The 55,756-nt window shown below is 37.5% G+C and carries 51 protein-coding genes (1 of these 51 running past the window's edge); 5 read left to right on the top strand and 46 right to left on the bottom strand.

All coding sequences use genetic code 11. From position 1 onward, the window contains the following. Positions 1–195: 195 nt before the first annotated feature. The 5 genes from CWR45_RS16780 to CWR45_RS16760 form a co-directional block, all read right to left on the bottom strand. Positions 196–1,164 carry an NAD(P)-dependent alcohol dehydrogenase gene (locus tag CWR45_RS16780; protein WP_115750993.1) on the bottom strand — a complete coding sequence of 323 codons (969 nt, stop codon included), beginning with the start codon at positions 1,162–1,164 and terminating at the stop codon, positions 196–198. Positions 1,165–1,573: 409 nt separating this feature from the next. Beyond that, positions 1,574–2,230, bottom strand: coding sequence for an HAD family hydrolase (locus CWR45_RS16775; protein WP_115750992.1), 657 nt, complete (start codon positions 2,228–2,230; stop codon positions 1,574–1,576). An 85-nt stretch (positions 2,231–2,315) separates the two neighbouring features. After that, positions 2,316–3,035: a DUF6320 domain-containing protein gene (locus tag CWR45_RS16770; RefSeq protein WP_115750991.1), complete on the bottom strand. Its 720-nt coding sequence runs from the start codon at positions 3,033–3,035 to the stop codon at positions 2,316–2,318. 1 nt (position 3,036) lies between these two features. Next, positions 3,037–4,305 carry an alcohol acetyltransferase gene (locus CWR45_RS16765; protein WP_245975446.1) on the bottom strand — a complete coding sequence of 423 codons (1,269 nt, stop codon included), beginning with the start codon at positions 4,303–4,305 and terminating at the stop codon, positions 3,037–3,039. Between the two features lie 443 nt (positions 4,306–4,748). Then, positions 4,749–5,960 carry a YecA family protein gene (locus tag CWR45_RS16760; protein ID WP_115750990.1) on the bottom strand — a complete coding sequence of 404 codons (1,212 nt, stop codon included), beginning with the start codon at positions 5,958–5,960 and terminating at the stop codon, positions 4,749–4,751. Positions 5,961–6,173: 213 nt separating this feature from the next. On the opposite strand from CWR45_RS16760, the gene CWR45_RS16755 reads away from it, so the two are divergent. Next, on the top strand, positions 6,174–7,388 hold the full coding sequence (locus CWR45_RS16755) for a CynX/NimT family MFS transporter (RefSeq protein WP_115750989.1): 1,215 nt from the start codon (positions 6,174–6,176) through the stop codon (positions 7,386–7,388). 160 nt (positions 7,389–7,548) lie between these two features. On the opposite strand, the gene CWR45_RS16750 is transcribed toward CWR45_RS16755, so the two are convergent. The 5 genes from CWR45_RS16750 to CWR45_RS16730 form a co-directional block, all read right to left on the bottom strand. Then, positions 7,549–8,556 carry a Gfo/Idh/MocA family protein gene (locus CWR45_RS16750; RefSeq protein WP_115750988.1) on the bottom strand — a complete coding sequence of 336 codons (1,008 nt, stop codon included), beginning with the start codon at positions 8,554–8,556 and terminating at the stop codon, positions 7,549–7,551. Between the two features lie 20 nt (positions 8,557–8,576). Beyond that, entirely contained in the window at positions 8,577–9,659 is a 1,083-nt protein-coding gene (locus CWR45_RS16745) for a Gfo/Idh/MocA family protein (protein ID WP_115750987.1), read from the bottom strand. Positions 9,660–9,693: 34 nt separating this feature from the next. Continuing rightward, entirely contained in the window at positions 9,694–10,518 is an 825-nt protein-coding gene (locus tag CWR45_RS16740; protein WP_115750986.1) for a carbohydrate ABC transporter permease, read from the bottom strand. 12 nt (positions 10,519–10,530) lie between these two features. Beyond that, positions 10,531–11,397, bottom strand: a complete 867-nt coding sequence (locus CWR45_RS16735; RefSeq protein WP_245975460.1) for a carbohydrate ABC transporter permease — start codon at positions 11,395–11,397, stop codon at positions 10,531–10,533. A 103-nt stretch (positions 11,398–11,500) separates the two neighbouring features. Continuing rightward, positions 11,501–12,865 carry an extracellular solute-binding protein gene (locus CWR45_RS16730; RefSeq protein WP_211315986.1) on the bottom strand — a complete coding sequence of 455 codons (1,365 nt, stop codon included), beginning with the start codon at positions 12,863–12,865 and terminating at the stop codon, positions 11,501–11,503. A gap of 318 nt (positions 12,866–13,183) precedes the next feature. Between CWR45_RS16730 and CWR45_RS16725 the strand changes: the two genes are divergently transcribed. Then, positions 13,184–15,403, top strand: a complete 2,220-nt coding sequence (locus tag CWR45_RS16725; protein ID WP_115750984.1) for a helix-turn-helix transcriptional regulator — start codon at positions 13,184–13,186, stop codon at positions 15,401–15,403. Between the two features lie 336 nt (positions 15,404–15,739). Here CWR45_RS16725 and CWR45_RS16720 read toward each other — a convergent pair whose 3' ends face one another. From CWR45_RS16720 to CWR45_RS16690, 9 genes are all read right to left on the bottom strand, one after another. Further along, positions 15,740–16,084, bottom strand: a complete 345-nt coding sequence (locus CWR45_RS16720; protein WP_115750983.1) for a YdcF family protein — start codon at positions 16,082–16,084, stop codon at positions 15,740–15,742. A gap of 151 nt (positions 16,085–16,235) precedes the next feature. Further along, positions 16,236–16,391 (bottom strand): hypothetical protein, encoded by a 156-nt coding sequence (locus tag CWR45_RS19940; protein WP_170138896.1) that lies wholly within the window; start codon positions 16,389–16,391, stop codon positions 16,236–16,238. A 48-nt stretch (positions 16,392–16,439) separates the two neighbouring features. Continuing rightward, positions 16,440–16,598, bottom strand: a complete 159-nt coding sequence (locus tag CWR45_RS19935; RefSeq protein WP_170138895.1) for a hypothetical protein — start codon at positions 16,596–16,598, stop codon at positions 16,440–16,442. A 269-nt stretch (positions 16,599–16,867) separates the two neighbouring features. After that, positions 16,868–18,166: an RNA polymerase factor sigma-54 gene (gene rpoN / locus CWR45_RS16715; protein ID WP_245975459.1), complete on the bottom strand. Its 1,299-nt coding sequence runs from the start codon at positions 18,164–18,166 to the stop codon at positions 16,868–16,870. A gap of 327 nt (positions 18,167–18,493) precedes the next feature. Beyond that, entirely contained in the window at positions 18,494–18,709 is a 216-nt protein-coding gene (locus CWR45_RS16710; protein WP_115750981.1) for a hypothetical protein, read from the bottom strand. A 162-nt stretch (positions 18,710–18,871) separates the two neighbouring features. Further along, on the bottom strand, positions 18,872–19,825 hold the full coding sequence (locus CWR45_RS16705; RefSeq protein ID WP_281271873.1) for an aromatic acid exporter family protein: 954 nt from the start codon (positions 19,823–19,825) through the stop codon (positions 18,872–18,874). A 196-nt stretch (positions 19,826–20,021) separates the two neighbouring features. After that, complete coding sequence (locus tag CWR45_RS16700; protein WP_245975445.1) at positions 20,022–20,426, bottom strand: hypothetical protein; 405 nt, start codon at positions 20,424–20,426, stop codon at positions 20,022–20,024. Between the two features lie 277 nt (positions 20,427–20,703). Continuing rightward, positions 20,704–21,663, bottom strand: a complete 960-nt coding sequence (locus tag CWR45_RS16695; RefSeq protein ID WP_170138893.1) for a 3-hydroxyacyl-CoA dehydrogenase family protein — start codon at positions 21,661–21,663, stop codon at positions 20,704–20,706. 34 nt (positions 21,664–21,697) lie between these two features. Beyond that, the gene (locus CWR45_RS16690) at positions 21,698–23,041 is read right to left on the bottom strand and encodes an MFS transporter (protein WP_115750978.1); all 1,344 of its coding nucleotides are present in this window, start codon (positions 23,039–23,041) and stop codon (positions 21,698–21,700) included. A gap of 607 nt (positions 23,042–23,648) precedes the next feature. Between CWR45_RS16690 and moaC the strand changes: the two genes are divergently transcribed. After that, the gene (gene moaC, locus CWR45_RS16685) at positions 23,649–24,137 is read left to right on the top strand and encodes a cyclic pyranopterin monophosphate synthase MoaC (RefSeq protein ID WP_115750977.1); all 489 of its coding nucleotides are present in this window, start codon (positions 23,649–23,651) and stop codon (positions 24,135–24,137) included. 169 nt (positions 24,138–24,306) lie between these two features. On the opposite strand, the gene modB is transcribed toward moaC, so the two are convergent. The 14 genes from modB to CWR45_RS16615 form a co-directional block, all read right to left on the bottom strand. Continuing rightward, positions 24,307–24,960: a molybdate ABC transporter permease subunit gene (modB, locus tag CWR45_RS16680; RefSeq protein WP_115750976.1), complete on the bottom strand. Its 654-nt coding sequence runs from the start codon at positions 24,958–24,960 to the stop codon at positions 24,307–24,309. Then, complete coding sequence (gene modA / locus CWR45_RS16675; RefSeq protein WP_115750975.1) at positions 24,960–25,757, bottom strand: molybdate ABC transporter substrate-binding protein; 798 nt, start codon at positions 25,755–25,757, stop codon at positions 24,960–24,962. Before modA ends, modB begins: the two co-directional genes overlap by 1 nt. A gap of 13 nt (positions 25,758–25,770) precedes the next feature. Next, positions 25,771–26,286, bottom strand: coding sequence for a MogA/MoaB family molybdenum cofactor biosynthesis protein (locus CWR45_RS16670; RefSeq protein WP_211315985.1), 516 nt, complete (start codon positions 26,284–26,286; stop codon positions 25,771–25,773). A gap of 56 nt (positions 26,287–26,342) precedes the next feature. Then, entirely contained in the window at positions 26,343–26,918 is a 576-nt protein-coding gene (mobA, locus tag CWR45_RS16665) for a molybdenum cofactor guanylyltransferase (RefSeq protein WP_170138892.1), read from the bottom strand. A gap of 430 nt (positions 26,919–27,348) precedes the next feature. Beyond that, positions 27,349–27,849, bottom strand: a complete 501-nt coding sequence (gene mobB, locus CWR45_RS16660) for a molybdopterin-guanine dinucleotide biosynthesis protein B (protein ID WP_170138891.1) — start codon at positions 27,847–27,849, stop codon at positions 27,349–27,351. A gap of 121 nt (positions 27,850–27,970) precedes the next feature. Beyond that, positions 27,971–28,204 (bottom strand): molybdopterin converting factor subunit 1, encoded by a 234-nt coding sequence (gene moaD, locus CWR45_RS16655; protein ID WP_115750971.1) that lies wholly within the window; start codon positions 28,202–28,204, stop codon positions 27,971–27,973. After that, a complete protein-coding gene (locus tag CWR45_RS16650) occupies positions 28,204–28,674 on the bottom strand; it encodes a molybdenum cofactor biosynthesis protein MoaE (protein WP_115750970.1) in 471 nt (156 codons plus the stop codon). Before CWR45_RS16650 ends, moaD begins: the two co-directional genes overlap by 1 nt. Beyond that, positions 28,664–29,977: a molybdopterin molybdotransferase MoeA gene (locus tag CWR45_RS16645; RefSeq protein WP_115750969.1), complete on the bottom strand. Its 1,314-nt coding sequence runs from the start codon at positions 29,975–29,977 to the stop codon at positions 28,664–28,666. Before CWR45_RS16645 ends, CWR45_RS16650 begins: the two co-directional genes overlap by 11 nt. 12 nt (positions 29,978–29,989) lie before the next feature. Beyond that, positions 29,990–31,000: a MoeB/ThiF family adenylyltransferase gene (locus CWR45_RS16640; protein ID WP_115750968.1), complete on the bottom strand. Its 1,011-nt coding sequence runs from the start codon at positions 30,998–31,000 to the stop codon at positions 29,990–29,992. Between the two features lie 36 nt (positions 31,001–31,036). Next, complete coding sequence (gene moaA / locus CWR45_RS16635) at positions 31,037–32,056, bottom strand: GTP 3',8-cyclase MoaA (protein WP_211315984.1); 1,020 nt, start codon at positions 32,054–32,056, stop codon at positions 31,037–31,039. A 412-nt stretch (positions 32,057–32,468) separates the two neighbouring features. Continuing rightward, positions 32,469–33,161, bottom strand: coding sequence for a DUF4386 domain-containing protein (locus CWR45_RS16630; RefSeq protein WP_115750967.1), 693 nt, complete (start codon positions 33,159–33,161; stop codon positions 32,469–32,471). A 244-nt stretch (positions 33,162–33,405) separates the two neighbouring features. Then, on the bottom strand, positions 33,406–33,567 hold the full coding sequence (locus CWR45_RS20530) for a respiratory nitrate reductase subunit gamma (protein WP_115750966.1): 162 nt from the start codon (positions 33,565–33,567) through the stop codon (positions 33,406–33,408). A gap of 278 nt (positions 33,568–33,845) precedes the next feature. Beyond that, complete coding sequence (locus CWR45_RS16620; protein WP_115750965.1) at positions 33,846–34,565, bottom strand: HAD family hydrolase; 720 nt, start codon at positions 34,563–34,565, stop codon at positions 33,846–33,848. A 305-nt stretch (positions 34,566–34,870) separates the two neighbouring features. Then, complete coding sequence (locus tag CWR45_RS16615) at positions 34,871–36,238, bottom strand: FAD-dependent oxidoreductase (protein WP_115750964.1); 1,368 nt, start codon at positions 36,236–36,238, stop codon at positions 34,871–34,873. A 168-nt stretch (positions 36,239–36,406) separates the two neighbouring features. On the opposite strand from CWR45_RS16615, the gene CWR45_RS16610 reads away from it, so the two are divergent. After that, positions 36,407–36,709 (top strand): hypothetical protein, encoded by a 303-nt coding sequence (locus CWR45_RS16610; protein ID WP_115750963.1) that lies wholly within the window; start codon positions 36,407–36,409, stop codon positions 36,707–36,709. Here CWR45_RS16610 and CWR45_RS16605 read toward each other — a convergent pair. From CWR45_RS16605 to gabT, 6 genes are all read right to left on the bottom strand, one after another. Then, entirely contained in the window at positions 36,678–39,413 is a 2,736-nt protein-coding gene (locus CWR45_RS16605) for a GTPase domain-containing protein (RefSeq protein ID WP_115750962.1), read from the bottom strand. The two genes, CWR45_RS16610 and CWR45_RS16605, sit on opposite strands and share 32 nt — an antisense overlap. A 566-nt stretch (positions 39,414–39,979) precedes the next feature. Continuing rightward, the gene (locus tag CWR45_RS16600; RefSeq protein ID WP_115750961.1) at positions 39,980–40,270 is read right to left on the bottom strand and encodes a hypothetical protein; all 291 of its coding nucleotides are present in this window, start codon (positions 40,268–40,270) and stop codon (positions 39,980–39,982) included. Positions 40,271–40,801: 531 nt separating this feature from the next. Further along, a complete protein-coding gene (locus CWR45_RS16595; protein WP_115750960.1) occupies positions 40,802–42,844 on the bottom strand; it encodes a methyl-accepting chemotaxis protein in 2,043 nt (680 codons plus the stop codon). Positions 42,845–43,420: 576 nt separating this feature from the next. Next, positions 43,421–44,140 carry an abortive infection system antitoxin AbiGi family protein gene (locus CWR45_RS16590; RefSeq protein WP_115750959.1) on the bottom strand — a complete coding sequence of 240 codons (720 nt, stop codon included), beginning with the start codon at positions 44,138–44,140 and terminating at the stop codon, positions 43,421–43,423. 211 nt (positions 44,141–44,351) lie between these two features. Further along, complete coding sequence (locus CWR45_RS16585) at positions 44,352–45,746, bottom strand: NAD-dependent succinate-semialdehyde dehydrogenase (protein WP_115750958.1); 1,395 nt, start codon at positions 45,744–45,746, stop codon at positions 44,352–44,354. A gap of 29 nt (positions 45,747–45,775) precedes the next feature. Continuing rightward, positions 45,776–47,080 (bottom strand): 4-aminobutyrate--2-oxoglutarate transaminase, encoded by a 1,305-nt coding sequence (gene gabT, locus CWR45_RS16580; protein ID WP_115750957.1) that lies wholly within the window; start codon positions 47,078–47,080, stop codon positions 45,776–45,778. Between the two features lie 109 nt (positions 47,081–47,189). On the opposite strand from gabT, the gene gabR reads away from it, so the two are divergent. Then, entirely contained in the window at positions 47,190–48,602 is a 1,413-nt protein-coding gene (gene gabR, locus CWR45_RS16575) for a MocR-like transcriptional regulator GabR (RefSeq protein WP_115750956.1), read from the top strand. A gap of 740 nt (positions 48,603–49,342) precedes the next feature. Here gabR and CWR45_RS16570 read toward each other — a convergent pair. The 7 genes from CWR45_RS16570 to CWR45_RS16540 form a co-directional block, all read right to left on the bottom strand. Further along, positions 49,343–50,650 carry a molybdopterin molybdotransferase MoeA gene (locus CWR45_RS16570; protein ID WP_115750955.1) on the bottom strand — a complete coding sequence of 436 codons (1,308 nt, stop codon included), beginning with the start codon at positions 50,648–50,650 and terminating at the stop codon, positions 49,343–49,345. Between the two features lie 101 nt (positions 50,651–50,751). Next, positions 50,752–51,762, bottom strand: a complete 1,011-nt coding sequence (gene moaA / locus CWR45_RS16565; protein ID WP_115750954.1) for a GTP 3',8-cyclase MoaA — start codon at positions 51,760–51,762, stop codon at positions 50,752–50,754. A gap of 355 nt (positions 51,763–52,117) precedes the next feature. Continuing rightward, positions 52,118–52,747: a nucleotidyltransferase family protein gene (locus tag CWR45_RS16560; protein ID WP_115750953.1), complete on the bottom strand. Its 630-nt coding sequence runs from the start codon at positions 52,745–52,747 to the stop codon at positions 52,118–52,120. Continuing rightward, entirely contained in the window at positions 52,744–53,568 is an 825-nt protein-coding gene (locus tag CWR45_RS16555; protein WP_115750952.1) for an XdhC family protein, read from the bottom strand. The genes CWR45_RS16560 and CWR45_RS16555 overlap by 4 nt, the downstream gene beginning before the upstream one ends. A gap of 34 nt (positions 53,569–53,602) precedes the next feature. Beyond that, positions 53,603–53,923 carry an XdhC family protein gene (locus tag CWR45_RS16550; protein ID WP_211315983.1) on the bottom strand — a complete coding sequence of 107 codons (321 nt, stop codon included), beginning with the start codon at positions 53,921–53,923 and terminating at the stop codon, positions 53,603–53,605. A 16-nt stretch (positions 53,924–53,939) separates the two neighbouring features. Beyond that, positions 53,940–55,163 (bottom strand): vWA domain-containing protein, encoded by a 1,224-nt coding sequence (locus tag CWR45_RS16545; protein ID WP_115750950.1) that lies wholly within the window; start codon positions 55,161–55,163, stop codon positions 53,940–53,942. A gap of 27 nt (positions 55,164–55,190) precedes the next feature. Then, positions 55,191–55,756, bottom strand: partial view of an AAA family ATPase gene (locus tag CWR45_RS16540; RefSeq protein ID WP_115750949.1) — the 3' portion only. Its footprint extends 316 nt past the window's final position; 566 of the gene's 882 nt are visible here — the last part of the coding sequence; its start codon lies beyond the right edge, outside the window — the gene reads right to left on this strand; its stop codon occupies positions 55,191–55,193.

Genomic DNA, 55,756 nt, shown 5'->3' with positions numbered 1-55,756 from the left:
TAATCGACACTAAATTAGACATAAACTTCTAATTCAGTGTCGATTAGATAATATTAACAAACTATCAATCAAATAAAATATAGAGAATAGTGAGAACGCACCAGGTTGGCACTTGGGAGCTCGGAAAATACATAATAGCTCCATCCTTCTATCTTTTGAACTCGGCAAAATCCGAGGGGTGACAGCACATTGCACCTAAACAAGCAATACTACTTTTCCTTGAATATGTTCTTCTTCAAAATAGCGATATGCCTCTGGTGCTTCGCTTAGCTGAAAGGTTTTATCGATAATAGCTTTGACTTTTCCCTCTTCAATTAGCTCTCGTAAAAACTCAAGATCTTTTTGATTCGCTCTTTGCAAAAAGAGGCTCGCTTTCTTATTTCCACCAATAAAAAGAAGTGGTCCCAGCAGTAACGTTTGAAATAATTGGGAATTCCCGCCACCGACGTTTACATAGATTCCGCCATTGTTTAATTTTCGCTTATAAGTTGAAATAGACCTTGACCCATTTACACCTAATATTAGGTCATAATTCTGTTCCTGTTCAGCAAAATCTTCTTTTGTATAATCAATCGTATGGTCAGCACCTACTGTTTGGACGAGGTCTACATTCCTTGTACTGACAACCGCAGTTACTTCAGCTCCAAGCGCTTTAGCAATTTGAACAGCAAACAGTCCAACTCCACCTGTGGCACCATGAACTAAAACCTTCTGTCCTGGCTTGAGCTTACCTTTATTCCTGATGGCCTGTAATGCCGTAACTGCCGCCATCGGTACTGCAGCTGCCTCCTCAAATGATAGATTATGAGGTTTTCGGACAATTGCTTCTTCCGGAACAGCTGCATATTCGGCAAATGCACCCCATCCAGAGCCAGATAAATCACCAAATACCTCATCACCAGGTTGAAATTGGGTAATATTTTTTCCTACAGCTTCCACGGTTCCCGACATATCCCCACCTGGTATTGTAAATTTAGGTTTTCGCACACCAAAAACTAGTCGTGCAAGTAATGGGTACCCTTTTAATAGAAGCATATTTCCATAATTCATCGATGCTGCGTGAATTTTCACTAATACTTGGTTATCCAGTGGCTTTGGTTTTTCTATCTCATTAAATTGCAGTGTATCTGGCCCTCCGTATTCACTTGAAATAATCGCTTTCAATTGAATCCCCCCATATTTGCTTCCTTGGATTTTTCAATATCAGCTCCATTGTAATTTGGGAATGCAAGAACGTCATTGACTTAAGTTAAGATTAACAAATTATTTTTATATATTTATTCATACGCTTTTTAATTCTGCTTAATGACTCTGGGGTAACAATAAGATAGGTCCCCTTTTTGTATTCCTCAATTAGAATGGCCTCAGAAATTCTCTGTTGCTACTCTTCAGTAAGCGTAGTGAATTCAGTCATATACTTTAACAGTTTCGCTCTCATGTTATCCTCCCTCCTACCAGTATGAATCGCGAAAGCTATATCATTATTTTACTTGTTTAATCTTATATACTCAGCTTATATATAAAAAAGATATGATTTCCATAAATAATTGGAAATCATATCTTTTCAAAACATTCAGCTTTCACACTGAGAAACTGCTTTGCTTTCAATCTCTTTCATTGTATCAGCAAGCACTTCAAATTGATCAATACTATATTCATAATCAATCACTTCACCAAAGCCATATGCAGCAAAAATAAATGGAATTCCTGCTTCTCTTGCAGCCTGCTGATCACCATCCGTATCGCCAACGTAGACAGGGCTTGCCAACTGATTTCTCTCCATGATGAGCTTAATATTTTCACCCTTGGAAAGTCCGGTTCTACCTGGATTCTCATAATCTATAAAATACTTTTCTAAACCATGATAGTGATAAAAAGCTTCTATATACCCATCTTGACAATTACTCACGATGAAAAGCTTAAATTTTTTGGAAAGCATTTTTAATGTATGCTCCACATTTTCATAGAGGATGCCGCCCTGCTTTGCAAGATAACGATTTTCTATATTACAGCAAGCATGGATTATCTCTGCTCGTGTTTCCTTCTCCAATTCAGGTAAAAGCTTCTCCCCTAATTTATCAAAAGGAAGTCCCATTACCTGGCGCAAATCATCCTTCGTTATCTCTCTGTTTATTTGCTTATTTTGGGTCAAGACATTATTCCATGCATCCACTACAGTATCTACTGAATCCCATAATGTTCCATCCAAGTCAAAAATAATGCTGTCCATTTTATACACTCCTTCTTTAGATTGGATATAATCTAAACTGATTCATTTTTCGACACAGTTCAAGGGGCCAGGCACCTTAACCTGCTTACAAATGAAATTTTCTCGCGATTTTCTGCTTGATTCGTTCAGGCATGCCGTATTTAACATAAATCATAACTAATAATACTGGTATGATTTGTAATACCGTGACAATGAGCCAATTAAATGGATTTGTTTCATTTCGATAGTTATGGATAAAAAAGTTGATCCACATCGAAAGAATAACAATAGCCATAAAGAAGAATCCAATCATATTAAAACCTCTTACTGACAGTGCCCTAATGACACTCCAGTAACTGATACTTATCACAGTAGTTCCAGCAACAATTGGAAACGCTAATGGAAAAAACCACTGAAGGCTGCCATTGAGAATGTCTAGCCCAAGTAATAATATGAAAGCATCCAAGCCGATACCGATAATAACTTTGTAAAAGCTTTGTAGATAGCCGAATGAAAAATATAGAAATACCCACCCAGCAAGAATACTTAAGTTACTATATCTTGACCATGTAAACATTTCATTTACCTCATAGTCAATATAGAACAATAAGCAGACAGCCAAGAATACTAATAAGGTTATGAAAATAAAAATACGGTTAAGCACCCTTCTCAGGTAAGCAGGATAGGGATTAGCCGTTTTTGGAAATTTGCGGACTCTTACAACCGCATCTCTTTTTTCATTCACTTTTGGAATGTGGAAGCTGCATAATGGACAAGGCCGGTTGTCTTCCTCCACTTTTATTCCGCACTTTGGACAATAGGCCATCTTAAGTCTCCTCATCGTTTGTTTCTATCGTCACTTCAATTCCCAGCTCACGAATATTGCGAAAAAATTCCCGCTCAAGCATCCGATTTTTAGATAGGTTGCCAAAGGATATATAGACATGCTGATTATAGCTAATTAACATTGCCTTCACTTTATTTCCGATACTTGGAGGCGGGTAAGACTCTACTCTTTCGATAAACGGTTCCATCTCACTTGGCACTCGCACAATACCCAAGTTGGATAAGCCACTTGTATATTGGCCCTCTCCAAAAAAGGAATAAATAGATGGGGCAACAATATCCTTAATCGGAGATGGCATCAATCGTAAGACTAAAGATTTCTCGCTAATGACACTTCGTTTAATATACTGCTTTAATTTTTTCGGTGTAAGTAAACGACTAAATTCAATTTTCACCTCTTGAATAATTTCCTCGAATTCGTATTCGCCAAGCCTAGCATCAATCGATGGCGTAATACTTACAAAAAAATTCCTCATTGTACTAGTTTCAAAAAAAGATCGCATATTTACTGGGACGTTTATTACAATAGGCTTTTTCCGCCTTGAAGTTCTTTCCTGAATGTTTAACAGACTCTGGATATATACAGCAGTAAGCAAAATTGTAATTGAAACATCATACTCCTTTGCCTTTTTCTTCAACGCATTCACACCGATAATCCCGGTTACGATATGATAATACCCCTTTTTATCCAATTGAATCGGAAGTTTAAAGACTTTAGCCGATCGAGATCTCGGCGCAGGTATATTTTTATCATAATACTTTCGAAAGGAATTTTCTGTTTCCAGTCGAAGCTGCGTATTACTTATTGTCTCTCGTTTTAGTGGTACCGATTCCTTTAAATGAAGATATTGCTTAATGAGTTCATATAAAAACTTCAGCCCACCAGTGCCATCCGTCATACTATGCGATAATTCCAAGGAAATTCGGTTGTTAAAATAATATACTCGGTACGGGAAAGAACCACGCTTTTTAATTGATAAACTCATACATGGATAATAGATTTCTTTTTCTATCTTTGGAATTTGGCTCGTTCCTTCAAAATAATACCAAAAGAAACCTTGCTTTAATTGAACCTTAAAAAATGGAAATCGTTCCAACGCAGATTCCAGTGCTCTTTGTAGTAAAACTGGGTCAACCGGAGAGGTAAGTGTTGCGGACAATCTAAATAAAGTGGTCGCTCTGGAGGAGATAATGGATGAATATAGTTTTCCAGCATTATCCAGTCGATACCACAATTTGTCATCCTTCAATATTGCCACCTCCTACTCTTATTATTGAAAAATAATTGTACCATATAGAAAAGGCAAATAATAGACGCCACGGCTGAGCTTACCTCGCCCCAATTCCGGGTCGGTATCTCTTGGTTTGTCACATTCCGAGGTAGCGCATTGTTGAGGTATTAAGGATGGATTATTTGTATATAATACTTTCGGAGGTTAGATAGATCGTGTAGGTGTTAGGTTTTTTAATATAATTATCCTTCATCGTGCTGAAGCAATCAAAAGAAGAAGTGCACTGGACACTTCTTCTTTTAGAATGTTAGTTGAGAACCACACTTTCATCTGATCAGGTGATTGTCGTTTTTATTTTATTTTTCTAAGAGTAGATACATATCACTTCATTTCAATTGCGCTCTAATTTCTACTCTTCTGCAATTTTTGACAAACTTTGGAAGTGACGGGCACCGAATTCTCTACCTCCCACAACATTTCTTATATTTTTTTCCGCTTCCACATGGGCATGGGGCATTTCTGCCTATTTTTACTTTTTTCTTTGTTTCCCCATAATTATGTTCGGATGTTGCATTTGCTAATGGCTGGTTACTATTTGGGCTTAACTCCATTGATGTATGGCCTTTAAGAATCCATTTTTTAGTGTTATTCATCAAATTAATAATCATATTTGTTAACGCCTGGACATTTTCCATTGTTTTTAGCTCTAGCACGCTGCCTAAATATTGCAAGATCTCATTTGAACTATAATTCATTCTGATTGCATAGACGCACTCTTCCACATACATCTCTGCTAGTTCCCGGTCAACATCATATTTGTCCAAGATAAAGTTAAGCAATTGCAAATAACTCTCATTCCGCTCAACAAATTCCGGTTCCCCAGCTGTGAGAAGGTCGTTTTTTGTAAATGGATAATATGGCACATTCTCTCTGGACTGATGTTCTTCTACAATTTGTTTAGGATCGACCACCCTAATGTTTGAGTAACCATTTTCATCGATTTGGAAGTCTCTGCGATATGCCATTGCATCATGAATAACTGCAATATATTCTGGATAAGTTAATGTTTCACCAGTATGTTTCTCAACCATTTCTTCTAGTTGGTCGATACTTAACGTCCCATAATAATACAATAGACCTCTTGTCAGCTTAACCCAATTGGTATTTCGTTTTATTGTCGACCGTATGCCTACATCTGTACCTAGTGATAGGATCACTTTTGTAAGATCCTCAGGTAATACTAATACTTTCTTCTCATTAAACGTTCCTGTAAAGACTATCCCACTAGCACGAAGATAATTGATTTGATGAGCTACCATATCTGGAGACTCGATATATCCACCATTCCGAGCAATTTTTAATAATAAATTGAAACGCTCGTAATCTAGTTGATAAAAAAACGTTTCAACTAAACTAGGGATTTTCTCTTCTAGCAATCCACTTAGCTCCGCTTTTTTCAAGCCACTAGCATTTTTAATATCTAAGTTTTTCCTTATCTCATCTAAATCAACTTTTGTATATGTACTTAGCCCTTCATGCAACGTAAGTGGGACACTAATTTTACTCCAATATTTCTTATTTTGTTTCTCGTCAATATTGGACTGGGTATATTTTATACCATCTAGCATAATTAGCTTGTCTTGTTTTAATTCTTTATCTATTTTGTCATTCATAATATATATCACTACCTTCCAATCAACTATTATATCAAACTTACGTGAGTTTCTTAAGTATGGATTTAGTGGTCGATATGAAGCTTCTTACATCTATAGTTCCAAGTACTCCCAATCGCGTTATGATAATATGAGAAATATGAGATAAAATCATTATAATAAAGCAATTTACTCAAAAATAACCTACGAGCAGCAAATTAAGGAGTGAATTCAATGAATTTGAATTTGGAGAACACATCACAGCAAGAAAATAAGTTGTATCTATTTTTATTAATCACAGGAATTATCGTTATAGCATTTAATTTACGACCTGCAATTACATCTGTCGGTCCGCTCCTTGGCCTCATTCGCGACGATGTCGGTTTATCGAATTGGAGTGCGGGACTTGTTACAAGTTTACCACTTATTGCGTTTGCGATTATGTCACCGATTGCACCGAAACTTGGAAATCGTCTTTCATTTGAGCGTACTATGCTGTATGGATTAATCATCTTGTTAATCGGGATAAGTATTCGATCCATATCTAATATTTTCTTGCTTTTTGCTGGAACAATACTAGTCGGAGTTGGGATTGCGGTATTAAATGTTTTGCTTCCAGGTCTTATTAAGGACAAATTCCCATTAAAAGTAGGACTGATGACAAGTGTTTATTCCACATCGATGGGAATCTTTGCAGCTTCAGCTTCTGGACTCAGTGTCCCACTAGCGAGTGGGTTGAATCTCGGATGGCAGCTTGCACTGTTAACATGGATTATACCTGTGATAATCGGCATCATCATCTGGATATTCCTATCAAATAAAAATGAAATACATAACCAAACGAATGTAAAATATATTGGCACTAGTGGAAAAGGAATGTGGCAATCTCCTCTCGCCTGGCAAATCGCATGCTTCATGGGACTGCAATCTTTCATTTTCTATGTGACAATTTCCTGGCTTCCGGAAATTCTATATTCTAGGGGAGTAAGTTTGGAAACTGCAGGCTGGATGCTTGCATTTACGCAATTCATTGGTCTTCCAATAAACTTTCTCATACCAATTCTAGCAGGGAAAATGGTATCCCAGCGCGGTATTGCCATAGCAATGCCTCTTTTCACTTTTCTTGGTTACAGTGGATTACTACTCAGCGATTCCTATGCACTAATGATTATTGGCATTATCCTCATTGGTTTTGGACTAGCAGGAACTTTCTCCCTCGCACTAGCATTTTTGGCAATTCGAGCAAAAAACCCAGTGCACGCTGCAGAGTTATCTGGAATGGCACAATCCTTAGGTTATCTATTTGCCGCAGTAGGCCCTATTTTTATCGGGTATTTATTTGATTTCACAGCAAGTTGGACGGCACCATTAATTGCCATTATCATTATTTCCATATTTATTATGCTGTTTGGTTTAGGTGCAGGAAGAAATAAGTACGTGTTGGATTAGGTTGGGGTGATGAGTAATTTAAAATCATTTTTTATAATTAAAGTTTATTTCATAAAAATAACTGCCATGGGGAGTTGAATTATGTACTGATTCATCCCCATGGACATATAACTAATTCTTGAATTCTAAACTAGATCTCGTGATCGCTCTTATTAAACCCTTATTTTGTAAATTCTCGTATCTCTACACGCTTTCTCTCGGAATTAGATAGAGCTGCAGCCTGATTGACTAATGTTAAATTCAACACATCTTCTGTCGTAATAACAGGTAGGGTGTTTGAATTAATGGCGCTAACCCATTGCTCCATTGGTGTAGGAGTTACCTCCCAGTTCTCCTCCAATTTCACCCACTGATTATTATTGACATGAATACTATTGAGACTTGCATCGCCATCTTTCAGCATGATGGTGCCTTCTGTTCCATACAGTTCCAATTGAAAAGGGCTGCCATGTGATAGGAATCCTGTTTCAATAATTCCTATTGCTCCTGAATTATACTCAACTATCACTGCCGCACTATCATCTACGTCCATACTAGTCTGTGGCTGAAGTCGAGCATATACTGCTTGTACTGGACCGGCTAGTCGATTAGTCAAATAAATTGGATGTGCACCGAGATCTATAAGTGAACCACCGCCGGTTTTTTCTTTATCATAGAATCTCTCAGGAAGCCAGCCTTGTTCAGCATCACCAGCTACAACCCCGCCATTATGTGCCAATCGACAGCGTATCATTGTTAGTTCCCCTAGCCATCCTTTTTCAATTGCCTGATTGGCATATAAATAATCACTCTCTGTCAACCTTGGTAATGAGACCATCATTTTCACATCGTTTTTCTCGACTGTATTAAGGATTTCTTTGCTGTCCTCAATCGTAAATGCCAACACTTTTTCTGTAAAAATATGCTTTTTATGCTTTGCAGCTCCTACAATCACCTCTTTATGCATACTTGTTGGTGTAGTAACAATAACCGCATCGATATCTGTGTTTGACAAAACTGCATCCAAATCTTTTTCAAAAGGAACACCTAATTCATCAGCCCATAGCTCTCCGCGCTCTGGGTCCTCATCCCAAACCTGAACAATGTTAAGCTGCTCATTCGCCTCTGCTTCTCTTGCATAATCATCGGCATGGACATGCCATCTACTTAATAATGCTACATTTATCATATGTCTCTTACTCCTCTCCATTAATTAAAATATACCGCTTTACCTGTCTTCGCAGATTCATAGATTGCTTCCAAAATTTGCGTTACAACTAATGCCTCTGATGGTTTAACTGTCGGTTCAGTATCATTTAAAATGCTCTCAATCCAGAGACGAGCTTCTAATTCTGCATCACTTTCCTCCGTTCCATCATAAAAAGCAACACCATCCGCACCTAACTCAACGTTAGTTGTATAAAGCTTCCCGAAATTTTCCCCATTTATTCGTAAGCCATTCTTCATATCAGCTCCGCCCTCTGTTCCACTAAGCGAGCACTTTGCTTCATCTACATCAAGCGAATTAATCGCCCAGCTTGATTCAAGTATTATAGTTGCTCCGTTTTCCATTGTAATAAATCCAAATGCTGAATCCTCTACCGTAAATTTCTCTGGATCCCATGGTCCCCATGCATTTGCGGCATCCTTTTTCTTGCCAAGCTTATGAAATATAGATCCCATCACGGCTTTTGGTTTGTAATTGTCCATCATCCAAAGCGTTAAATCCAGTGCATGTGTCCCTATATCTATTAATGGCCCACCACCTTGTTTCTCCTCATCTAAGAATACTCCCCAAGTTGGAACGGCACGTCTCCGGATCGCATGTGCTTTAGCAAAGTATATTTCTCCTAAATCGCCACGTCTGCTGACCTTATGTAGATACTGGCTATCTGTACGAAAGCGATTATTGTACCCAATTGTTAGTTTTTTACCAGTTCTTTCAGCAGCTTCCACCATTCGTTCTGCTTCTTCTGAGGTTTTGGACATCGGTTTTTCACACATTACATGTTTCCCTGATTCCAGTGCTGCAATTGATATCTCCGCATGTGAATTATTCGGTGTACAGACATGAATAACATCAATAGCAGTATCCTCTAATAATTGCCTGTAATTGCTGTAAACTTTAGCATCCGCAATACCGTATTCTTTGGCTGCCTTCTCTGCCTTTTCTATTTCAATATCACAAAAGGCTACCAGCTCGACTTGTGTAACCTTTTTTAAGCTTGGAAGATGTTTGCCGTTTGCAATTCCTCCACATCCAATAATTGCAACTTTTAATTTTTCAGTCATTAGTATCATCCTCTATCTTTTAGTTTTTAAACAATTAACCCTTTGTAGCTCCGCCAAGACTAAACCCTTTAGACATATACCGTTGTGATAAATAATATAGAATTACAACTGGAGCAGAATATAGAACAGAGAAAGCTGCAAGCTCACCATAATTGACTAACCCATAATTCCCAAAAAACTGGAATATCGTAACCGATGCCGGCATTTTCTCAGGAGATTGAATTAAAATATATGGTACGAAAAAGTTCCCCCAGCTTCCTGTGTACGTAAAGATTAATACGGTAAATGTTCCTGGGAGCATTAAAGGGGCTACAATTTTTCTTATGCCTACCCACACGGAAGCACCATCAACCCAAGCAGATTCCTCTAACTCCAGTGGTACTGAATCCATGAAGTTTTTCATCATCCATATTGCATAAGGCAGTGATGTACCTGCCGTGAAAAGCATGACTGCCCATAACTTGTCCACGAAATTGAATATCAAAAACATTTGAAACACAGGAACAATAACTGCAGTCATCGGTAATGATGTGAGAAATAAAATTGTATATAGGAATGACTTTTTGTAGGATGGTTTGTACCTTGATAATGGATAAGCTGCTAGAATACTAACAAGCACTACAATAATAGATTGTCCGCCCGACAAGAATATCCCTATTAGAAATGATCTAATAATTGATGGATCACTTAAGATTCCTAAATAGTTATTAAAGGTAAACTTTTCAGGTATCTTTAGCGCTTGAATTGCTGAACTATCAATTGACGCTACCAGCATCCATAGCAGAGGTAAAATAAAAATAACCCCCAAACATACAAGTATGACATGATGTATTATTTTTTCTGTTCGCCCAATTCTCATGCTATTCTCCCCTTATATTTTTACCTTAAGAAATCTCATATACAGTAGACTAAATAGAGCCCCAATTATTAAGATTACTAATGAAATCGCTGTTCCATAGCCCAATTGGTAACTTACAAATGCTTGCTTGTACATATATACAGGTAAAGTCATGGTCGCGTTTCCTGGGCCGCCACCAGTCATTGCATAGATTAAAGTAAATACTCCTAAAGTTTGTAATGTCACTAGCATCAAATTGGTCGTGATTGTCCCTTTAACGATAGGTATTGTTATATTTCTAACAATTCTCCATCTGCTTGCACCATCCATGACTGCTGCCTCTTCTACTTCCAATGGTATATCATCGAGAGCGGCCTGAAATGCCATCATAGAGAACGCTGTTCCACGCCATATATTTGCAACTACAACACTAACCATCGGGTACTCAAAGAGGAAAGCAATTGGCTCAATACCTGATAGGGCTGTAATAATGCTGTTCATCGTTCCATTATCCCCTAAAAAGGCAACCCAGCTAAATCCAACAACTATTTCAGGAGTAACCCATGCTGCAATTACAGCAATACCAATTGCTCTGCGAAAGGTAGCATTTTTCCCCTTCATTAGGAATGCAATTAAAAATCCTAAAAAACATTGACCGATAATAGCAGAAAATAAAACAAAAATGAGCGTTTTTCCAATACTGTTATACAATTCCGCATCGTTAAACATTTGAATAAAATTTTCAAAACCTACGAATTTAAGGTTTTGTGCCTGTGATCCAGTTAGTGCCAGGTTGGTAAATGAAAATACGATTGTTAATAGCATTGGAGTAAGAAAGAATATTAATAGTAATATCAGTGCGGGTGATAAAAAAATTGACGACTTGATATTATCCGACATTTTCTTCTTACCTGAAATATTAGGTGTACCTTCCATTTCATTTCCCCCAGTTTGTAATTGATACCTGAAAATGAGGAATAAAATTTTATTCCTCATTCAACATTTAATAAACGTTTTCTTCCCCTACAATGTCTGATACTTTAGCTTTATAATTAGCAGCAGCATCTTCAGGTGACATTGTTCCGCTGGCTACCGCTTCTACTGCATTTTGAATCTCGATTGAAACGTTTGGATATAAGTCATTCTTTGGTCTGAAATGTGCATTTTCCAAGGCCTTCGTTGCAGGCTCTATTAACGGACGTTCTAAATAATCGCTGCTTTCTGCTGAATCTGTTCTAACTGTTAATGTGCCCCCAGTTAGCGCGCGCTTCGTCTGGTACTCCTCTGAGCTCATTGCCTGTATCACTTTCCATGCGACATCGTGATTTTTCGACTTCTCAGGGATAGACCAGCCCCATCCACCGGCCATCGTTACAGATCCTGGTTCTTCCCCATCCTTTGTTGGAAAAGGTGCGAAGCCAAGTGTTGCTTCAACATCTTCTAGTGGAGCCGCTCCACCTTCCATATAGTTCGCAATGTTCCAGTTTCCATCCAACACCATCCCAACACCACCATTTGGCAATAAATCCTGGGTCATAACAGAACTATAATTTGCATTAAGCGCAATTGAAAGAGATGGCCCTAAGTCACGCTTATTCATAATTTCATCAACAAAGACCAATGCGTCGGTAATTCCCTGTCCATTGACATTCCATTTTTCACTGTCACCATCATATAAAGTTTCCCCTGTTCCATAAAGCAGCATTTCGAATGTTTGCATGGAAACTGCCTCACCATTTGCCTTTGCGACATTCATTGCAAATGGTACAACGTCACCATTCGCTTCCTTTATAGTTTCAGCTGCGGCATATACATCTTTCCAGCTTACTGGCTGCCAATCAACTGGCAAGCCAGCCGCTTCAAAAACTTCTTTGTTATACCAAATACCCCGAGAATCCGTTGTTGTCGGTACACCATAAATAGTTCCATCATTACCTGTGGTTCCTGATTTTATATTTTCAATAAAATTATCCCATTCATCCCATGAATCTACGTACTCATCCAACGGTTTCAAATAACCCGCATTCGCATCGGCACTTAACATAAATGTGTCTTCAGATACGATATCCGGAGCTGTTTCAGCAGACTGCATCGTCAATGCTACCTTAGAGAAATAATCGCCTTCACTAGCGGTTATTGGCGATAGTACAATGTCGATATCTTCATTTTCTGATTCAAAGTCGGCCTCAAATCCCTCTAGATATCTCTTTAAATTATCTTTATCACCTAACCCTCTCCATGTAATTTTTATTTCAGTTTTGTCTCCTTCTGACTCTGCCTCACCACTCGCATTATCTGAATCCGAACATGCACTTAGCAGTAATATTCCAGATAATAAAATTGGTACAAACATTTTCCTTTTAAGCATCCATACCATTCCTTCCAATTTTTTTTAAATAGTAGATGTCAAAACTTTTCCTACTAGACTGGCTAAACACACCACCCTTCAAATTGCACTAACTAGCTCATTCAAAGTTGTATTTTCAGTATTGTCAACAATTGGTGAGTGCCTCCACGACAGTAATTGTAGCGCTTACATTTAATACCTGCAATATCAATTTTTTGTCATTATACTCAACTTTTGTTATATATCTACTATTCTGTATACTATTCTTCATTTTGTATATGATTTATGCTATATTAAATGTAAACGTTATCATCTTATTGAGGAGTGGACGTGCGAAGGATGAAAAAAAGAATTCTCAGAAGAACCTTTTATACTTTTTTCTCCATAATCTTATTGTACACACTAATGATAATCGCCACAGTTACACTTTTTAATTTTAATCATTTTTCCCAGCAAAACGATTATAAAAACCAAGTATTTTTGGATGCCGCCAGTCGTACAACTGACTCCAAAATTAACAGTGTAGCTCGTTATGCTTCAGCAGTTTCAAAGCAACCGAGTGTTCAAGATTATATTAGTAATTCAAATAGTTCCCTATTCTATTTTCCAGATATTTATGATGATCTCGTTAACAGTCTTTATTTAACTGATGATTTAAACATAGATGTAGGAATTACTAAGGTTTCAGATAACTATGTAGTTTCACAAGAAGGTTATTTTCCTCTAGCTGATTATCTGAATCAAATAGGTATTAGCAAAGATTTAATCACAGCACCTCATTTATTTGAGAGGGATCAAATTAATAACTTTTATTTACTCGAAGAAAAATTCTATCAAAATCAAAATAACACAATATTTATAAGCCAAACCTATTATCATCAATTGGATGAATACTTATATATTTTTATAAGCATCCCGAATGAAAAATTATTTCCAAAAGAACTGGCAAATATCTCTGGTACGTTTTATTTAGATGATAATAAACGCTCAACAGAGGAAATTACAACAGTAAAACAGAGTGAGAGCTTTGAGAAACTAACTAAAAATCATACGAAGGACAGTAAAATTCTATATAATATTCCTTCGTCTGTTGTAAACCTGCAATATTCTTATTTAGTAGTAGAAACCAAATTTCTTCAATTTGAACCAGATTCCTTATCTGTATTGCTATTATTTGCACTTTGCTTATTCTTACTTGGAGGAATTATCCTTTATTTCGCAACGATAAAAAGCTATAATCCAATTCAAGATATACTTAATGCGTTCAATAAAAATATGCCTATGCCTTTCAAAAATCATGTAAAAGATAATAGTGTAAGCGAATTGGATTATATAATTAGAAACATAGATGGCATTCAGGATAAAAATAAAGAGCTCGAGCACAAAATCAATGAATCATTATCTGTACTACAGGTTGAATTTATCTCCTCTGTTTTATTTGGCACGATAAATAAAGAAGAGATCCCGCATAAATTAACGGAACTTAGTATGGAGAAATATAATCGAGGCGGTATAATAGCGATTATATCAATCGCAAGTCCAGAATTGGAGTCAGAAAATGTCTCAAATACTAATTTACTAGTCTTGCGTAATAAGGTTATCACATTAATCAATAGTGTCAGTAATGATCTCCCCTTTATTCAAATTCCAATGGATTATAAAGACCTTTGCTTTATTTTCCCATCTAAAGAAGCGAAGAAAGTGGAAGATCAATTAAATAAGCTAACATCATATATTCAAAACGAATTGTCAATTAAGCTAACCCATTCTATTTCTGAGCCTGTAGAGAGCATCTATAATTTTAATACGGCATTTATTGAAGCCATTGAGTTAACGTTAAAAAAATACACATATGTTAACTCAATAGATTTATTCCCTGCTATCGAACCGTTACTAAACGATGAAAGCTATTCCTATTCGTTAGATGATGAAAGATTTTTAGTAAATGCCATCATCGATAATGATTTTGAATTAGCGGGAAAATTGATTCAAAACGTTTTGGAAACAAATCTGTTTCTTTTGGAATTGGATACAATAAATACGATAAAATTTAAATATGTACTTTTAAATACAGTCAAACGAATCCTAAATCATTACAATAAATCCATAAATGAATTTTCCCTTCAAAATAAAGGATTATTCGATTTGCTGAATAGCAATAATAAAGATGACATCTATTTTTCATTAAATAAGATTTTCGATATTCTATTTCAAACTTTTATTATCACATTTAAAGAAACATCAGATCCAACTACATTACGTATTTTGGAATATATTAATCAAAACTTTGACCAAGATCTTTCGTTGACGGATATCTCTATAAAGTTTAATTTAACGGAAGGTTATATTAGTAGAGTATTAAAGAAGAATGCTAACATTAATTTTAAAAAACACCTCAATAATTTAAAGATTAATAAAGCAAAAGAACTGCTTAAAAATGGAAATTACAAAGTAAATGAAGTTAGCGCATTGGTTGGTTATAAGAATGTAAATACTTTTATACGAACTTTTAAGCAGCAAGAAGGAATACCACCAGGAGAATTCTCTAAATTCCGTTGATATTTTGCTTCAACTTTTAAAAAACTAAGTGGAAATTGAAGAATGATAGGTATATGAATTGTAATGAAGCTCAGATTTGGTGGTAGACTCTCAAAAAAGGTTTAAGTTCCAATATCTTTATTTGCAATTTTATTAATGGTGGAGAAGTGAAACTATAATTAAGGATGCCCAACAAGGTTAAGAATGTTATGGTATCCTTAATTATTTCACTTCTTCCAAATTAGAATTTTGAGTCCCCCTCTTAGACCCTAGCTAATATCTTCATCATCAGTTCGAGCCAATATATACCTACACTGGTGATTCGACAGAAACCGGAAAGTGACAGGCACTAGCACTCTACCAATCGATGTACCCATACATTCTAAATGTATATCCTATATATTTTGTTAGTTCACTTAGGGTATAATGAATTTCATTCTTATTCATCACTAATGAATCGCCCATTACGATTCGGGCTGCAACGTATGTACGTTCAATCTCCGTATCCTTAAAAACTCTTTCAGAGGCTAATTTCGTTCTTCGTATATGATAGTCCGAGGACACAATGATTGCCGATTCTAATTGATGCATTTCCATCAAATCCTTAGTGTAAATCCCCGTATTATAGGGGCTTGTAGCTTGCTCTTCCAGAATCAATTGTTCTTCTGGTACACCTAACCCTATCGCCCTTTCGGCAGTCATTCCCGGTACATTTCCCCGAGGAAAGCATTAAATAATCTGCATATCCTTCATGAAACAATTAAACGGCTTTTTTTAGAAAACTTGGTTGTCACTACGCTCTTGGGTGACAGCCTTAGTTGCACTTATGTAGTAAGAAAGTTTTTATACTTTCTTAACTACCAAGTCGACCGACACCGCCATTCAATACAATGATAACGTCAGCCTTCTTCGGTTCTCCACTGATTACGAGGAATTCTCTTCCCATTAATAAAACGAGATAACAAATGATAACAACGACTATACCAGTTTTCACTACTTTCCGAAGCATGTTTTTAACCGATACCTTACAATTTGAAAAACTAAATAAAGAAATCTTTTACTTTCCTATGAGCTCTAATTTTCCTTCTAATGTTATATAGCTTTTTATTTCATCCACTAAAAATTGAATAACCTCTTCAGCAGTTTGCATTTTATTGCTTTCCGTTTTTTCAATCACACTAGTTAGTAGTCTTGTAAATCGTTCTTGTTCACTCATCCAATTCCCGCCTTTTATTAAGTAGTAATCCGTTACTAAATTATATTGTACTATATCATAGTCTTTGACGAGATAGTGTCGAAATTTGGCCTGTTTTCAAAAAAAATCATATTATAATTATATTAAACAATAATGACGATTAATCAATTCTTCATTCAAGAGAAGTAAATGAAAACAAAATAAAAGCATCCTCCTGCTCTCCAAATGGAGTGGGAAGGACACTTTTATTGTCATCTATCAATCTAGTTAAAGTATTTCAGGTGAACATCCTAAATCCTAATTTCCTTCCGCTTACTTGAAGAGGGGATATTAAGTTCCTCCCTATACTTTGCTACCGTTCGCCGTGAGATTGTAATTCCCTTTTTTGTTTTAAAGTAATCTGCAATTTTTTGATCTGAATGTGGTTTGTATTTATTTTCCTCTTTTATATACTCTTCCAGCAATAATTTTACTTTTGTTTGTGAGGTACTATTTCCATCCTCAGTTTCTAATTTTGAAGTAAAAAAAATGCGAAAATCAAACGTACCTTCTGGAGTTTGGAGCGTTTTGTTAGATGTAGCCCTGCTTATAGTGGATTCGTGCATATTAATCTCGTCAGCAATTTCCTTTAATGTTAAAGGTTTTAGTGCTTTAAAACCTTCGTTGAAAAAAGCAGATTGTTTCTGTAAGACAGCCTCTGTGATTTTCAAAATAGTACTTCTTCTTTGCTCAATGCTATTTACTAGCATTTGGTAGCTTCTAAATTTATCTTGGACATAATTTAAATCACTTTTATCATATAGCCTATCTGTATATTGACTGTTAAAATTGATTTTAGGTAAATAACCATCATTTAAATAAACGTCAAGCTTTCCATCATTCTTTTCAAGAATAATATCTGGATATAGATATTCCGTCTCCCTTGACTCCAAAATACATGGTCTGGGATTTAATGTTCGAATAAGGTCGAAGGCAGCCTTGACTTCAGTTAAACTTATATCCAAAGACTTCGCAATTGCCTGCCATTTTTTATTTGCTAAGTCCTCTAAATAATTGATTACGATTTGTTCTACTACTTCTTCTTCTGGATAGTAGTAATTTAATTGAAGCAAGAGGCATTCTGATAAATTCCTCGCACCTACTCCAATGGGCTCTAACTGTTGTAATAATGTTATCCCATTTTTTACTGCTTTTTCATCAATCTGAAGAAGTGTAGAAATTTCTGCTACTGTAAGAGGTAAGTAACCATTTGCATCTAAATTATGAACCAAAAATAAAAGAATGTTGCGCTCCTGTTCTGCTATGTCTAGCCAACGCACTTGCTCGGTTAGCCTTTTTCGTTCATCTTCTTCATTATTTGCTACAAAGTCAATTGGATTTTTCTTAGAATAATCGGTACTCCCTAGTTTCGAATTTCTTTCAAAAGTGAAATGCTGCTCTTCCTTTTCGACCAATTCAATTAACGGATTTTCTGACTCTTGATTTCTGATAAAATGATATAAATCAATGGTTGAATATTGTAATAATGAGATTGCTTGTCTTAACTCCACAGTCATCATTAGATTGAGTTTTTGTTTTTGTTGAAGCACAAGTTCCAATACGATTCCTCCCATAGATGGAATACCTTTGATACTTTTTATACACCGTGTAAAAGAATTTAATTGTAAGCGTTGTCATCACCCTTTATTATAATATAAGTTCTCAGAAAATTCGAGTGGTATTTGAAAGTTTAACAGTCGGGGAAACTTGTGAGATACAGATAGAAACATATGATATTGTTTTTTGGAATTCAATAATAATAATGATGGAATAAACAATTCTGCATTATATAAAAATGCACCTCTAATTGTAAGATTGTATTAAACAATTAGGGTGCATTTCACCATCTTTTACCAATTGAGGACTGATATGGAGTATTACCTGATCTTATTTAATATTTCCTTAGGCACAAGTTCCCTTAAGCTATTATTGTCCGTATTTTCCAGTACTGTTACCAAAGCGTAAAATTGTGAAAACTTATATTCGAACTCATCTGCATCTGTTGGATATTCTTCTACATAAAGTTGTGTAAGTTCGAGTGCAACATCAAGTCTGCTTCTTTGCATAATTGGTAATACATTATTGTTCGACATTTCCTCACCCCTTTGTAATAATATTCTTTATTAATTGGTACAAACCCTTCTTATTTATTTTAGATAATTGATTTTATTAACTGGAAATACCTAAAAGGTAATAAACGGAACACCAGTCTTCCGACATATTTATACAAAGACCCAGGGGTGCCAGGCATCAACTTAACTCGTTCTTGCAAAGAGTTTCTTCTTAATGTTTAAGTAGTTTTCTATTTCAAAAATTAAGTAAAATAGATTCGCCCTTATTTCGAATTCTTCCCTTGTCTTTGGCAGCTCTGTTTCGCGGATGGATGCCATACACTCCTCTAACTTATGCAGCATGCTGTCCGTTGTATCTCCTGAATGAACGTTTTGGCTTAAATAAGCAAGGAATTCTGCAAACATTTCTTTCTGTTTTACATGCAGGTCCGAAGAAGAGACAATAGCAACAATTTTTATCATGTGTTTTAGGAGTATCAGCTGATCCTCACGCATTTCCAGATAGTAATAATCTTTATTTAGCTTTCTTAAAAGATGATTTTCTACATCTTGAATAGCTATGCTTTTTGCTTGATTAATGATTTCTTCTGCTTCAATAATTTCCTTCCCATTCCATTTTCGCTCACTATCCCTTAAATATGCAGAGAATTCATAAAGAATCACAGCAAACTTTTGTTCAATTTTTTTCTTATAAGTATCTATATCCCTCTTGAGATTTGGCATAAAGCTGTTAACAAGCAAGGCAATTCCCATGCCAATGAAAATAATATAGAGCTCGTTCAGAAAGATATCCAAGTTGGCATCCTTCACTGTATAAATATGTAAAACGACTACCATACTTGTGACAAAACCAGCTTGTATACGGGCTTTCACAAGGATAGGAACAAAAAATAAAATAAAGAAGGAAAAGACAATTGGATTATAACCAAATACTTCAAAAAACACTGCACCAATAATCAAGGATAATAGAGATGCAAAGAACTTTTTTTGTATTGTATTTAAAGTCTTTTTCTTTGTCTTCTCGATACACATAATGACGATGATGGCTGCAAATGTTGCAAATTCCAAATCGAGTAAACTCGCAATCCAAATTGCCAGCCCCGCTCCTACAGCAGTTTTCATCGTCCTATAGCCCATGCCAACCATACGAAGCACCATCCTGTTGTTTAATATGTAAATGGTTGCATATTTCTTTAGAAACTGCAAGGCTTTATGATAAATAGAGGTATACAGGATATTACAGAATGTATGGAGTAGAAATCCCTACAAAAAACTGTAAGAGAAATGGATTATAGATTTAGAATCATTTAATTGAGCAGAAGGGTTATACCTACTAATCTGAGTATGTACCTCCTGGTAAAGTAAATAAATAAAACCCGTTGTCTCCTCTTAACTGCCAACCCTCGAAATAATTACTGTCGTGAAACAACTCAAGATAAATGCTTCCTTCAAATTCCACAACTAAATCAGAGATTCCTTCAAAATGTATGATATTTATTATTCTTCTACCTAATAAAATCTTTTCCACATTTTTATGCGAATATCCATCAGGTTTTTGGATACAGTCTGAATAACCTATTAATACTTCATTAGAGGCTTGTAATCTCCATGGACATTCAATGATTAAACCAGCCGTTTCAAAAGCCACTCCCAAAGGTAAGTTCTTTTCTGTATTTACCTCAGTTACCTTCTGACCAATAAAATATGTAAAATCTATATTACTTATTTTTTTATACACGCTCAACCCTACCCTCAGGATAATTCACTTATTTATAGTCTAAAGCTTTCCACCTTGTATTAATACTTCTTTTAAAACTTACTTGCCCCTTTAAGTACAATCTTTCACAAATTTATCTTATCATATATTAGTAATTATAAAAAAATTAGTGATAGTTCCTGTCATTTAAGAATTAAAAGCCGTCTGAAAATTTCAGACGACTTTTTTATTGGTCAATTTTAATGAACCCCTAACTCAACCTTTTGATTAATGGTATAGCCAACTTCATCGTCACTTATCATTTTGAAGATGAAACAGTGTCCTTACTCACTTTACTATTTTGTAACTTTAGAAGATCTAGGAAATGATCATCTCTTGTATGGATAGCTTTTTCACCATTATCATCATATTTGTAAAAACCTTGATTTGTTCGAATGCCTAGTTGATCATTTTCCACCATTTCCGATAAGAAAGATGGAACTTCTCTAGTATTTGAAAGATCTTGCATTATATTTCCTACCATTGCTTGAGTTGTTTGCAAACCGGCTAAATCCTGACTTTCCATTGGACCGCAGAAGGCCCATTTAAAGCCCATGCTTCCTTTCATAGCGATATCGATATCCTCTGCGGTAGCTACTCCTGTTTCAATTAAATGAAACGCTTCGCGGAGCATCGCTACTTGAACACGGTTGACGATAAAGCCTGTAATCTCTTTTTTTAGAACTACTGGAGATTTTCCAATTTCCTTCATTAAATCATAGGTTATGTTTACAATGCTTTCATCGGTCTTCTCGAATTTAACAATTTCCACAATTGGAACAAGCTGTGGTGGGTTAAAAAAGTGTGTAATGATAAATCTCTCAGGATGCTTCGCCCTTTGCGTTAGCTCTTTCAACTGAAACGTAGAAGTATTAGATGAAATAATCGTTTTCTCTGAGACAGCGCCTTCAATAATGTCATAAGTATCTAGTTTTTGTTCAAGTACTTCTGGAATTGATTCAAGTATGAAGTCAGCATCCTGAATAGCTTCATGCAAATCTGTCGTATATGTGATACGGGATAATACCTGTTCCATTTCAATTTCAGTTAGCATTGCTTTATCAACCATAATTTTCAAGCTGTTTGTAATTAGTTCTCGGGCTTCCTCCAGAGATGTCTCACGCCTCGCTCGAATGCGTACATTCTTTCCAGCTTGAGCAAATAATTGAGCTGCACCATGTCCCATAATTCCTGCTCCAAGTATTGTAATATTTTCCATTATAATACCCCTTTTCATATGATGTAATTTAAAATCATGTAGCAACCTTTTCCAATTTCGGCTCGTCCGTAATTACTTTTCGACCTTGTTGATTGGCTAAGAATACAGCAAATGCCGCAATGACTCCTGGAATGGCAAAGATAAAAAAGTTTAGCTGTAACGTTAAGTTTGAAGCAAGTAAAATACCGCCAATCGTTGGTCCAAGTATTCCACCAATCCGTCCAACTGCTAATGCCCATCCTAATGCCGTTGAGCGCATCGTGATCGGATAGAATTGAGAAGTATAGGAGTGTGTAAGGTTTTGTGTTCCTACTGTTGCCGCTCCTGCAATCGCTAGCATTACATACAACAATATCATATTTGTTGCAAATCCAAGGCTCGTAATCGAAACAGTGGCAAGCAAAAAGAACAGAATAAGCGCTCTACCAACACCCCAACGGTCTGCTAACCATCCCATTAGAATTGCACCGATTGTTGCTCCAACATTCAATGCTAGAAGGAAACTTAAACTTGAACCAAGAGGGAAACCGGCTTCGGTCATGAATTTAGGCAGCCATGTATTCAATCCATAAATCATCAGCAGTGACATAAAGTACGTTAACCAGATCATTACAGTTAATAGGCCTCTTTTTTCAGTAAATAGATTTTTAACTGGAGATGAAGTTTCTTTAGGTTTATTCAAAACAAATGTTTCATTTTCAGAAGGTGTATACGTTGGATTGGCTTTTACAAGAATCTTTTGTATCCCTTTTTGATCATTTTTATTAACCAGAGATCCAACTGAGTCTGGTAATACTTTCGCTAAGAATGGCAAGAATAATAAAGGAATGGCACCAAAGAAGAATACTGACTCCCAACCAAAATTAGAGATTAGAAGCATACTTAGAAAAGCAGCAATAACCCCACCGATGGAATATCCGGCCATAATCGTAGCGATCATTCGGCTGCGCATTCCTTCTGGAGAATATTCGCTAATTAGCCCAATAACATTTGGCATCATTCCACCTAGTCCTAAACCAGTAATGAATCGGAACAGCCCAAAAATTTCGGGACTCGGAGCTAATCCAGCAAGAAGCATAAATAGACTGAAAATCGCAACACAAATCAAGATAATCTTTTTTCTGCCTAATTTATCTGCCAACGTTCCAAAAATTAACGCCCCAAACATCATTCCAAATAAGGCATAACTTCCATACCTTCCTGCCTGAACAGCAGAAATTCCCCATTCATCCATTAGAGTTGGAACTACTGCGCCATAGATAGTTAAATCAAAACCATCAAACAGCATTAATAGTGCACCCCAAAAAAGTAACATCCAATGGAATTTATTCAATTTTGTTTTTTCAATCAATTTTTCAGCATTTGTTGTCACATGCATTGCCTTCTCCCCCTTTAATTCCATCTTCTTAAGCAGTGGTAAAATAATTGAATAATTAGAGACAAAAATAAATTCCGTGATATTACTGCATTGCTCAAAAGGATCTTGCGCTTTTACTCTTAGACTGCAATTTCTTATTAAAACGAAATCTCTCTTTTGTTAGCGCTTCCAACAATGCGTAAAAACATTAAATGTTATGGCTTGTGTTCATTATATCTCTTAAATTCCTTCTAGGAGAAGGTTACTGTTCCTCTATAAGCAACACTCGAAATATTTTTTGACTATTTTATCTTTTGTGGATTTCCCCTGCTACTTGCGTCAAATCAAGCATTATTACTTGCGATTAATAATAAAAGATTATTCAATTTCTCTTCACAAAAGATGCTTATGCTGATTCCTGGGAATTATTGCTTGATGAAGAAGAGATGAGATGAAATGGAGAGAAGTGAAATTTTACAGTGGATTCACCATCCTTTAAGAAAGTCTCTATTTTAAAGTGAGCCAATAAAGTTCGACATATTGACAGAATCCGGGAAGTGACAGGCACTACGAATACCTCTATAATTAATGTTATCAAGCCCTATTCTAATAAAGAAAGGTGATCAATTTGACAGAATTCACGCATTTTAATGAACAGGCAAGAGCTAAGATGGTTGATATTACAGAGAAAACGGAAACTGCTCGTAAAGCAATCGCCCATTCCAGTGTGCAAATGAGTAAACATGTCTATGAAAATATTACACAACATCAGAATAAAAAGGGAGATGTGCTTGCTGTTGCACAAGTCGCAGGGATTATGGGCGCAAAGCAGACACCAGCGGTCATCCCAATGTGTCATCCCATCCTGCTAGGTGGCGTAAATCTATCCTTTGAATGGAAAATCAGTGAAAACGAGCAGTATGAATTATTAATCGCTGCAGAAGTGCAAACCGTAGGGTCTACTGGGGTAGAAATGGAAGCGCTAACTGCAGCCTCAATTGCAGCATTAACTGTATATGATATGTGTAAGGCCGTCGACAAAGCAATGATCATCGGACCAACCTACTTACAGGAAAAGAGCGGTGGCAAGAACGGAGATTATATTAGGAAAGATTAATATGATGGAAGCCCAGCGATTTTGTGTGTGGTTCGCTCGATTTGTGCGCAGGGACGCTCGATTCAACCCGGAGTCGCTCGATTTGGCCTGGGCTCCGCTCGGTTAGGTGCTCTTTACGCTCGATTTCTTCACAGACTTGCTCGGGTGCGGCTCCCTATCAAATCAACTATCATCCTCTTGTCCTATTAATAAATAATAGAAGGATGAAAGAAAAGCTGATACTAATTAATACATAATACCAGGCGACATCCGTTCTCCCCGATTCGATTGCTAAATAAATTGCGGTGGGAATTGTTTGGGTATGGCCTGGGATGTTGCCAGCAAACATAAGGGTTGCACCGAATTCGCCGATGCTTCGGGTAAACCCGAGGATGACTCCTGCCAAAATCGAACGATACGATAACGGGACAATCATCAGGAGAAGCAATTTCCACCTGGATGCGCCATCTACTTTTGCTGCACCGATGATATTTGAATCAACCGAGAGAAAGCCTGTTTTGATTGATTGATACATAAGTGGAAAGGCGACGATAGCTGCAGCGATAATTGCTGCAGGAACAGTAAATAAAATACTGCTCCCGGCCATTGCTTCGATTGCTCTTCCTACTGGACTGTTATTCCCGAAAATAATGATTAGCATAAAGCCAATTACCGTTGGCGGTAAAACAAGGGGCAAAAAGAAGATCGTTTCAATAATTGCCCTTCCTTTTGCCCTTCCGCCTGCAATCCAATAGGCAGCGAGGATTGCTAAGATAAACGTGATACAGGTTGCAATTGTTGCGACATATAGTGAGAGCTGTACTGGATGCCATGACCATTCCATCACTGATTCACCGGCGCTTTCGTATCAAATCCATATTTCGCGAATACTTTCATACTGTCTTCTTTTTGCACATATTGATAGAAACGCTCCACTGCTTCTGCTTTTACATCATCTTCCTGTTTCTGGTCATTTTTGAGGGATGCGACAAAGTATTCGATTTTCTCATGGAGACTATGGTCAACCTCCCAGGCGATTTCTACATTCTCTTCTCCGTACAAATCACTGCTGTAAACCAACCCCAGATCAACGCCACCTTCTTTGACAGCGTTCAGCACCTGCCTTACATCCTTTGTAAAGACGATGCGGCCTTGAAGCTGTTCCCATACTCCAAGTTTCTCCAATGCTTGCTCAGCATACGTTCCAGCAGGTACTGCCTCAGGTGTGCCAATCGCTATTTTCCCATCTGAATTGATAAAATCCTCCAATGATTTCATTGTTCCATCCTCTTGCTGAAGGAAGACTAATTTATTGCGAAAAATAGCGGAGCCATCATTAACAAACCCGCCTTCCTCTAAAAGCTGATAATCCTTTTTAGAGGCAGAAAAGAAGAGATCGATTGGTGCACCTTGTTCAATTTGCTTGCGAAGTGTACCAGAACCGCCGAAATTATAAGTGATCTTAATATCTGGATTTTCTTCTTCAAATACCTCTGTTATTTCGTTTAAACTGGCCATCATACTGGCAGCAGCCGAAATTGTAAGCTCTGTTTCTTCTGTCACATTGCTAGACCCTGATGCTTGTCCGCAGCCAGCGACAAATAAGATAAGAATTACCATAGAGAGTAGTAGTCGGTTCATTGATTTTGCTCCTTCACTTTTGAAGATCTTTCGTAATTTCCTTTACAGCATGTACTAGCTCAGGCAGAATCAGTTTCTCCATAGCTAGTTTTACCGCACCTGTTGAACCTGGTGTTGCAAAGAGGATGCGATTATTCACAACGCCAGCGATTGCTCTTGATAACATACTTGCTGTTCCAATATCGAATTGATAGCTCAAATAGCGAAATAATTCTCCATAGCCTGGCAATTCCTTATCCAGCAATGGTTGAATCGCTTCGATTGTCACATCACGCCCGGAGATTCCAGTGCCACCATTTACAAGCACTGCATCAATATCTTCACGCTGGATTGCATGCTCAATTGTCTTTGTAATCGTATCCCTGTCATCAGGAGTAATAATATAGTAATTTATTTCATGTCCTGATTCCGCAAGTAAAGCTTTCATTAATTTCCCACTTTTATCTGTTTCTTCATTCCGTGTATCACTCACTGTTACGACTGCACATGATACATTCATAGCATTATATTTATGATGTTCGTTTGCCATCGTTATTCCTCCATTAACCCACTATTCCATCCGCATTAACTAATCAGAATAAGGTCTCACTCTATGTATTTCTCGTAATCTACTTTTGAATTAACATTTATAAAGGGCTGTTCGTCCGCTATGGAAATATAATGTACATTTAGATCTGCTAACACCATCTCTATCGAACGTAACCCACGATCTAACTTACGTTTGATTAAAATTTTTACATCGTGATGATAGAGGGCAATGAGTGGTTGTTTTTTGCCGGCAACAACCGGAATAATTGCTTCTATGTTTGGCTTAATATTCGAGAGCAGCAACTTGATAACCGCCTGATCGATAAACGGAACATCAATTGGACTGACAATATACCAGTCAGCCGGATATTTTTCCATTGCCGAATATATACCAGCAAGTGGACCCTGTCCCTCGTATTCCTTGATATCATTTATTATCTCTCCAGTAAATCCCTCTTGTGAAAATACAGGTGCAAGCTCCTGGTTCGTGACAAGGACAAGCTTCGAAGTGTAGGCCTCAAGCGCCTTAGCTGAATACGTATAAAAGAAGTTCCCATCCTTTTTGGCAAAAGCTTTTGGCGAACCAAATCTCCTTGATTGGCCCCCTGCTAGAATGACACCGATATACTCCACTTCCATGCCCCCTTCCTTTGTTAGAAAACTAAGGTTTGACCAAGTCTTTCGTTGATAGACTAAAGGGGAAGTTCGGTTAAAAACGCGACGTCCTGGGACTGCGATTACTCGCCCCAGCCGAAAACCTTTGCCGCAATACCGAAGTGGCCAACATCTTGTAGGCCCCACTTATGCAGTAAGATATTGCTATACTTTCTTAACTACTAAAAAATTCACAATTTCCTATTTTACTTGACTGTGTTCATCTAATTGTAATGATGAAGTGCGTTTTAGGTGATGAAGAAATTGCATACAAGCTTATTGTTAAACTCTAAATCTCATAATGCCTTAATTTCAGCTAGTCTTAAAAAATTTTTAAATGAAATCGGAACGAATTGAAAAATCGAATAGGATACCTACCTTTTCCATAAAGGATCAGTTGCCCACGATATTAATCAATTCCTTTAGCTATGTATGTTTGGTACATCCAATCACAAAATCGTCGTAAATGTGTTCGTTTAAATATCGGATAGAAAGAAGACTCTAAAGGTAAGGAAGTTATCACTGCAACAATGTTCGTTGCCTCTTCTAAAAGTATAAGGTCCTCTTCCTTGTTTATTAATACCACCTTCTTATATTTACTCTGTTTAAATCCTTCTATAACCAATACATCTATATTCAGTATTTCGTAAATGGCAAGCATTTGCTCCAAGTTCCAGCTATGATGGTTCGTTAATTGAAACATCCCTTCTCCCTCAACTCCTGATACAATTGCTCCAGCCTTGTGATGTTTAAAACTGTCAGTATTTTCTATCCCTAATGGTTTGCCGCCGTGTCCATGATGCTTAAGGGACGCAACTTGAATTCCCTGTTGTGATAATACTTCAATTAGCTTACTAGCTGTCGTCGTTTTCCCACTATTCTTGTAACCAATAATTTGGATAACTTCCATTTGCATAACTCCTATTCGTTCCCCTTTAGAAGTAGTGGAGGGTTGGAGGGTTCTTTTAATTCCTTTGAACGAATTGGACTATTGGTCCCCACTCCTCGATAAGTTTTTGAATATCAACTTTTTATCCACCACTAACTGGCGGAATGAAAGCGACTATATCCCCTGCTGTAACTTTACTGTTATCCCTTGCAAATTCTTCATTTACTGCTGTCATGACATGATCGAGTTCTAGTAATGGGTAGGTTTGCTTTAATGCTGTTTTTAATTCCATCACCGTCAATTGCTCGATTGGTAATTCGATTCGATCTTTCCCAACAGTTTCCTGCAGATGAGCAAATAATAAAATCGTTATCATCATTCAACATCCTTTACATTTGGTCTGCCTGATTCATAAGGCACATTTTCTAATTGATCGCCAATCCATGTTTCCCCGTCACTCCAATGTTCCTTTTTCCAAATTGGGACAATTTGTTTTATTCGTTCGATTGCATATTCATTGGCCTCGTACGCCGCCTTGCGATGTGGAGAGGATACGGCGATGGCAACAGCAATCTCCGATATATCCAACCGACCAATTCTGTGCGTTATGCCGATTTTTGTATCTGGCCATTTCTCACCAATTTCTTCGCCTATTTTGGCAAGCATCTTAACGGCCATCGGAATATATGCTTGATACTCTAAATATATCGTTTGCTTACCCCTCGTCCACTCTCTGACCGTGCCAATAAATGTTGTGATTGCGCCTGCTTCTCTTCGTTCGACCTTTTTAATGATAGCGTTAATTTCAATCGGCTCTTCAACAATTTCAAATAGATTATTCGACATGTCTGCTACTCCTTCGTGAATTAATCTCCGTATTGACAAAGGCATCTAGTGTTGTCCCCTCTTGATCCTCTAATAGAAGAATCGCAACTTCCATCCCTTGCTTATACCCTCTCGTACCACCAGGCAAGACGATAAGAACATTCGCTTCCGCTAAGGAGGATACGACGTTGGATTTATCTAAGCCAACAGGTGTTGCAATTAGCTTGCCATCTTGGAAGGATAGGCGCCCCCTTACAAAACGATCAAATGGATTCGCTTTGGCAAAATCCTTGCCTAGAATCGCCTTTTCCTTTTTCAAGAAAGGATGAAATGCATTTATGTACTGGCGAATGATTGGCCTCGTATACAGTTCGAAGCCAACGTAACATGCAGATGGATTACCTGACAGACCGAATAATAGCTTGCCAGCCTTTTCCGCAACGGTAGTGACACTTCCTGGACGCATTGCGATTTTATTAAACAGCACATTCGCTGCTAATTTCTCATAAATCGCAGGCAGAAAATCATAATCGCCAACAGAAACTCCTCCCGTTGTAATTAATATGTCAACTTTTTCTAATGCATCCTGCACTTGATCAAAGCATGTATCGAGATCATCACAAAATTGCCCAAAATAAATTGGCACGGCACCTGCTCTCACCACTTGTGAATAAATCATGTATGCATTACTATTTCTAATTTTTCCTGGCTGTAAAGGTTCATCAACTTCAAGCAGCTCACTTCCTGTAGCAATAATGCCAACTTTCGGCTTCACACTAACAGGAACATACTTATAACCGAATGTCGCAAGAACTGCAACAACACCAGGATTAATATAAGTGCCTTTTTTCGTTATTATCGTTCCCTTTTTCGTATCTTCACCAGCAAAGGAAATATTATCATTTTCCTTCACCTTACGTTTTAGTACAATGTGTGGCTTGTTATCGATCATTACTTCCTTCACTACTTCAAGCATCACAACTGCATCACAGCCATCAGGAATTTGCGCACCTGTCATAATTCGGACCGCTTGGTTTTCCAAGACCGTCTCTGAAAAAACACTGCCCGCCCCAATTTCTCCAACTACTTGCAAAACTATCGGATTTGTTCTTGACCCTTCTGCTGTGTCTATTGAGCGAATGGCAAACCCATCATATGGAGACCTGTCAAATGGTGGAACATGATGATCTGCAATTAGATCCTCACCAAGAAAACGTCCATAGCTCTGTTCGATTGGAACATGCTCTACAGGTCCTGCTTTGGCGAACGCCATTACGCGTGAAATTGCTTCATTTACTTTTATCGGTCTTCTTCTTACCACCATGATGCTTCACCTTCATCCTACTAGTTGATAATAGATTTTTTTTGCCTTTTCAATCGAATCGGTTCCATGAATCAGCGTTCTGCCGTCCTGGAAGAAAACGACTCGATAAGACTGGTAATCCATCGAAAGTAAAAATCCATTGCCTTTCACTTCACCGACTTTTTTTAGATGGTTCGCAAGTTCTGCTAAATGGATTTCCCGACTCGCACGGATTTGGACCGTATTCCTCCCACAAAGTATTTCCGTTTTTGTTGTCGCTCCGTAATCTAAATATGGGTAAGTCGCATGCATTCCACATGAAGGGCAAGCACTGTCCTTCGCTTTGTCCACGTTTACCGTCTGATAATGGTTTTTCCAAAGATCAAATGTGACGAGCGTTGCTCTTAAAGAATCGCGATCTTCAATTAAAAGCTTCATCGCTTCAGTCGTCTGGTGAGCGACTACCATTTGTACTGCAGGAGAGATAATCCCAACCGAATCACATGTTGCCCCATTCGGTGGTGCTGCATCCAATAAACAATGTAAGCAAGGCGTTTGCTTTGGCAATATCGTATAACTCATCCCAGTGCTGCCAACACAGGAGCCATATATCCATGGAATATTAAGCTGCTGAAGCAGATCATTCAACATGAAGCGAGTATCAAAATTATCTGTCGCATCAATGACTAGATCAACCTCTTTTAAATGCGGTCTTAATGAGACAGCAGTTGCATCGAGAATATGTGCTTCAATACGGGCATCGGAATTAATCTCCTCTAGCTTCGACTTAGCTGCGATTACTTTAGGAACCTGATCAATCGCATCCTGTTCCGTAAACAAATGCTGCCTGTGCAAATTACTAAATTCTACATAATCACGATCAATGATCGTCAGCTTACCGATCCCAGCACGCACTAGATTCTCAGCATTAGCCGTTCCTAGTGCACCACATCCGAGAATGAGTATATGCTTCTCGCCAATCTTCTCTTGACCATTCACACCAATTGGTTTAAATAACTTCTGCCGGGAATATCTATCTGCCATCATTCTGATTCCTTTCTAATTGAAGATTGCGTCTTTTCACCCGCCAATATAGGACATTTCTATCTTCTTTTTATTTTTAGCCGATTCCTCCGTACGCTCATCCGAATAGCGGTCATTACGGTTATTCCAAAGTTTTACAATAGAGGACTTTATATCATCATCCGTTTTTTCAGAACGAAGCAGTTCTCTAAAATCAAATCCACTCCCCGAAAACAAACAAGTATACATTTTTCCATCTGCAGCAATTCTCGCCCTAGTACATGTTGAACAAAACGATTCGGAAACAGACGTGATGAATCCGACCTCAGAATCTGTCCCAGCATAGCGATAGCGTTTGGCAACCTCGCCGATATAAGCTGGGTCAACAGGATTTAGTTCGAACGCTTTGCTTAGCTCCTGAAAAATTTCTTTCTTCGTGATGACTTTGCTAAAGTCCCAGCCATTTGTTTGCCCTACATCCATAAATTCGATATACCTTAGTGTCACTCCTCTTTCTTTAAAGTATTTCGCCATCGGCACAATTTCCTCGTCATTCATTCCCTTTTTTACGACCATATTTACCTTTACCTCTAGTCCAACTTCTTTAGCCTTTTCTATTCCTTTTAAAATACGCTCTGGTCCGACGCCACTATCATTGATTGATTTGAACGTCGCCTCATCTAACGCATCCAGACTAACATTTACCCGTTTTAATCCAGCATTCTTCAACTTCTCTGCCATCACACCAAGAAGGGAGCCATTCGTTGTTAAACCAATATCCTCTAACCCATCAATATTCGATAATTTCTTTATTAAAACTGGCAAATCTCTTCGAAGCAAAGGTTCCCCACCAGTCAATCTAATTTTCTTAACCCCTAATTCTACGAAAATAACTGCTAATCTCTCTATCTCTTCAAAGCTTAGCAGTTGATCCTTAGGCATAAATGCAAAATCCCTGCCGAAAACCTCTTGGGGCATGCAATAGGTACATCTGAAATTACAACGGTCAATAACAGAAATACGCAGGTCCTGTAGTGGGCGTCCGAATTTATCTGTAATTATAGCCAAACAGATCATCGCTCCTTCCAACTTATTTAGTAAACTTGGTTGTCACCAAGCCTTTAGGTGACAGCCTTAGTTAAGCAGCAACTTGTTAAGTTAACATTTACTGAAGAACTTTCAATATGCTTACATTCTAGCAAACAAGCCAATCCTAGATTGTGAAATATGTCACACTGTAGTATCAAATTCATCTTCTCTTGCCTCATTGAACATGACCATCTGTTTACATTCAATTAGCTAAACATATCTAACGAGAAATTGTTTTCGCAAAATTAAAATTTTATACCTTCATATTACCATAAAAGCGCATACATGATAACTATTAGTGGTTTTAACTTCTATCCATAAGATGGGACAGGATTGTTGCCCCACAAATAATTAGTGAGAAGCAGGCCGTGGCCACATGCTTCAACCGAAGACGGGTGGATTATGCTTTTAATTTTTCAAGCTTTTGTTTATCAAACCCCTTAACAATTAACCAGACTGCCAAACTCATTTCATAAACTCCTACAGGCAATGCAGTGAGACCTTTTACTATTGAGATGGGGTCTATGATACCAAACATGTCTAATAAACCAGATATGAAGACCATACCGGCTGTCACCATTCCAAATATCGCTAACGGCTTTGGCACTATACCTGTTCTAAAAAGTAAATAACTATACATAATTGTATTTAGTCCCAACATCAAATTTGGGCCTAAAACCATAATCCACCGATGAAAAGATTGCAGCATTAAACCAGTTGCATGAAGATTTTCACTCGCTATGTTGCCTGCCTCGTAATATATACTTAACTGCAATAAACCTAAAACACTTATCAATCCTATAGAGATAAATACGGCTTCCATAAATCGAAAGCAAAGATACCCTAATGCAATATGTTCATTCCAACGACGAATATAGGGAAATAGCATGATTGCGGTACCTACTGCCGCTCCTACAAGCAAAAGATCATTTAGTACGCCAATCAAAACCTTCATTTCAAACCCATTTTCCACAGACAGATACCATTGTTCTGACAATATCGGCTGATAAGAAATAACCGCTATAATAGAAGTGACAGCTGCTACGATATATAAAATACCTATTAGAATTCCATTTATTCTATCTTGTTTCAACCTCTTTTCCCCCTTGAAAAAAATAATTTGTTGCCTAACTACATCTATATGTCAAATAGGGATTTATTATTGTTCAAATGCAGACGCTTCGTTTTTATAAATAAAAAAAATCCTCTAATCCATTAAATGCGATAGAATCACATACTAATGGACGAGGATATTACGATCACTTTTTTCTAATAACTTAAAACCTGTCAATTTCCAGTGGACGAACATATGAGCAAAGTAAAGCTTGGGAAAATCATTACTTCATCGAAACTTTCCACCTGTAACTGACATAGCTCCGTCCTAAATATAGGATTAGGAAACTGAATACATGCATCATCAATCCTGTAAATAGACATGCAATATATAATCCAAACGTTGCATAGATATGGATTATAAACCAAATCGGCACAGTGGACATGTGCTCAGGCTGCACCAAAATATATTTTTAGTATTATTATGTGCTGTGCTTTAGTAAGTGCAGTCATCTATTTACCAAATGTAATACCTTAAAGCTATAACGTAAAAGGGAAACTGAAAACTACTAATCGTAGATAGCAGAATAAGCAAAAATACTTGAGAATATATTTCTATGAAGTAAACTAATAGAACTATTATGGCGGTTACTATCTCTAAGTTTACCGCCATAAAACTATCTTAATTGCTTTTCACTATCTCTTAGACCAGTTAACCCAAAGGTTAGCGCTCGTTCACCAGGTCCAGGTCACCTATAAACTCCAACATTTCCCTCGCACTATAAACGACTTTATCCGGCGTTACAGTATTATTAAGGCTATCCCTTCTACGATGATTCATCCAAACAGCATGCCAACCAGCTTGCTTAGCTCCAACGATATCATTAGCAAATGAATCACCAACGTAGACTGTTTTTTCCCTGTCAAGGCCTAGCTTGCTCTCAATAATTTGGAAAACTTCAATTGCTGGTTTTGCATGTCCTACTGCACCTGAAATAAAAATATTTTCCTTTGGAATCCATCTTTCTAAATTCAGTTGGTTTATTTTCATCGATTGATGTCCTTCAGCTCCATTGGTCAAAATAGCGAGCTGCTTCCCTTGGTTGTGCAGTCTTTCCAACAGCTCTTCTACTTCATCAAATAACATAATTTTATTTTGCTCTACTACGTATGCCTCTTGGAATTCCATTGCCTGCTCGTCATTCATTACGATTCCAAATTCCGCACACGCATCTTTTATACGGCGGATATGCATTTCACGCTCCGTTAGCTTACCAGCCACTTTTTCATCAAATAATGCATCACTATGCTTGCGGTTTGCAATATAGAGCGCATTGAGTTCATCATCTGTTAGTGATTCTTTTAAAACCTTATTGCACGTATTTTTAAACGATAATGCTTGATCGTATAATGTATCATCTACATCAAAAATAATAGTATCCATTCTATCAACCTCCATTACTATCATACCTGCAAAAATGTGTGTCGTATAGGGTAATTAATTGGATAGAGTGAGGTTACTGGCTAAAAACTTCCAGAAGCAGAAAGATTCCTTTATTGCCATTACAGTGACTTTATATTCCCGAAACAAGTTCTTGCCAGAGAGGTTTTTTTAATGGAATTTCAGCTGAAACGAAAGAAACCACTACCCTAAGAGTAGTGGTTTTGGGAAGAGGTGTTAGCAGTACCTCTCTCTTTATCTATTTTCTACATATTATGTCAAAAATCAGGAAGTGACAGGTAGCCAATTTAGGCAAGCACTGTTGCTTTCTTAGCTTTTTCCGCTTCCTTTGCCATTGCTGCTAGTGCTACTTGGTTCAAGTAGTTTACTGGTTTGTTGAAATGTGGTTGGAAGAAGAAGTCGGTTAATGCCAGTTGTTCGACGGTCATATTATTTGCAATACCTAGGCTGATTGTATTAATCGCCTGTGTAAAGTCAGCATCAGAGATTACTTGGGCACCAACAATGCGATGTGTCTCGATTTCGTAAACGATTTTTAATTGAATCAGCGCATTTTCCGGCATGAATTCTGGACGATAATTATCCTCTATATACGCACTATCTACAGATAATCCTGCCAGTTTTGCAGCACTTTCTGTTAATCCGGTTGATCCAATGTTATGTTGATAAATTTTCAAACCAGAAGTGCCCTGTGTTCCTGGATGTGCAAGTACAGGATTTACTAGGTTATGTGCCACAAGCGTACCCATTCTAACCGCATTCGTTGCTAATGGGATGTATGCCGGTTGTTTTGTTGCATTATTATTTACAGCACAGCAGTCCCCCGCAGCATACACATCTTTTACATTTGTTTGCATATATTCATTCACGATAATTGCTCCATTTTGCAGCATATCGATTTGACCTTTAAATAGAGCTGTATTCGGTCTAAATCCAATACACATTACAACTAAATCAGCCTTATACTCCCCTTTATCTGTGATTACCTTTTCAACAGTGTCTGTTCCTTCAAATTGTGAAACAGTTTGGCCAAGTGCCAATTTAATGCCACGTTGTTCAAAGGTTGCTTCAACAGGTGCAGTGAATGTCTTATCCAAATAACGGTTTAAAATTCTTTCCTCACTATCAATTAATGTTACGTTTTTGCCATTTTGCTCAAAGGCTTCCACTAGTTCAACACCAATGTACCCTGCTCCAACGACGACTACATTTTCTACTGATTCAGAACGTTTAATGATCTCATTGGCATGAGCAAAGTTCTTGCATAATAAGACATTTTCTAAATCTGAACCTGGAATTGGTGGTGTAACAGGCCAAGAACCTGAAGTAATAATCAACTTATCATAGCTGACGTTTTTTGTTTCATTCGATTTCATATCTCTTGCTTGTAATTGCTTATTATTAATATCGCATGATGTCACTTCATGATTCATATGCATGCGGACTCCACGGCTCTCGAATTCCTCTACAGAAGCATAAAATAGTCCATTCGGATCGTTAACTACGCCGCCAACATAAAGGGCGATCCCACAAGATAAGAAAGAAACATTATCATTTTTTTCAAAAACATCAATAACTGCATTTGGGTAAAGGCTCAATATATTATTAATCGCTGCTGTTCCTGCGTGTGTACAACCGATAACTGCTACTCTCATTATTCATCATCCTCCATTATATTTATATGCTCATTATTTCACAATTGATTATTTAATTAACTTGCTTAACTTACATTATTAATATACCATCTTGATTTAAAATTTACAAGTACTTGTGATTAATTTCACAAAAATATTAATAAGGATGTTTGAACCACCGTTGAGCTAGTGGACATCCAGCTTATTCCTTTCGCTCGATTCAGAGCTTCGATTGCTCGACTTTCTGGTGCTGTCGCTCGATTCGGAGCTTCGATCGCTCGACTTTCTGGTGCTGTCGCTCGATTCGGAACTTCGGTCGCTCGACTTTCTGGTGCTGTCGCTCGATTCAGAGCTTCGGTCGCTCGACTTTCTGGTGCTGAGGGCTATATAAAAAAACGTATCGATTTCAAACTAGAAAAATCGATACGGCCTTCTAATATTGCTATTATTAAATCATCACTTACCTATAGTCATATTCCTGTACCTCTTTAGACATCCATTCATATTGACGAGTTTTTAATTCAAAAAGCTTCAGCGGATCCGTATAAATTTCAGGATTTTCCTGCATCTTGTTTAATGATTGTTCATTAGCGCTAATCTCATGTTGTTTATCCTCTTCCGCTTTATTTAACACTGCATACGGGTTGGCAAAAAACATGTTGATATCACGCTCCAACGTTTTTTCGAAATACTCGAATTGCTGCATGAACGTATTGGTAATGGACTCTGCTGTTTTACTATAATCTTTTGTTTGGATAAATTGCTTATATTTATTTTGGAGCATCCCTTTATTTTTAATAATTGCACCAAAAAGCTTATCGGCGTTTTTCATAATAAACTGTGATGCTGGAGAACTTTTTATGATATTGATTTTTTCTAGCTGGATGCTCCCACTTGTCATTCTGTCTACATCACGATGCCAATCATCCAACACCTTGAAGTCACAATCTAAGCGAATCTGTTCTTCACTATGAAGTTGATTTAAACTCTCTGCCATCTCATCTAAAGCTACTTCACTATCGTTGAACTCCACTTCACTTGTTGCAAGCCATCCCTGAATCGCTGTTATTAACTTCGGCAAGGCTACATCATCAATATAATCATTAATCTGCTTATTCATCTCATCATTAAGGGTAACATGTATGTTATCAAAATCTGAATCTTCCTTAACCAATTTAGCACAAGATACAAGCAAACTTGGAATATTTGCTAGCAGGTCCTGCCTCATCTTGTCTATAATAGTACGATAATTCTCCTTAATAACCTGGACCTTTTCTTCATGTAAGTCTCTTAACTGATGAACTGCACCATCTAGTTTCATTGCCATATCTTCATTCCATTTTATTGTTTCCAGCAACGTGTTTTCCATTTCTACTCGTTTTACTAACAACAGCTTAATTAATTGCTTGCTAAAATGCAGGATTTTATGTGGCATTTCATTTTCTGGGTTGTAATGCTGCACCATGGATTGAATAAACTTCTCAATCTCTTCTGCTTGGCTATTATGCATAGAAATGGGACGGTATGTGAAAACTCTCGAACTTTGAAAATACGTTTGAATCCACGATGTTGTTTTCTCCAACAAATCTGACGCTGCCTCATCGTTTGCATTTTGCTGCATATCGCTTAGAATAAAATGAATCGGCAACTCTGGTGCTTGCTCCCTAATCGTGATAGCTAATTCCATCTCACGAGAAGTCAGTGGTGAGCTCGCATCCATAACGAATAATAAACCGTCAGCCAAATTTAGTTGGGCAAATAATGAGCTTCTGTACGCTTTCCGATTAATAGTAGGAGTATCAATAAGCGTCAGCATATGATTCCGTAAAAAAGGTATCGGCATATTACAGTTTATCAGTACCTGCTCTTCTGCCATTTGATCAAGTTCAATTAGATCTGCTACACTTCGAACCTCTCGATCTGTTATCGCTTGAATCTCCATTTGATCGGCATATTTATATTGAATCGTAGCTAGAGTAGATTCATTTGCAATCTCTCTCCCTAGCAATTTATTAATTAATTCTGATTTTCCAACTGCTTCAGTTCCAGTGACCATCAGATGAAAATGGTTGGAATCGAGAAGCTCGTCAATCAGCCATTCTTCCTGTTCATTCAATATTAATCCATTCTTGCTTGCCCATTTTCTAATGGAATCAAAAAGTCCTAATACCTCATCGTGCTCAATTCTGTCAAAAGAAGAATGACTCACCAATTGTTCTGCGTCTGTCACGATTGTCTCATCCATCAATACAGGATACAGCTCATTCCACGTTAATACAGCTGATGAAGCAATAACGGCATCCTGACCGGTAGATATTTTCATCCAGTTTGTTAAATGATTTGGTATATAAGAGGATAGCTCTTCGATTAATATCGTGCCATCCATTAATTCCCTATATGTTTCTTCATACAGCTTTGTAAGCTTTTTCCAAGTAAGTGAAGGCCTCGGATTTATTTCTAAAAGAAGATAATTGATCTCCTTCAGCCATTGAAGTGATAATTCATTTTGTTCATAACTACGCCACAGTGCTGCTAGCAGGCTTTCAAAACGGGATTGATTGAGTGAATACAAGGTCATCAATGCCTCACGAAAAGACGCTGGTGCCATGCCTGCAGTATGCCCTTGGAAAATATAGGATTCTAAAACCTCAAACCATGAGATGGACTCCGTGCGAACTGCCTCGCTCACAGCAAGTTCGACTGCATCGCTAAAGTCAGATTGCTCCTCAAAAAATGCTCTTGCCATATCGGTTACATTAGGATAATCAGGGTTTAACTCAACTGCATGTTTAATCGAGTTAGCCGCCATTTCTAGTTTGCCGCGTTGTTTATATACTAAGAAAAGCTGCAGAAGCACTTCGGTCTTTAAATTAACCGAATCTGTTTTTACTGCCTGGTAATATTCCACCGCAATTTCAAGAAAATCAAGTGCGACATGTGCATCTGCTATATTTTTCAGCGCCCACGGCGTTAGCTCGTTATTAACATTTTCCCATTTAAAAATAGCCGCTTCATAATCCTTATTAAGGAAATATACTTCCCCCTGTGCAAAGCGAAGATCCGATAAATCTGCTGCTACCTTTTGTTGCTCCGAATGGAATAATTCGCCTAAAACCTTGGTTGGATTTTCATTTTCAGTCCCTTCCATAAATGTTTGATAATAATTCTTACTAATTAATCGTTTCTCAGATGTCATCTTTTTCCTCCGCACATATTTAGAAATATATGGTTGAGATTCATAGAAATTAAGGATAAGCAAATCCTACAATGTCCTTAGTCGTACTTATTCGTTAGGAAAGTTGCAATGCTTTCTTAACTGCCATGAACAATCAGCCTATTTATTCATATTAATAGTGATACTATACTATTCGTAATTTAATTAAACTTTATGGGGTAGGACGGACGGTCAGGGACCTTGCCTCCCTACAAACAAAAGAAGGGAAACATCCATAAAGATACATCCCTTCTTATATTCTACACTCGGTATCCATCTTTTAGAATGGTAACTTTAACCGCGCTCTGTTTTCCATCTCTATTGCTCTAGCTTAAGTTGGCTGCTTCAATGTGTATGTACGCTCGGAATCTTTGGTGTGCCTTTAGCGCTCCAACACTGCCTTTTGCCGCTACAAATGCACAGTCGAGTGCTCCACTTTTGGTTCATCCGCTCGTCATATAGCCTAAACGCTCACCTATACAAAGTTTTTAAACTCGAACAATATCTTCATGCCAGAAAACAGCAATACTCGGGGAGTGACAGTCACCCTAGTTTACGTTCTTTTTTGCCTCTTTTAGCATTAATTCTACGAGGTCTATATTATTGTCGATATAATTTAAATGATTATGTGCGGTCGCTGCCCAATCATAATTTTGATCCATGGATGCAAATATATGTCCTAGGTTAAATGAGTATTGATTATATAGTAAACTAATCGCATGACTAACCCTTACTTTATCCCCTTCCTTATTCACAATGTTTATAATATCTGTTTTTAACCACTCTGGGGCATGTTTAATTACTTTTCTCGTCATTATTACATATTCTTCATTATTCATTTTTACTTCCCCTCCTATAGGGATACGTTCTATCATAAATCCCCCGATTTGTAACCACTTTCATCTTTCTATTATGCAATATTATATAGTGAGATTCAATTATTTAGAAAACCGATTGCAATTATGTAGTTAGAAAGTTTTTATACTTTCTTCACTACTAAAAATATGGGTGCTGTGTAAAGGTATTCCTCAAAACGCTTACTTCATCTATACACTTACCCTTTTTCCCGATAAGTAAAACAGCTGGAGATACCCACAGGTGTATCAATAAGTGCTTGCAGGGATATATATCGCAATTTCTGATAGCCATTAGGTATGAAATACCGAAAGAAAGCTGGAAGGATGAATGCAATATATAGAAAATAACTAGTATCCCAATTAAAGTACTAAAATAAGGATACTAGTTATTTGTATAATAAATACTTCTTTTTTTCTACTAAACCTGTCCGTTAGTATTTAAGGGTATATTGAATCTATCTTAGGGAGTTTAATTAGTGTTATGAAGTAAAAATGTATTAGATCTCTGCTCCATTATATTTTAAACCGTCCAACCAATTCATTTAACTCTTCAGCCAACTTAGCAAGATGCACAGAACTTCCTGCTATTTCTTCCATCGAGCCACTTGCTTCTTGTGCTGATGCTGCTGTTTGCTCCACACCTGCAGCTGCTTCCTCAGAAACTGAAGCTATTTCCTCTATAGACCCATTCATTTCTTGACTACTAGCAGCAATTTCAGATAAGTTTACAGATACAGACTTAATATTCTGCGCCATTTCAGTAACCGCCGAACTTATTTCATTAAAGGTTTCGCCTGTTGTTTCAATTTGAGAAGTTCCTAGTTCTACTTCAGAATAGCCATCTCTCAGAGAGTCAGATACATTGCTTGATTCTGTTTGTATATTCGTTACAATTCCAGTAATATCGTTAACGGATACAGCAACTTGTTCTGCTAATTTCCTTACTTCATTTGCAACAACAGCAAATCCTTTACCATGCTCACCTGCTCTTGCTGCTTCAATTGCTGCATTAAGAGCCAAAAGATTTGTCTGATCGGCTACATCTTTTATTACGGAGACGAGTGTAGAAATTTCCTGTGAATGTTTATTTAAACTTTGCATTTTCTCTACAGCATCTTTTACAATATGATTTATCTTTACCATTTGATTACTTGAGGATTGCATTAATTTACTACCTTCATTCGTCATTTCAAGAACAATAACAGAATTTCCCTGAATATGTTCCCCATGTTCACTTGCTTCTTCGACTCTACTAGCGAAGGTTCCCATATTGGATGCCAAATCACTCGCACTATTGGCCTGTGTTTCCGATCCTGTTGCAAGTTCCTCCATTGTTGTAGCAATTTGCTCGGCACCAGTCTTTAATTCACCTGCCGTCTGAGTTAATTCTTCACTTTGACTTGAAACCGTTTCGGATACTTCATTGATTTGATGTAATACTTCACGCATCGTTTGATTCATGTCATTTGTTGCTACAATGAGTTGTCCTACTTCATTTCTATATTTTGTTTTTAGTGGATCATGACTTAAATCGCCTCTTGCAATATTCTCCATTCTTTCCATAACCTGTTTAATCGGTTTTGTTATTCCCCTCGTAATCAATATAGATACAACTATCGCTAATAGAATTACTAAACCTAATGTAATTAAGATTGGAATAATGATAGTCTGTGCCTGTTTCTGAAAATCCTCTAAATAAACGGTACCACCGAGAATCCATCCAGTAGTTGGATTCGTAGTGAACGCCATTATCTTATCCTTGCCTTCAAATTGATATTCAACAATGCCTTGTTTACCAGTGCTTATTATTTTCTTATAGTATTCTTCTTTAGACGCATCTTGTCCAATATATTCTTGATCTGTGTGAGCCACATATTTACCTGCATTATCAAAAATAACACCATAGCCTGTTTGTCCAATTTCCAGCTCATCTACCATATCAACCAATGTTCCTACCATCACATCAGCAGACATTGCACCGGCCAAATTGTCACCGATATAATATGCTCTCGATACAGTTACGACTGTTTCACCTGTACTTGCATCTGTATAAGGTTCTGTCCATACTGTTTCTCCATTAGCTTCCACAGCATTTTGATACCAGTCTCTTTCCTTCGCATTAAAGTCATCACCTAAATCTACCTCAGGGTAAATGATTACTTCTCCTGTCTTATCAATTACTGTGTATATATTTGCAATAGAAGGATTCGTTTCTTTCGTTTCTCCAAAATAGTTTAATAAGTCCTGCTTGTTTTCTGGCTGATAGTTTGCAACTAAATCATTTGAAATAAAACGTTCCAATGTATAATCTATATTTGAAAAAAACAGTTCAAACGTATCATTCAAACCCACCATTTGGCTTTCCACGGTTTCAGTTAGTTCAACTGTTGTATTTTTAACACTAAAATTATAACTTACAACGGCTACAACTCCACCAGCCAAAATAATTAATATTAAGAACGGAATTAAAATTTGATTTTGGATAGATTTTGTAATAAACCCTCTTACACTTCGAATTCTTTTTGCTTTTACATTAGTTGTTTCAGTATTTTTCATTGATTTACTTATCTCCTTAAACTTGTATACAGTAATTTAACTATTAAAATAGTAATATATCCCTTGTTCACTGCTTTATTACCCGTCTTGAATATATAAAATAGAATATTAATTAATTAGGTTATGCATGTGTGTTTCTTTAATGTTAATGACAACGCATTACTCTCCTTTGACTTCTTACTTTGAAAATAATCATGTTAATTATCTTCTTCCTCTTATTCAGCATTTGTTTAAGCAATACAAGAACTTCTAGGTTAGGATTTAAAGCAAATGATTTTACCTGCATTACTAACGTGTCAATCCATACTCTATGCCCTGTATTAATATCGGCTTTAGTAATGGTAAATTAAGAGTAATTCAAATAATTAGAGTGGTAAATTATGGAAATAAACAATAAAGAGTATTAGAATACGCATTAATCAATCGAATATATTTCTTCTCGATGTGTTTCCATATTGAATAGAGAACTAATTCCAACTTAATTTCTTCGTTCAAACGCTTTTCCATGTTCCCTGTCATTAGATTATTACCTTCTCGACAAAATACAACAAAACTCTGGGAGTGCCAGGCACCAAATCATTCAGTAAAAGAAACCTGTCCATAATACTCGGGCAGTGCTGTTCTCAACTGTTTCCCATATTTTTCCGGTATTAATATTCTGGCGATGTCAGTGATGGTAAATTGAACATCTCCAACAATTCTCCATTCTCTTTCTAAATAATAGTTCTCTTTATCTGCATCTGTTTTCGAAGCATCAAATGGTTTGAGGTATGAGAAGACATGCTTAATTAAGAAGGTATCTAGTAATTGTAATTCATCCAAAATAGAAACGTTTCCTTGTTCATCCTTTTTCTTAAGCATATCCTGTATTTGATTCATCAATGAAAAATACCGCTTAATATTCATTTTGAAGTAATCTTCTTTTATGCTATTCTGATTTTTCGGCTGCCCATTCGCTTCTCGGATAATCCCATTGGTTGCAATATATGAAACCGGATTTGCACCCTTTTCCACAAGAAAATCTTTATTAAATGCTAATCCAAAATTACTATACTTTTTCATATGTAAAGACAGATCATTAATCGGAATATCTGCAAAGCATGTAATTCCGGGTGTCACAATGTCCTCGAGACCATGTGCATCTCTATTAATTTTGATGTCCTCTGTAATATTTTTATGTAAAAGCAAACCACTTTTAATAATGTCGATCAATAGATCAAACCTTTCACTTTCCTGTTGGTGACGACCAACAAAATGAGTCAATTCCTTTGAAACATATCTTTGGATGAGCTCCATCTAAATTCCTCTTTTTTCTTATAGCTTTAGCAATATGAATTAAAAATATGAGTGGGTTGCAAAATTAGTCGGGGAACAAGTAGTTGATAAAATCTCTCTATCGTTCCGAAATATTTCTTTATCAATATAAAGTGGCTAAACCAAGTAAGAATCGCTAAGGAACGAAACAGACCTCGACTGTCTAGCCAAGGTCTGCCTCTCTGTCCTTTCTCTATTCTATTCCGCCTATCGATAAGTATTTTGTTTCCAAATATGGCTCGATGCCTTCTATACCACCTTCACGCCCTAAACCACTTTCTTTCATCCCTCCAAAAGGAGCATGCGCAGCGGAGGGCGCTCCATCATTCCAGCCAATGATTCCAAAATCGAGATTTTCATGAATATAATTACCAGTGCGATAATCATTGGTGAAGAAATATGCTGCTAACCCAAACGGTGTACTATTAGCAATTTCAACCGCTTCCTTGACATCGCTGAACACTGTAATTGGCAATACTGGGCCAAAGGTTTCCTCCTGCATGATGACCATTTCATTCGTTACATTTTTCAATACAGTTGGATGAATGAAGTAGTAGCCAGCATGTTCATCTACATCAAAAGTATTTCCTAAGAGCACATCGGCACCTTTTTCTACAGCATCATCGATTTGACTAACTACTTTTTTGAAGCCTTTGCCATTAATTACTGGGCCAACCTGTGTGTCTTCCTCTAAACCATTGCCGACCTTCAACTTAGCTACTTCATGTACTAGCTTTTCAACAAACGCATCGATAATTTCTTTAGCGACGAGGACACGATTCGCACAAATACATGTTTGACCTGCGTTGCGGAACTTAGAAGCAATTGTTTGCCCGACAGCATAATCTAAATCAGCATCCTTAGCGATGATTAAAGGTGCATGGCCACCTAACTCCATAGATACATGCTTCACTGAGCCTGCACTATTTCTAATCAGTTCTTTTCCAACAGGGGTCGAGCCTGTGAAGGTAATTTTGCGCAACTTAGGACTGTTTGCAAAAATTTCACCAATGACGCGACCCGAGCCATTAACATATTGCACTGCATCCTCAGGAATACCTGCATCGTGAGCCAACTCGATTAATTTCATCGTTGTTAATGGGGTTTCCACTGCTGGTTTAACGATAAAACTGCAGCCAGCTGCTAAAGCTGGGGCAGCCTTTCTCGTCATCATGGCCGCAGGAAAATTCCAAGGAGTAATTGCAGCAACTACTCCAACTGGCTGACGGGTAACTAGGATCCTTTTCGACTCTGTATTCGCTGGAATCGTTCGTCCGTATATTCGCTTCGCTTCCTCTGCGTACCAGTCAATATAGCTTGTTGCATAATCGACTTCACCTAGGGATTCTTTAATCGGCTTTCCACTTTCCAACGTCATTATTCTTGCAATAGCTTCTTTTTGCTCTTGGATTTTCTCAGACCACCGCTTCAGTAAGCTAGCCCGCTCATGAGCATTTATTTTTTTCCACTTATTAAAACCTGCAGCGACTTTTTCTATTCTCGTCTCAACCTCTTCTACCGTGTGAGCACGAAGTTCTTCTAATAATTCTCCTGTTGCAGGATTCATTACTTTTATCTTATCTGTCATTTCCTAACCTTCTCCCTTTAAATAAATTCTTATATTGCAAATGCCTGCTCTAAAATAGCTAAGCCCCTCTCAAGCTCTTCATCCGTAATGACGAGCGGACATAAGAAACGGATAATATTGCTGTTCACACCTGCGGAGAGCAATAGCAGCCCATTTGCATTGGCATAATGGACAATTTCAGAAGCTTTCTGTTTATTTGGCTGCTTCGTTATCGGATCTTTTACTATTTCTATAGCCACCATGGACCCTAATCGGCGAATCTCCCCAGCGAAGTCATATTTCTCCTGTAATTCAGCTAATTTCATTTCAATTCTGTGGCCTATTTCCTCTGAGTATTGCAGCAGATTTTCTTCCTCTATGATATCAATAACAGCTAAAGCTGCAGCACATGCGACAGGGTTCCCTGCATATGTCCCACCTAATTCTCCTGGACTCGCCATATTCATAACTTCACTTCTTCCAACTACTCCACTCAATGGCAAGCCAGCGGCAAGGGATTTTGAAACGGTTACAAGATCAGGTATTACATCAAAATGCTCCATCGCAAACATCTTTCCTGTTCTGCCAAACCCTGTTTGGATCTCATCAGCGACGAAAAGGATGCCGTGCTCGGTACAGAATGCTCGAACAAATTCTACAAATTTCCTAGGAGGGATAACAAAGCCGCCTTCCCCCTGTACGGGTTCCATGACGATACACGCAACAGTCTCTGGTGCTACAGTAGCAACAAAGAATTCCTGGAATCTCGTAATCATTTCGTCAATATATTCCGCTTCACTTAACGCATCGGGCTTTCGATAAACATAAGGATAAGGTGCTTGATAGATTTCTGGAGCAAAAGGGCCAAATCCGAATTTATAAGGCTTAACTTTGCTCGTCATCCCCATCGTTAAGTTTGTTCTTCCGTGAAATCCCCGTTCAAAGGAAATGACTGCTTGTCTGGCAGTGAATTTGCGGGCAATTTTAATCGCGTTTTCCACTGCTTCTGCACCTGAGTTTAATAACAGTGCCTGTTTATCAAAATCTCCTGGAGTCATTTCACATAGTTTCTCTGCAAGAAGAATATACCCCTCATACATCATGACATTAAACCCTGGATGCAAAAATTTATCTACTTGCTCTTTTACCGCTTCTGTAACCTTTGGGTGACTATGTCCAACGTTCAACGTACCAATTGCACCTGCAAAATCTATCCATTCCCTATCATCTAAGTCAATAATAGTTGCTCCCTTTGCATATTTTGCGATATTAAGATTCCCATTACTTACTCCCTTGGGAATGAATTTCTGTCGTTTTTCTTGTAAATCCTCCGTTGCGTTACCGTATTTTTCCATAAATTTAATCCTCCTATAATTTAAAATATATAGATAACTATGACAATTAATTGGTATAATGAAAAGTACCAGAATACTTAATTTAGTGGAACCAGTTTGGAGGTATTAAATGATATATTTTCACATAGATAAACAAGGGAATGCAAAATATATTTATAAACAAATCTATGAAAACTTAAAAAAAATCATTTTAGAACATAGAATTCCTAAAGGGGAAAAATTACCTTCAAAAAGAGAATTAGCAGCAGACCTTGGGGTTAGCATCAATTCTGTAACGAATGCTTATGAACAGCTGCTTGCAGAGGGATATATTTATACCATTGAAAGGAAAGGTTATTATATCGAGGATATTACTGACTTCGATCAGCAAACCAATCGTACTACAAAGTTTCCTAGTGAATTAAGAGAATCCTATACAGATGAGGCAGATTGGATTTCACTTTCACATATTACTACAGATATTTCCATGTTTCCTTTCCATGAGTGGTTAAAAAGTCAACAACAGGCAATTCAATACCATCAAAAGGAATTGGCTCAAATCAGTCATCCACAAGGTCCTTTTACCGTACGAAAGACAATTTCCAATATGATTGCATTTACGAGAGGCGTGATTTGTGAGCCAGAACAAATCGTTATTGGTTCCGGTACACAACCATTAATTAATCAATTGATGGATTTACAACCAAAAAACTCTAAAGTCGCAGTGGAAAATCCCGGATATTCAAGGTTATATCGGCAATTAATTAGTAAGGGCTTGGATGTAATCCCTATTTCCTTAGATTATCATGGAATAGACATGGAAGAATTAGAACATGCCGACCCAGATTTCTTGTTTATTACACCTTCCCATCAATTTCCAACAGGAAAAATCATGCCTATTTCAAGAAGAATTGAATTGCTGAATTGGTCTACCGCAGAAGAAGACCGCTATATAGTAGAAGATGATTACGACAGTGAATTTAAATATGATACGGATAATATCCCATCGTTACAGAGCTTAGATCGTAGTCAGCGCGTAATCTATACAGGCACCTTCTCTAAAACATTGCTGCCTAGCTTCCGGATCAGTTATATGGTGCTACCTCCAAATTTACTAAAGCTTTATCGGGAGCATTATTTAGATTGGATTCACGGCAGTAATTCACTGCAACTCTTTGCACTTCATTATTTCATTAAGAATGGAGAATATAAAAAACATATCCGAAGAATGAACAAGCATTATGAAGAAAAGCGAAAGAAATTAGTTACCAAATTACAGGATAGGTTTAAGAATAAGATCAACATACAGGACATCCCTGCAGGACTTCATTTTCTCGCCCATTTTCATTCTGCTAAATCTTATCATGATATAAGAAGAGCAGCGAAACAGGAAAAATTGGAATTATATACAATCCAACGATTTTTACTAAAGGAAGTCGACGATATATCAGAAGATATTCAGATCGTCATCGGGTTCGCAAATATAAAAGATGATGAAATTGATGAAGCTGTGGAAAGATTGTATCGAATCATTCATTTATAGGAATGCAATAAACGCATCGGATTTATTCTTTATCTTTACTTTTAAATTATTTCAACATCTAATGCATGGCTTTTATGTTTCTAATTGTTCGTGTTATCCCCCAAAATATAAAGCGATATACAAGTGCAATAAGAAATAACATATAAATATATTCAAAAGGAGAGAAAGGGTCATAACTAATTAAATAAGAATTTAAGAAAACTAATATTAGAGACAATAACTCTATTAATGAATCTTTAAATCCATTTTTTTCATACAAGTACTTCGTTTTTCTGAAATTAAAAACATCTTTTAATTCCTTACTATTAAACATTCCTTTGACAAGGCATAAACCCTATTAAATAAATGCCCAAAGCAAGTACATAGTCCATGTTCAAAATTTGTGTTATTAAACAATAAATTATAGTGAATAAAAGAAAATACATTCTTTTCTATTTCCCCCTTGTTTTAACTAATATTACTATTTTAGTATAAACCGAACATTATAGTTGCGCTTCCAACGTTATGTGAAAACTAGTAGAATTCATGTGTTAAATAAAATCATTCTGTATTATGCGCTGTTGCTAAGGTTACTTTAGCTTTTTCTACTTCAATAAGCGCTAACTTTAATCAATAAAAATAGAGAGCTCCGCTCTCTATTTCGCTTCAGGAAAGCCACTTGGTCAATTAGGATCTGTCCAGTGTTCCATCATCCCCCACTATAGGTTTAATCCATCCGCTGAACTTCATTCCGTTCTCCTTCAATAATTCACAGGTCCATGCATAAAAGAATCCATTGTAGCTCCTGTCTGATCCTCCAGTAAAATAGCAGTTACTTCCATCCCTTTTTCATACACCTCGCCTCCACCGGGAAGCATAATGAGAATATCGGCCTCTGCTAAGGAAGTGACGATATTTGGCTTATCTAATCCTACTGGCACCGCAATTGTCTGACCTTTTTCGTATTGCAGCTTCCCGCGAACAAAACGGTCAAATGGATTCGGTCGTGTAAATGCTGAACCGAGCTGTATAATCTCTCTTCTCATAAAAGGATGATTCGATTGTAAATAAGTTCGAATTATTGGCCTTGTGAATAATTCAAAGCCAACATAACAGGAAGACGGATTTCCCGACAGTCCAAACAATAATTTCCCTTCGACCGCAGCGACTGTAGTAACACTTCCAGGTCGCATCCGTACTTTATTAAATAAAACTCTCGCCTTTAACTTATCTAGAATAGCTGGTATGTAATCATAATCACCTACAGATACACCTCCTGTTGTCAGTAATATATCTACTTTTCCCAGGGCATCTGCAACCTGATTGTAGCAAAGCGTGAAATCATCCTTAAATTGACCAAGTAAAACAGGAACCCCCCCAGCCCTTTCTATTTGACCAAGAAGCATATAAGAATTACTATCTCTTATTTTCCCCGGCTCGAGCGCCGCATCAACCGTAAGTAGCTCGCTGCCTGTAGAGATAATTCCCACTTTTGGTTTTTGAATTACAGGCACCTGTTTGTAGCCAAATGTTGCAAGTAATGCCATTACTCCAGGATTTATATATGTACCTTTCTTAACAAGAATCTCACCTTGCCTCGTATCTTCACCCTTCCTCGTAATATTTTCGTTAGTCCTTAGCCTTCTTTCCAGCTGAATGAAGGTTTTCCTATCATGTTCCAGCAGTTCTACATGCTCCAGCAGTTCTACATGTTCCAGCATAATTACTGCATCACAGCCATTAGGAATTTGTGCTCCTGTCATGATACGCACCGCTTTATTCGCTTGAACTTCATCTTCAAAGACATCGCCTGCGCCAATTTCTCCAATTACCTCTAATTTTATTGGGTAACCCTTGCTAGCATCTAACGTATCCTCTGCCCTGATTGCAAAACCATCATAAGGTGACCGGTCAAAGGCAGGGACATCATGGTCTGCAATCAGATCTTCACCAAGATAATGACCGAGACTATCTTCAATTGCTACGTATGTTTTAGGACCTGCTATTGCATATGACATGACACGGCGAATAGCTTCATTAACATGGATTGGTGTTCTTATTTCTACCATTTATTATTAGCTCCTTATCCAACTAGTTTCTTTCGCTTTCACTAGTAAATCAGCACCATGGACAAATGCTCTTCCTTCACTGAAATGACGACCCGATAGCATCACCCACCAATATAGGACATTTCTATCTTCTTCTTATTTTTCGCAGATATTTCTGTTCGTTCATCAGAGTAACGATCTTCTCGCTTATTCCAGATTGAAGCAATCGTTTCTTTGATTTCTTCATCATTTGCATCTGAACGGAGAAGCTTTCGTAAATCAAATCCACTGCTTGCGAATAGACATGTATAAAGCCTACCATCTGCAGCGATCCTCGCACGCGTGCATGAAGAACAGAAGGATTCAGAAACGGATGTAATGAAACCCACTTCAGTATTCGTTCCAACATAGCGATATCGCTTTGCAACTTCACCTAAATACATAGGATTGACCGGTTCCATCTCGAAATGCTCGGCGAGCAGTTGCATGATTTCTTTTTTTGAAACTACTTTACTAAAATCCCAGCCATTCGTGGTTCCTACATCCATAAATTCGATGAATCTTAATGTAATTCCTTTTTCTTTAAAATATTTCGCCATAGGTATGATTTCGCTTTCATTCATACCTTTCTTAACAACCATATTAATCTTAACCTCTAGTCCGACTTCCAGTGCCTTCTCAATGCCTTTTAATACACGATCTGAGCTGACACCATTATCATTCACTGCTTGAAATATTTCATTGTCCAGGGCGTCTAAGCTAACATTGATTCGCTTCAAACCAGCTGCCTTTATCGCTTCAGCTTTGTTTGGGAGCATTGAGGCATTCGTTGTCAGGGCAATATCCTCTAACCCATTAATTGCATTCAAGCTTTCAATCAGCTGAGGCAGATCCCTGCGTAATAAAGGTTCGCCACCTGTCAAACGAATTTTATTGACACCAAGCTCAACAAACGCTCTTGCAAGACGTACGATCTCGTAATTATTCAATAAATGATCCTTTGGTAAAAAGGCATAATCCTTGCCAAAGATTTCTTTCGGCATGCAATATGTGCAGCGGAAATTACAACGATCCGTTATAGAAATACGCAAATCCTGTAAGGGCCTGCCAAATTTATCCGTGATGGCTGCCATGGAACTCCCCCTTTCTAATCCTTTATTTTAAATTGGTTGTATTCTAATGTGTTTATTGATGGTTCATAGTCGATATAAAATGCGACATCAGTTAGGATATCAATGGCTCTCTGGCTTACCGCTCCGGAAATACATTTCGCTTTCCCCGGGGGGCTGGTGAGCCTTCTTCCGCAGAAGTCTCCGTGTATTTCTTCTGCTGTGGATAGTGCAAAATCTTAAGACGCAAAAATGCTTTAACTACTAACTATCGATGTTAATTTAGTCATAGAATGAAAACTCCTCTTATTAGCAGGGAGCATTTAGATCTGAAATCACAATTACTGTTAGTTCACAGTTTATATAAATAATGAGCCAATTATTTTCCCTGTTTTTCATTTTTAATCATTTGCTCCGCCTCAAAATAGTCCTCAGGAGTATCAATATCGAATAGAATTCCTTCATCGTCGACATCAATTTTAATATGCGAAGAAATGGACTTTATTAAGACTTTTGCGCCTTTATCTCCCTCTAATAAATCAAAACACTTGTTAGGCATATTCCCAAAGAACACGGGATGTCCAGGCATACCCTTGTATACTGGCTGGATGATAAAAGGATTTTTATCTTCATTCAGCTCTTTGAGTCCCGCTCGGTAAATGTGGCCTGCTGTTTCTTTCTTAATAAAAGGCAAATCTCCCAGAAAGATCATGACATTAACATATTCTTCATCTATGGTACGAACTCCTGCTTTAATGGATGCGCTTTGTCCCTCAATGTATTCCTCGTTAACTGCCCAAATAAAACGCGGATCATCTATGAATATTTGATTACGAATTCTATCTTTCTCATTGCCGATTACTGCAATGATTTTAGTAAATTCTATTGAAATTGTGAGCTCGATAACGTGCTCCAAAATGGTCTGTTCTCCTAATTTAAGCAGCTGCTTTTGTGTACCCATTCTGCTTGAACTGCCCGCTGCTAAAATGAGCGCATTTATATTCATCATCCATTTTCCTCAGATACAGCAGATGCATGATGAATGAACTCTGAATCCTTCAAGAACCCGCCCGAATAGCCATTTTTTATCGCAATAATCTCTGCAGCTATACTGATTGCTATCTCTTCAGGTGTCCTTGCCCCAATATCCAATCCAATCGGGTTATACAGCCGACTCATTTGACTCTCTGTAACAGCTGATCCGCTTGCTTTTATATTATTAATAATTCGATTTCTTCTTGAACGGGGACCAAGAACCCCAATATAAGGAGCTTGAGAATTTAGGGCAAACGTCAAAGCCTCCTGATCTCTTTCCAGATGATGGTTCATCACGATAACATATGTATTATCATCTATTATTACCTTCCCCTTAAAATCATCGGCCCTTGCTATAATTCTTTCTATATCAGGAAATCTTTCCTCCGTAATATAAAGAGGCCGTTGATCAACGATGGTTGTTTTAAATCCTGATGATGCAATAAAATTTGCGACGGGAATGGCATCATGCCCTGCACCAAAAATTAAGATTTTAGGTTGTGGTACAAACACATCAACAAACACTGCCACCTCTTGCTTATTCAATAATTGGAAAATCCTAGTTTCAGAGGATGGATTTTTTTCCGCAAGCTTTTGCTTTGCCAGTTGAATAACCTGCTCCTCAAGATATGCATCTCCCAGCGAACCGACGAATGAATGATCCTTTGAAATAAACAAACTCTCGCTATTCCGTTTTCCTTGGGTCTGATCCGTTTTCAATATCGTCGCAATTGCCCCGGATTTTTCCATTTCTATCGTAGTAAGCCACGCGTCAAATGCTGCTTTCTTATTCATGAGGGGTCTCCTCTCTCTTCGGTAGTATCCGTATTTATGAAATAGGTTCGATATAAATTTCCACTTTGCCAGGACAGCCTAAGCCAAGTCCCCATACAAGATCTTCATCCATATCATACTGCTTAAGAACTGGTATACCTGACGCGATAACTTCCTTAGCAACCGCAGCAACATCTGACTCCAGACAGCCTCCAGAAATCATGCCTACGCGTTTTTCATCTTCATCAATAATCATCTTTGCGCCTTCACGGCGATATGCTGAACCATGTACACGAACGACCGTTGCTAATGCTGCTTTTGTATCATTTTTTCGTGCTGCTCGAATAGCTTCTATTACTCTCGTATTCTCCAACAAAGCTAAGACCTCCATTCTAGATTATTTTATTGAAGCATTGAAAGTCTTCCAAACTCAGAAAATGATTAATATACGGAAGTGAAATATTCATTGCCCGTGCAGTTGGTGCATATCCTTCAATAGCGAGTAGGGGATTGACCCAAATAATAGCCTCACTTCGGATAGCTATTTCATTCATCGACCACTGTAAATGTTTGATTTCTCCAGCATCTAACCCATCACTGGCAATAATCATGACTGTGTGCTTCTTTAATACCTTCACTGCATATTTCTCAACAAAGTCATGTAGCGACTCACCGATACAAGTTCCACCTCCCCATTCTTCATGGCGAATTTGAAGCGTTTGAGGCAGAACATTTACAGCAGATAATTGGTCGGTTACTCTTGTCAGCTTCGTTGAAAATAGAAAGACTTCCACATGTTGATGAAGCTTCTTTAACGCAAAAGCGAACTGTAAAAATGTATCCACAGTGGCAGACATCGAACGGCTAGTATCACATAATAATACATAATTCGCTTTTTGCTTTCTTGAACCTTTCATTACAAGCTCGAAAGGTTCCGTTCCCGTCTGAATGCTTTTTCTTAATGTTTTCTGCAGATGTAATACATTTCCTTTTCTTTTAACCGCTGAACGCCTAGACTGTTTTATATTTACTTGACGTAACAATTTCTTTGCCGTTTTTTCCATTTTTGAAAATTGTTTAGCGGTAATTTTGGCTTCAATTTGCTGTCCTTGCTTATTTAGACCTTTTGTAGCAGACCATAATGGTATAGTTCCGTTCACACCGGCCTCATCATCTATTGGTAAAATATCAGTGACGATGCCTGGTGTTTCGTCAGACTTTGCCTCTTCTTCTCCTTCAAGCTTAAGTGGATATTCATCGTCACTAGCAGCTTTATTCTGTTTCTGCTTTGGATTTTCCCCAATCCGTTCATTATTCACAAGCACTTGATCCATTCGATCATCAGAATGAAAGTGCAGCAAATCCTGCTTATGCTCTTCACGTAAATCTCTGACAAAAAATTGATAGAATGCTTGTTCAAAAATCTCTTCTTCTTCCTTGCTGGAAACCAATACTATTTTTAATGCTAGCTTGAATTGCTCACGATCCATAATATCAATTGCATCCAAAGCTGAATAGACATCTGCCATCTCTTTCATGCCTATGAGCAATTTCAAATCTCGTAAATATCGAAAAAAATGCAGCATATATTCTGGTAGGTTTTGTGATTGGTTCATGAGGTGTCCCCCTTAGTAAACAGCATGCTAACCATTGGAATGGAGAAGCGTCCCTTGATTCAGCTCTTTTTCAATCTTATCCCAATCATCATGGTTTTTTAGAAAACATCCAAGTGTTTCCCTAACAGTATCTTGATTCAGCTCACTTTGATGCAATTCAATAAGCGCTCTCGCCCAGTCTAAGCTTTCAGCAACTCCTGGAACCTTCTGTAACGGTATTTGACGAATCGACTCCATAAATTTTGCGATTTGCTCTGTTAAATTCTGATTCAGTTCTGGTATACGCGTCTGTAAAATAGAAACTTCTTTCTTATAATCAGGAAATGGTACCCATTGATACAAACATCTTCTTCTGAGTGCATCACTTAATTCCCGTGTTCGATTTGAAGTCAAAATAATATATGGCTGCTGTTTTGCCTTAATCGTGCCAATTTCGGGAATCGTTATCTGAAACTCAGCAAGTGCTTCCAAGAGGAATGCCTCAAACGCTTCATCTGCGCGGTCAATTTCATCAATTAATAAAACGGGAGCAGCTTCACTTTCAGTAAATGCTTGTAAAAGTGGGCGCGATAATAAAAAATCCTTGCCATATA

It is taken from the genome of Oceanobacillus chungangensis, from assembly GCF_003369565.1.
Lineage (GTDB): Bacteria > Bacillota > Bacilli > Bacillales > Amphibacillaceae > Oceanobacillus > Oceanobacillus chungangensis.
Note: the sequence above shows the minus strand (reverse complement) of the source record. Positions and strands in the feature narration are given on the sequence as shown.

Bases quoted from the DNA above. Each gene is read 5' to 3' on its own strand.
- modB (WP_115750976.1), bottom strand. From the start codon at position 24,960: ATGGAATGGTCATGGCATCCAGTACAGCTCTCACTATATGTCGCAACA.
- CWR45_RS16590 (WP_115750959.1), bottom strand. From the start codon at position 44,140: ATGGAGCTCATCCAAAGATATGTTTCAAAGGAATTGACTCATTTTGTT.
- CWR45_RS16710 (WP_115750981.1), bottom strand. From the start codon at position 18,709: ATGTCGAACAATAATGTATTACCAATTATGCAAAGAAGCAGACTTGAT.
- CWR45_RS19935 (WP_170138895.1), bottom strand. From the start codon at position 16,598: ATGAGTGAACAAGAACGATTTACAAGACTACTAACTAGTGTGATTGAA.
- CWR45_RS16755 (WP_115750989.1), top strand. From the start codon at position 6,174: ATGAATTTGAATTTGGAGAACACATCACAGCAAGAAAATAAGTTGTAT.
- CWR45_RS16725 (WP_115750984.1), top strand. From the start codon at position 13,184: ATGAAAAAAAGAATTCTCAGAAGAACCTTTTATACTTTTTTCTCCATA.
- CWR45_RS16620 (WP_115750965.1), bottom strand. From the start codon at position 34,565: ATGGATACTATTATTTTTGATGTAGATGATACATTATACGATCAAGCA.
- CWR45_RS16595 (WP_115750960.1), bottom strand. From the start codon at position 42,844: ATGAAAAATACTGAAACAACTAATGTAAAAGCAAAAAGAATTCGAAGT.
- CWR45_RS16615 (WP_115750964.1), bottom strand. From the start codon at position 36,238: ATGAGAGTAGCAGTTATCGGTTGTACACACGCAGGAACAGCAGCGATT.
- CWR45_RS16730 (WP_211315986.1), bottom strand. From the start codon at position 12,865: ATGCTTAAAAGGAAAATGTTTGTACCAATTTTATTATCTGGAATATTA.
- CWR45_RS16670 (WP_211315985.1), bottom strand. From the start codon at position 26,286: ATGGCAAACGAACATCATAAATATAATGCTATGAATGTATCATGTGCA.
- CWR45_RS16745 (WP_115750987.1), bottom strand. From the start codon at position 9,659: ATGACTGAAAAATTAAAAGTTGCAATTATTGGATGTGGAGGAATTGCA.
- CWR45_RS16695 (WP_170138893.1), bottom strand. From the start codon at position 21,663: ATGGAAAATATTACAATACTTGGAGCAGGAATTATGGGACATGGTGCA.
- CWR45_RS19940 (WP_170138896.1), bottom strand. From the start codon at position 16,391: ATGCTTCGGAAAGTAGTGAAAACTGGTATAGTCGTTGTTATCATTTGT.
- CWR45_RS16770 (WP_115750991.1), bottom strand. From the start codon at position 3,035: ATGGCCTATTGTCCAAAGTGCGGAATAAAAGTGGAGGAAGACAACCGG.
- CWR45_RS16735 (WP_245975460.1), bottom strand. From the start codon at position 11,397: ATGTCGGATAATATCAAGTCGTCAATTTTTTTATCACCCGCACTGATA.
- CWR45_RS16760 (WP_115750990.1), bottom strand. From the start codon at position 5,960: ATGAATGACAAAATAGATAAAGAATTAAAACAAGACAAGCTAATTATG.
- CWR45_RS16740 (WP_115750986.1), bottom strand. From the start codon at position 10,518: ATGAGAATTGGGCGAACAGAAAAAATAATACATCATGTCATACTTGTA.
- gabT (WP_115750957.1), bottom strand. From the start codon at position 47,080: ATGGAAAAATACGGTAACGCAACGGAGGATTTACAAGAAAAACGACAG.
- CWR45_RS16605 (WP_115750962.1), bottom strand. From the start codon at position 39,413: ATGACATCTGAGAAACGATTAATTAGTAAGAATTATTATCAAACATTT.
- CWR45_RS16720 (WP_115750983.1), bottom strand. From the start codon at position 16,084: ATGACTGCCGAAAGGGCGATAGGGTTAGGTGTACCAGAAGAACAATTG.
- moaA (WP_115750954.1), bottom strand. From the start codon at position 51,762: ATGGCAGCCATCACGGATAAATTTGGCAGGCCCTTACAGGATTTGCGT.
- modA (WP_115750975.1), bottom strand. From the start codon at position 25,757: ATGAACCGACTACTACTCTCTATGGTAATTCTTATCTTATTTGTCGCT.
- CWR45_RS16775 (WP_115750992.1), bottom strand. From the start codon at position 2,230: ATGGACAGCATTATTTTTGACTTGGATGGAACATTATGGGATTCAGTA.
- moaA (WP_211315984.1), bottom strand. From the start codon at position 32,056: ATGATCTGTTTGGCTATAATTACAGATAAATTCGGACGCCCACTACAG.
- CWR45_RS16690 (WP_115750978.1), bottom strand. From the start codon at position 23,041: ATGCATGTGACAACAAATGCTGAAAAATTGATTGAAAAAACAAAATTG.
- moaD (WP_115750971.1), bottom strand. From the start codon at position 28,204: ATGATAACGATTTTATTATTTGCTCATCTGCAGGAAACTGTTGGGAAA.
- CWR45_RS16560 (WP_115750953.1), bottom strand. From the start codon at position 52,747: ATGATGAATATAAATGCGCTCATTTTAGCAGCGGGCAGTTCAAGCAGA.
- CWR45_RS16750 (WP_115750988.1), bottom strand. From the start codon at position 8,556: ATGATAAATGTAGCATTATTAAGTAGATGGCATGTCCATGCCGATGAT.
- CWR45_RS16705 (WP_281271873.1), bottom strand. From the start codon at position 19,825: ATGGGCTATAGGACGATGAAAACTGCTGTAGGAGCGGGGCTGGCAATT.
- CWR45_RS16640 (WP_115750968.1), bottom strand. From the start codon at position 31,000: ATGGCAGATAGATATTCCCGGCAGAAGTTATTTAAACCAATTGGTGTG.
- CWR45_RS16645 (WP_115750969.1), bottom strand. From the start codon at position 29,977: ATGGTGGTAAGAAGAAGACCGATAAAAGTAAATGAAGCAATTTCACGC.
- mobB (WP_170138891.1), bottom strand. From the start codon at position 27,849: ATGGAAGTTATCCAAATTATTGGTTACAAGAATAGTGGGAAAACGACG.
- CWR45_RS16570 (WP_115750955.1), bottom strand. From the start codon at position 50,650: ATGGTAGAAATAAGAACACCAATCCATGTTAATGAAGCTATTCGCCGT.
- CWR45_RS16600 (WP_115750961.1), bottom strand. From the start codon at position 40,270: ATGAATAATGAAGAATATGTAATAATGACGAGAAAAGTAATTAAACAT.
- CWR45_RS20530 (WP_115750966.1), bottom strand. From the start codon at position 33,567: ATGTCCACTGTGCCGATTTGGTTTATAATCCATATCTATGCAACGTTT.
- CWR45_RS16555 (WP_115750952.1), bottom strand. From the start codon at position 53,568: ATGAATAAGAAAGCAGCATTTGACGCGTGGCTTACTACGATAGAAATG.
- CWR45_RS16650 (WP_115750970.1), bottom strand. From the start codon at position 28,674: ATGTCGAATAATCTATTTGAAATTGTTGAAGAGCCGATTGAAATTAAC.
- CWR45_RS16585 (WP_115750958.1), bottom strand. From the start codon at position 45,746: ATGACAGATAAGATAAAAGTAATGAATCCTGCAACAGGAGAATTATTA.
- gabR (WP_115750956.1), top strand. From the start codon at position 47,190: ATGATATATTTTCACATAGATAAACAAGGGAATGCAAAATATATTTAT.
- CWR45_RS16545 (WP_115750950.1), bottom strand. From the start codon at position 55,163: ATGAACCAATCACAAAACCTACCAGAATATATGCTGCATTTTTTTCGA.